This is a genomic window from Anoxybacillus sp. MB8 (genome assembly GCF_011006755.1).
Lineage (GTDB): Bacteria > Bacillota > Bacilli > Bacillales > Anoxybacillaceae > Anoxybacillus > Anoxybacillus gonensis.
Map to the genome: position 1 here is coordinate 1 of NZ_RXXX01000002.1, position 56,455 is coordinate 56,455.

General features: G+C 43.0%; 66 protein-coding genes and 1 pseudogene (1 of these 67 cut by a window edge). 15 read left to right on the forward strand and 52 right to left on the reverse strand.

The window, feature by feature from the left end; all coding sequences use genetic code 11:
- Positions 1-94: 94 nt before the first annotated feature.
- From EKC99_RS00940 to EKC99_RS00965, 6 genes are all read right to left on the reverse strand, one after another.
- On the reverse strand, positions 95-544 hold the full coding sequence (locus EKC99_RS00940) for a YlbF/YmcA family competence regulator (RefSeq protein ID WP_009373495.1): 450 nt from the start codon (positions 542-544) through the stop codon (positions 95-97).
- Positions 545-615: 71 nt separating this feature from the next.
- The gene (locus tag EKC99_RS00945; RefSeq protein ID WP_216367379.1) at positions 616-984 is read right to left on the reverse strand and encodes a hypothetical protein; all 369 of its coding nucleotides are present in this window, start codon (positions 982-984) and stop codon (positions 616-618) included.
- 32 nt (positions 985-1,016) lie between these two features.
- Positions 1,017-1,259 (reverse strand): YlbE-like family protein, encoded by a 243-nt coding sequence (locus EKC99_RS00950; protein WP_009373492.1) that lies wholly within the window; start codon positions 1,257-1,259, stop codon positions 1,017-1,019.
- Between the two features lie 11 nt (positions 1,260-1,270).
- Positions 1,271-1,600, reverse strand: a complete 330-nt coding sequence (locus EKC99_RS00955) for a YlbD family protein (protein ID WP_163150003.1) — start codon at positions 1,598-1,600, stop codon at positions 1,271-1,273.
- 70 nt (positions 1,601-1,670) lie between these two features.
- A complete protein-coding gene (locus EKC99_RS00960; RefSeq protein ID WP_163150006.1) occupies positions 1,671-2,675 on the reverse strand; it encodes a CAP domain-containing protein in 1,005 nt (334 codons plus the stop codon).
- Between the two features lie 145 nt (positions 2,676-2,820).
- Positions 2,821-3,237: a CBS domain-containing protein gene (locus EKC99_RS00965; RefSeq protein WP_009373488.1), complete on the reverse strand. Its 417-nt coding sequence runs from the start codon at positions 3,235-3,237 to the stop codon at positions 2,821-2,823.
- Between the two features lie 131 nt (positions 3,238-3,368).
- Here EKC99_RS00965 and EKC99_RS00970 point away from each other — a divergent pair, with 131 nt between their 5' ends.
- Positions 3,369-3,728, forward strand: coding sequence for a YugN family protein (locus tag EKC99_RS00970; protein ID WP_163150009.1), 360 nt, complete (start codon positions 3,369-3,371; stop codon positions 3,726-3,728).
- Positions 3,729-3,734: 6 nt separating this feature from the next.
- On the opposite strand, the gene EKC99_RS00975 is transcribed toward EKC99_RS00970, so the two are convergent.
- Positions 3,735-3,995: a hypothetical protein gene (locus EKC99_RS00975; protein WP_163150012.1), complete on the reverse strand. Its 261-nt coding sequence runs from the start codon at positions 3,993-3,995 to the stop codon at positions 3,735-3,737.
- Between the two features lie 25 nt (positions 3,996-4,020).
- Between EKC99_RS00975 and ytvI the strand changes: the two genes are divergently transcribed.
- Positions 4,021-5,100: a sporulation integral membrane protein YtvI gene (ytvI, locus tag EKC99_RS00980; protein WP_049720871.1), complete on the forward strand. Its 1,080-nt coding sequence runs from the start codon at positions 4,021-4,023 to the stop codon at positions 5,098-5,100.
- A gap of 24 nt (positions 5,101-5,124) precedes the next feature.
- Here the strand turns inward: ytvI and EKC99_RS00985 are convergent, their stop codons facing one another.
- The 7 genes and pseudogenes from EKC99_RS00985 to cyoE all read right to left on the reverse strand — a co-directional run.
- The gene (locus EKC99_RS00985) at positions 5,125-5,583 is read right to left on the reverse strand and encodes a DUF420 domain-containing protein (protein WP_009373482.1); all 459 of its coding nucleotides are present in this window, start codon (positions 5,581-5,583) and stop codon (positions 5,125-5,127) included.
- Positions 5,584-5,598: 15 nt separating this feature from the next.
- Entirely contained in the window at positions 5,599-6,468 is an 870-nt protein-coding gene (gene ctaG / locus EKC99_RS00990; RefSeq protein WP_163150015.1) for a cytochrome c oxidase assembly factor CtaG, read from the reverse strand.
- Between the two features lie 88 nt (positions 6,469-6,556).
- Positions 6,557-6,889, reverse strand: a complete 333-nt coding sequence (gene ctaF / locus EKC99_RS00995; protein ID WP_009373480.1) for a cytochrome c oxidase subunit IVB — start codon at positions 6,887-6,889, stop codon at positions 6,557-6,559.
- Between the two features lie 4 nt (positions 6,890-6,893).
- Positions 6,894-7,514 (reverse strand): cytochrome c oxidase subunit III, encoded by a 621-nt coding sequence (gene ctaE, locus EKC99_RS01000; RefSeq protein ID WP_163150018.1) that lies wholly within the window; start codon positions 7,512-7,514, stop codon positions 6,894-6,896.
- Positions 7,514-9,382 (reverse strand): cytochrome c oxidase subunit I, encoded by a 1,869-nt coding sequence (ctaD, locus tag EKC99_RS01005; protein ID WP_009373478.1) that lies wholly within the window; start codon positions 9,380-9,382, stop codon positions 7,514-7,516. Before ctaD ends, ctaE begins: the two co-directional genes overlap by 1 nt.
- Positions 9,383-9,411: 29 nt before the next feature.
- Positions 9,412-10,476 (reverse strand): cytochrome c oxidase subunit II, encoded by a 1,065-nt coding sequence (gene coxB / locus EKC99_RS01010; protein ID WP_019418318.1) that lies wholly within the window; start codon positions 10,474-10,476, stop codon positions 9,412-9,414.
- A 119-nt stretch (positions 10,477-10,595) separates the two neighbouring features.
- Positions 10,596-11,447, reverse strand: a pseudogene (gene cyoE, locus EKC99_RS01015) (heme o synthase); the annotation flags it as partial.
- A 433-nt stretch (positions 11,448-11,880) separates the two neighbouring features.
- Between cyoE and EKC99_RS01020 the strand changes: the two are divergent.
- Complete coding sequence (locus EKC99_RS01020; protein WP_163150021.1) at positions 11,881-12,822, forward strand: COX15/CtaA family protein; 942 nt, start codon at positions 11,881-11,883, stop codon at positions 12,820-12,822.
- 25 nt (positions 12,823-12,847) lie between these two features.
- On the opposite strand, the gene pyc is transcribed toward EKC99_RS01020, so the two are convergent.
- The 3 genes from pyc to EKC99_RS01035 form a co-directional block, all read right to left on the reverse strand.
- Complete coding sequence (gene pyc / locus EKC99_RS01025) at positions 12,848-16,294, reverse strand: pyruvate carboxylase (protein WP_163150024.1); 3,447 nt, start codon at positions 16,292-16,294, stop codon at positions 12,848-12,850.
- Positions 16,295-16,351: 57 nt separating this feature from the next.
- Entirely contained in the window at positions 16,352-17,560 is a 1,209-nt protein-coding gene (ftsW, locus tag EKC99_RS01030; protein WP_163150027.1) for a putative lipid II flippase FtsW, read from the reverse strand.
- Positions 17,561-17,634: 74 nt separating this feature from the next.
- Positions 17,635-17,925 (reverse strand): Fpa/YlaN family protein, encoded by a 291-nt coding sequence (locus EKC99_RS01035; protein ID WP_009373472.1) that lies wholly within the window; start codon positions 17,923-17,925, stop codon positions 17,635-17,637.
- 139 nt (positions 17,926-18,064) lie between these two features.
- Here EKC99_RS01035 and EKC99_RS01040 point away from each other — a divergent pair, with 139 nt between their 5' ends.
- Complete coding sequence (locus EKC99_RS01040; RefSeq protein ID WP_009373471.1) at positions 18,065-18,559, forward strand: hypothetical protein; 495 nt, start codon at positions 18,065-18,067, stop codon at positions 18,557-18,559.
- 24 nt (positions 18,560-18,583) lie between these two features.
- Here EKC99_RS01040 and EKC99_RS01045 read toward each other — a convergent pair whose 3' ends face one another.
- Positions 18,584-19,915 (reverse strand): PhoH family protein, encoded by a 1,332-nt coding sequence (locus EKC99_RS01045; RefSeq protein WP_163150030.1) that lies wholly within the window; start codon positions 19,913-19,915, stop codon positions 18,584-18,586.
- Positions 19,916-20,024: 109 nt separating this feature from the next.
- On the opposite strand from EKC99_RS01045, the gene EKC99_RS01050 reads away from it, so the two are divergent.
- Positions 20,025-20,609: a YhcN/YlaJ family sporulation lipoprotein gene (locus tag EKC99_RS01050; protein ID WP_163150033.1), complete on the forward strand. Its 585-nt coding sequence runs from the start codon at positions 20,025-20,027 to the stop codon at positions 20,607-20,609.
- 19 nt (positions 20,610-20,628) lie between these two features.
- Here EKC99_RS01050 and EKC99_RS01055 read toward each other — a convergent pair whose 3' ends face one another.
- Complete coding sequence (locus EKC99_RS01055) at positions 20,629-21,084, reverse strand: pyridoxamine 5'-phosphate oxidase family protein (protein WP_042533769.1); 456 nt, start codon at positions 21,082-21,084, stop codon at positions 20,629-20,631.
- A 93-nt stretch (positions 21,085-21,177) separates the two neighbouring features.
- Here EKC99_RS01055 and EKC99_RS01060 point away from each other — a divergent pair, with 93 nt between their 5' ends.
- Entirely contained in the window at positions 21,178-21,378 is a 201-nt protein-coding gene (locus tag EKC99_RS01060; RefSeq protein WP_004891284.1) for a YlaI family protein, read from the forward strand.
- 45 nt (positions 21,379-21,423) lie between these two features.
- Here EKC99_RS01060 and EKC99_RS01065 read toward each other — a convergent pair whose 3' ends face one another.
- The 4 genes from EKC99_RS01065 to typA form a co-directional block, all read right to left on the reverse strand.
- A complete protein-coding gene (locus EKC99_RS01065) occupies positions 21,424-22,287 on the reverse strand; it encodes an Rpn family recombination-promoting nuclease/putative transposase (RefSeq protein WP_163150036.1) in 864 nt (287 codons plus the stop codon).
- Positions 22,288-22,400: 113 nt separating this feature from the next.
- On the reverse strand, positions 22,401-22,682 hold the full coding sequence (locus EKC99_RS01070; protein WP_042533767.1) for a hypothetical protein: 282 nt from the start codon (positions 22,680-22,682) through the stop codon (positions 22,401-22,403).
- The gene (locus EKC99_RS01075) at positions 22,679-22,984 is read right to left on the reverse strand and encodes a YlaH-like family protein (RefSeq protein ID WP_042533765.1); all 306 of its coding nucleotides are present in this window, start codon (positions 22,982-22,984) and stop codon (positions 22,679-22,681) included. Before EKC99_RS01075 ends, EKC99_RS01070 begins: the two co-directional genes overlap by 4 nt.
- Before the next feature lie 11 nt (positions 22,985-22,995).
- Entirely contained in the window at positions 22,996-24,831 is a 1,836-nt protein-coding gene (gene typA, locus EKC99_RS01080) for a translational GTPase TypA (RefSeq protein ID WP_042533763.1), read from the reverse strand.
- A gap of 110 nt (positions 24,832-24,941) precedes the next feature.
- On the opposite strand from typA, the gene EKC99_RS01085 reads away from it, so the two are divergent.
- The gene (locus EKC99_RS01085; RefSeq protein ID WP_160289320.1) at positions 24,942-25,118 is read left to right on the forward strand and encodes a DUF5325 family protein; all 177 of its coding nucleotides are present in this window, start codon (positions 24,942-24,944) and stop codon (positions 25,116-25,118) included.
- 7 nt (positions 25,119-25,125) lie between these two features.
- Here EKC99_RS01085 and EKC99_RS01090 read toward each other — a convergent pair whose 3' ends face one another.
- The 7 genes from EKC99_RS01090 to EKC99_RS01120 form a co-directional block, all read right to left on the reverse strand.
- A complete protein-coding gene (locus EKC99_RS01090; RefSeq protein ID WP_042533761.1) occupies positions 25,126-25,908 on the reverse strand; it encodes an inositol monophosphatase family protein in 783 nt (260 codons plus the stop codon).
- A 50-nt stretch (positions 25,909-25,958) separates the two neighbouring features.
- Positions 25,959-26,147 carry a hypothetical protein gene (locus EKC99_RS01095; RefSeq protein ID WP_042533759.1) on the reverse strand — a complete coding sequence of 63 codons (189 nt, stop codon included), beginning with the start codon at positions 26,145-26,147 and terminating at the stop codon, positions 25,959-25,961.
- Between the two features lie 85 nt (positions 26,148-26,232).
- The gene (locus EKC99_RS01100; protein WP_163150039.1) at positions 26,233-26,502 is read right to left on the reverse strand and encodes a UPF0223 family protein; all 270 of its coding nucleotides are present in this window, start codon (positions 26,500-26,502) and stop codon (positions 26,233-26,235) included.
- A 30-nt stretch (positions 26,503-26,532) separates the two neighbouring features.
- Complete coding sequence (locus tag EKC99_RS01105; RefSeq protein WP_042533754.1) at positions 26,533-27,492, reverse strand: NAD(P)H-dependent flavin oxidoreductase; 960 nt, start codon at positions 27,490-27,492, stop codon at positions 26,533-26,535.
- 123 nt (positions 27,493-27,615) lie between these two features.
- Positions 27,616-28,266, reverse strand: coding sequence for an ABC transporter ATP-binding protein (locus EKC99_RS01110; protein WP_042894553.1), 651 nt, complete (start codon positions 28,264-28,266; stop codon positions 27,616-27,618).
- A gap of 23 nt (positions 28,267-28,289) precedes the next feature.
- On the reverse strand, positions 28,290-29,807 hold the full coding sequence (locus EKC99_RS01115) for a hypothetical protein (RefSeq protein WP_075039469.1): 1,518 nt from the start codon (positions 29,805-29,807) through the stop codon (positions 28,290-28,292).
- A 3-nt stretch (positions 29,808-29,810) separates the two neighbouring features.
- Positions 29,811-30,596, reverse strand: coding sequence for an ABC transporter permease (locus EKC99_RS01120; protein WP_075039470.1), 786 nt, complete (start codon positions 30,594-30,596; stop codon positions 29,811-29,813).
- Between the two features lie 288 nt (positions 30,597-30,884).
- Here EKC99_RS01120 and EKC99_RS01125 point away from each other — a divergent pair, with 288 nt between their 5' ends.
- Positions 30,885-32,351, forward strand: coding sequence for an aminotransferase class I/II-fold pyridoxal phosphate-dependent enzyme (locus EKC99_RS01125; protein WP_009362609.1), 1,467 nt, complete (start codon positions 30,885-30,887; stop codon positions 32,349-32,351).
- A gap of 116 nt (positions 32,352-32,467) precedes the next feature.
- Here the strand turns inward: EKC99_RS01125 and EKC99_RS01130 are convergent, their stop codons facing one another.
- Both EKC99_RS01130 and EKC99_RS01135 read right to left on the reverse strand, forming a co-directional pair.
- The gene (locus EKC99_RS01130) at positions 32,468-32,581 is read right to left on the reverse strand and encodes a GapA-binding peptide SR1P (RefSeq protein ID WP_019417972.1); all 114 of its coding nucleotides are present in this window, start codon (positions 32,579-32,581) and stop codon (positions 32,468-32,470) included.
- 132 nt (positions 32,582-32,713) lie between these two features.
- Complete coding sequence (locus tag EKC99_RS01135) at positions 32,714-33,013, reverse strand: DUF3055 domain-containing protein (RefSeq protein ID WP_021094455.1); 300 nt, start codon at positions 33,011-33,013, stop codon at positions 32,714-32,716.
- 128 nt (positions 33,014-33,141) lie between these two features.
- On the opposite strand from EKC99_RS01135, the gene EKC99_RS01140 reads away from it, so the two are divergent.
- Positions 33,142-33,522 carry a DUF1885 family protein gene (locus EKC99_RS01140; RefSeq protein ID WP_163150184.1) on the forward strand — a complete coding sequence of 127 codons (381 nt, stop codon included), beginning with the start codon at positions 33,142-33,144 and terminating at the stop codon, positions 33,520-33,522.
- On the opposite strand, the gene EKC99_RS01145 is transcribed toward EKC99_RS01140, so the two are convergent.
- From EKC99_RS01145 to pdhA, 5 genes are all read right to left on the reverse strand, one after another.
- Positions 33,510-33,746 (reverse strand): hypothetical protein, encoded by a 237-nt coding sequence (locus tag EKC99_RS01145; protein WP_019417974.1) that lies wholly within the window; start codon positions 33,744-33,746, stop codon positions 33,510-33,512. The genes EKC99_RS01140 and EKC99_RS01145 overlap by 13 nt on opposite strands.
- Positions 33,747-33,823: 77 nt before the next feature.
- Complete coding sequence (lpdA, locus tag EKC99_RS01150) at positions 33,824-35,236, reverse strand: dihydrolipoyl dehydrogenase (RefSeq protein WP_163150042.1); 1,413 nt, start codon at positions 35,234-35,236, stop codon at positions 33,824-33,826.
- A gap of 4 nt (positions 35,237-35,240) precedes the next feature.
- Positions 35,241-36,524, reverse strand: coding sequence for a dihydrolipoamide acetyltransferase family protein (locus EKC99_RS01155; RefSeq protein WP_163150045.1), 1,284 nt, complete (start codon positions 36,522-36,524; stop codon positions 35,241-35,243).
- A gap of 48 nt (positions 36,525-36,572) precedes the next feature.
- Positions 36,573-37,550 (reverse strand): alpha-ketoacid dehydrogenase subunit beta, encoded by a 978-nt coding sequence (locus EKC99_RS01160; protein WP_019417977.1) that lies wholly within the window; start codon positions 37,548-37,550, stop codon positions 36,573-36,575.
- A 3-nt stretch (positions 37,551-37,553) separates the two neighbouring features.
- Positions 37,554-38,660 carry a pyruvate dehydrogenase (acetyl-transferring) E1 component subunit alpha gene (gene pdhA, locus EKC99_RS01165; protein WP_009362603.1) on the reverse strand — a complete coding sequence of 369 codons (1,107 nt, stop codon included), beginning with the start codon at positions 38,658-38,660 and terminating at the stop codon, positions 37,554-37,556.
- 380 nt (positions 38,661-39,040) lie between these two features.
- Here pdhA and def point away from each other — a divergent pair, with 380 nt between their 5' ends.
- Positions 39,041-39,595 (forward strand): peptide deformylase, encoded by a 555-nt coding sequence (def, locus tag EKC99_RS01170; protein WP_009362602.1) that lies wholly within the window; start codon positions 39,041-39,043, stop codon positions 39,593-39,595.
- A gap of 27 nt (positions 39,596-39,622) precedes the next feature.
- Here the strand turns inward: def and EKC99_RS01175 are convergent, their stop codons facing one another.
- Entirely contained in the window at positions 39,623-40,399 is a 777-nt protein-coding gene (locus EKC99_RS01175; protein ID WP_163150047.1) for a Cof-type HAD-IIB family hydrolase, read from the reverse strand.
- A gap of 402 nt (positions 40,400-40,801) precedes the next feature.
- Here EKC99_RS01175 and EKC99_RS01180 point away from each other — a divergent pair, with 402 nt between their 5' ends.
- From EKC99_RS01180 to EKC99_RS01190, 3 genes are all read left to right on the forward strand, one after another.
- Positions 40,802-41,017, forward strand: a complete 216-nt coding sequence (locus EKC99_RS01180) for a DNA-dependent RNA polymerase subunit epsilon (protein ID WP_021094462.1) — start codon at positions 40,802-40,804, stop codon at positions 41,015-41,017.
- Complete coding sequence (gene rnjA / locus EKC99_RS01185) at positions 41,014-42,681, forward strand: ribonuclease J1 (protein ID WP_163150050.1); 1,668 nt, start codon at positions 41,014-41,016, stop codon at positions 42,679-42,681. Before EKC99_RS01180 ends, rnjA begins: the two co-directional genes overlap by 4 nt.
- A gap of 412 nt (positions 42,682-43,093) precedes the next feature.
- On the forward strand, positions 43,094-43,600 hold the full coding sequence (locus EKC99_RS01190; RefSeq protein WP_042533734.1) for a hypothetical protein: 507 nt from the start codon (positions 43,094-43,096) through the stop codon (positions 43,598-43,600).
- A 70-nt stretch (positions 43,601-43,670) separates the two neighbouring features.
- Here EKC99_RS01190 and EKC99_RS01195 read toward each other — a convergent pair whose 3' ends face one another.
- The 9 genes from EKC99_RS01195 to fadH all read right to left on the reverse strand — a co-directional run bounded on the left by EKC99_RS01195 (position 43,671) and on the right by fadH (position 49,929).
- Positions 43,671-44,336, reverse strand: coding sequence for a potassium channel family protein (locus EKC99_RS01195; RefSeq protein WP_163150053.1), 666 nt, complete (start codon positions 44,334-44,336; stop codon positions 43,671-43,673).
- Complete coding sequence (locus EKC99_RS01200) at positions 44,333-44,794, reverse strand: TlpA family protein disulfide reductase (RefSeq protein ID WP_055440239.1); 462 nt, start codon at positions 44,792-44,794, stop codon at positions 44,333-44,335. The genes EKC99_RS01195 and EKC99_RS01200 overlap by 4 nt, the downstream gene beginning before the upstream one ends.
- Positions 44,791-45,927, reverse strand: coding sequence for an N-acetyldiaminopimelate deacetylase (locus tag EKC99_RS01205; RefSeq protein ID WP_163150056.1), 1,137 nt, complete (start codon positions 45,925-45,927; stop codon positions 44,791-44,793). The genes EKC99_RS01200 and EKC99_RS01205 overlap by 4 nt, the downstream gene beginning before the upstream one ends.
- 42 nt (positions 45,928-45,969) lie before the next feature.
- Positions 45,970-46,677, reverse strand: a complete 708-nt coding sequence (gene dapD, locus EKC99_RS01210; protein WP_009362595.1) for a 2,3,4,5-tetrahydropyridine-2,6-dicarboxylate N-acetyltransferase — start codon at positions 46,675-46,677, stop codon at positions 45,970-45,972.
- 62 nt (positions 46,678-46,739) lie between these two features.
- A complete protein-coding gene (gene cbpB, locus EKC99_RS01215; RefSeq protein WP_052135687.1) occupies positions 46,740-47,198 on the reverse strand; it encodes a cyclic-di-AMP-binding protein CbpB in 459 nt (152 codons plus the stop codon).
- A 68-nt stretch (positions 47,199-47,266) separates the two neighbouring features.
- Positions 47,267-47,506 (reverse strand): YkuJ family protein, encoded by a 240-nt coding sequence (locus EKC99_RS01220; protein WP_003396622.1) that lies wholly within the window; start codon positions 47,504-47,506, stop codon positions 47,267-47,269.
- Positions 47,507-47,605: 99 nt separating this feature from the next.
- Positions 47,606-47,839, reverse strand: coding sequence for a hypothetical protein (locus EKC99_RS01225; RefSeq protein ID WP_163150059.1), 234 nt, complete (start codon positions 47,837-47,839; stop codon positions 47,606-47,608).
- Between the two features lie 42 nt (positions 47,840-47,881).
- A complete protein-coding gene (locus tag EKC99_RS01230; RefSeq protein WP_003396633.1) occupies positions 47,882-49,096 on the reverse strand; it encodes an EAL domain-containing protein in 1,215 nt (404 codons plus the stop codon).
- A gap of 77 nt (positions 49,097-49,173) precedes the next feature.
- A complete protein-coding gene (fadH, locus tag EKC99_RS01235; protein WP_163150062.1) occupies positions 49,174-49,929 on the reverse strand; it encodes a 2,4-dienoyl-CoA reductase in 756 nt (251 codons plus the stop codon).
- Positions 49,930-50,075: 146 nt separating this feature from the next.
- On the opposite strand from fadH, the gene EKC99_RS01240 reads away from it, so the two are divergent.
- A complete protein-coding gene (locus EKC99_RS01240; RefSeq protein WP_163150065.1) occupies positions 50,076-50,924 on the forward strand; it encodes a metallophosphoesterase in 849 nt (282 codons plus the stop codon).
- Here the strand turns inward: EKC99_RS01240 and crcB are convergent.
- Genes crcB through EKC99_RS01260 form a run of 4 tightly spaced genes read right to left on the reverse strand, consistent with a single transcriptional unit; the run spans position 50,919 to position 55,245 of the window.
- Positions 50,919-51,251, reverse strand: a complete 333-nt coding sequence (gene crcB, locus EKC99_RS01245) for a fluoride efflux transporter CrcB (RefSeq protein ID WP_035064047.1) — start codon at positions 51,249-51,251, stop codon at positions 50,919-50,921. The genes EKC99_RS01240 and crcB overlap by 6 nt on opposite strands.
- Complete coding sequence (locus tag EKC99_RS01250; RefSeq protein WP_163150068.1) at positions 51,248-51,634, reverse strand: fluoride efflux transporter FluC; 387 nt, start codon at positions 51,632-51,634, stop codon at positions 51,248-51,250. Before EKC99_RS01250 ends, crcB begins: the two co-directional genes overlap by 4 nt.
- 12 nt (positions 51,635-51,646) lie before the next feature.
- Entirely contained in the window at positions 51,647-53,731 is a 2,085-nt protein-coding gene (locus tag EKC99_RS01255; RefSeq protein WP_081957630.1) for an RNA degradosome polyphosphate kinase, read from the reverse strand.
- Between the two features lie 2 nt (positions 53,732-53,733).
- Complete coding sequence (locus EKC99_RS01260; protein WP_019417987.1) at positions 53,734-55,245, reverse strand: Ppx/GppA family phosphatase; 1,512 nt, start codon at positions 55,243-55,245, stop codon at positions 53,734-53,736.
- A gap of 248 nt (positions 55,246-55,493) precedes the next feature.
- Here EKC99_RS01260 and EKC99_RS01265 point away from each other — a divergent pair, with 248 nt between their 5' ends.
- Positions 55,494-55,934: a YkyB family protein gene (locus EKC99_RS01265; protein ID WP_163150070.1), complete on the forward strand. Its 441-nt coding sequence runs from the start codon at positions 55,494-55,496 to the stop codon at positions 55,932-55,934.
- 58 nt (positions 55,935-55,992) lie between these two features.
- Here EKC99_RS01265 and EKC99_RS01270 read toward each other — a convergent pair whose 3' ends face one another.
- Positions 55,993-56,455: the 3' end of a putative bifunctional diguanylate cyclase/phosphodiesterase gene (locus tag EKC99_RS01270; RefSeq protein WP_163150073.1), read on the reverse strand. Its footprint extends 1,136 nt past the window's final position; 463 of the gene's 1,599 nt are visible here — the last part of the coding sequence; its start codon lies off the right edge, out of view; its stop codon occupies positions 55,993-55,995.

The following is a 56,455-nucleotide window of genomic DNA, read 5'->3' on the forward strand; positions in this document are numbered from 1 at the left end:
TTGGTCAAGGGCGAATCCAATTCCACTATCCTCTTTATTTTCCTTCAACAGGTAGACCATGATGACTTTTCATAGATTTTTTGACGCTACCTTTTCATTTCGTCCGACAGCCGCACGCTCCGCCAGATCCGCATCCTCCACCGCAAGATAAAGAATCAAAATACGGATTTCCGGTCGGCACTTTAATGTTTTCAGATACCGCCCGACCGATCATCGTGCTAATTTCATCTAAAAGCGACTGCATCTCTTTTTCCGCTCGTTTAAACGCGGCAATCGGACCGTATAAATCCAATTCACGCTTTGCCTCGCGCACTTGTTTTGTCACTTCTTTGTAGTCAGGATGATATTTCCCAAAGCGCTGCACGTCTTCGTATCGTTCTTTTAACTGAACGAAACGATGAATGAGCTGCTGCGCTTTCTCATCTTGTTGCATATGATAAAAACAGCGACGATATTCCTCCGCCACGTCTGATTCGACAATCATTTTGCCAAGTTGTTCAGCAACATCTAACAACTGCAATCGTTCGATCGTTGCTACAAGCACGAGCAACACCTCCACAACCGTATCATAACACGATTTTCTCCACAAAACAAATAAGTCTGGTCGCCCCAGATTTATGGAATCGTTACTGTAAATTCGTGCGAAACGTGGTACTTACTCGCATCATTATGCACAAGCTCTAGTCGAATCGTATGTTTCCCCACCGGCAAACCGCGAATAACGAACGCCGCCGTCGTCGTTTCGCTCACCCTTTTGCCATTCACATAAATGTGAATGCGTCCTTGTCCGCTTTTTTTCGGATGCGTTCCTTTTGTAAACGTAAATTGATCAACGATACATTCAACAAATACATTATTTCCTTTGACGTGATGTTTGACAAATAACGTTTGCTTTTGTTCAGCAAAAACGGTATCATGATCGTTCATATACGTGGAAAACAATAGCGCGATACATAAAAAAAAGAAGCGCAACACGTTCACCATCCTTTCGTAGTGATAGTGTTTGCGTTTCTCGTTTAATTATGAGTGTCCTTCATCAGTTTCATCATCGCCATCATCATTTTTGCCATTTCAATCGTTTGGACGACTTGTTCGACTTTATGTGGCAACGTTTGTTTATAATATTGTCTTGCCTCTTTTTCCATTTCTTTTATATCCATCGGTCGTCTCGTTAACCTTCGATACCATGACGGCTGTTCACGCAAAAATTGATGAAGCTTTGGCTTTGCAACAATATATTCGTATACGTCTTTTCTCATTCGTAATCTCCTTAATCTTTTCGAAACGAAAATGGATCTTTTTTTGTATGTTGCATTTGACGGACGACTTCTTGAATGGACGCGATCGCTTGTTGAACGTTTGTAATGTACGTTTGAAGTTCATTCACGTCAAGATGTTTTAAATAGCTCGCTAACTTTTGGACGAGAGCTCCTTGTTCATCTTTTTCAACGGTAGACCGATACTCATCCCACATATCATCGTCCTCGCCAAATACGTACCAGTCGTTATATAGCTCTTTCCACGTTTTTTTTCCTTGGCGCACCTCTTCAATGAGTTTTGGATGTTTTTTTACAAATTGTTTAAATTGTTCAATAGACATATCGGTCGCTCCTTTCTTGTTTTGTGCCTATCATATATTACGACCGACTGGCCAATGGGTGCGCCTATTTTCATTGAGAAAAAGGACGAATGAAGTTTTGTGTATAATGCCGCTTATATACGCCTACTCCTAAATGCGTCAGTTTTTCATTTAACAACGTTTGGCGATGGCTTCGGCTATTTAACCATGCTTCGACAACAGCAGGTGCATCAATATATTCTGCCGCAATATTTTCCCCAGCAACTTCAAATGGAATGTTTGCTTTCATGAGCCGTTGTTTTAAATCGCCGGTTGTTGGCGATTCGTGCGCAAAAAATTTGTTCTCCGCCATATCTTTACTATGTTCATATGCCACTTTTGCCACGCGCTCATCCCATGTCAATGGAGGAACACCATGGCGTACGCGCATCACGTTCGTTATGTCAAAAATTTGTTTCGCGCTCGCTTGTTCCACTTGTTTTTCCATCGTTTCATCAAGTGTAACTTCCGGCAGCGGCCCACGATATTCCAATTCGTACGGGCGAATCTTCACTAACGTCTCGCCATCGATCCAGCGAACGCTTGATAAGTTGCCGGTAAAACGGTCAATATATAACTGCACATATGCATCGCCAAACGAAAGAAGCGGTTGAATCATTAAATCTTCTTCAGTGAGTTGGAAGCGATACACCCCATCGTCAAGTTGCACATGAATCGTATCGTGAAGCGGCATCGTTTGCAATAAGTCGTTAATGGAGCGATTTAATTGAAATGGAGCGACGTTTGCTTCAGGTCCGCACGCATAAATGGTGACGACTCGTCCATCAAGTATACCGATTTGCATATACGTTTTCGGGTTGTTATACACCCACCAGACGTAACCGTAAGCAGACGGATCGATACGCGCAGGTTGTCCGAACGTTCGTTTCACTTCTTCTTCTGTTTTTCCAATCCATGTACCGAGCCCTTCTGAAACGATCTTTTCGCTCGCTTGTTCACTCATGATCGACGTATCGTTTAATGGGGCTGGTTCGTTTGTTGGTGAAAAATAAAAAATGATTATAAAAACAAATATAAGGGCCACTATCCAACGCATGCATCATTCTCCCTCAGTTGTTGTATATACTTCCATTATATACAGCTTTCCTATGTCGCAACACTAAAAAATAAGGCTATGCGAAAACATAGCCTCAGACTGATTTGATTAATGATATTGTGATATTTCTGTTAATCTGATTTGATTAATGATATTGTGATATTTCTGTTAATGCTTCGCCGGCTTGTTCGTCGCTTGCTTCGTGGATCGCTAAATCGCCAAGCGACATCATTCCGACAAGCGTATCCCCTTCGACAACAGGTAAGCGGCGAATTTGATGTTTCGCCATTAAACGAGCCGCTTCGGTAACAGAAGCATCCGGTGAAATTGTCACAAGCTGTTCACTCATCACTTCGGTGACAGCTGTTGAACCGGGCTTTTTCTCGGCAATGCCGCGCACGACTAAATCGCGGTCTGTCACAATACCAATGAGCCGATTTCCATCTGTAATTGGAATGGCGCCAACGTTATAATCGCGCATTTTCACTGCTGCTTCGTACATATTATCAAGCGGCGTACAACATTCGACTTCTGTCGTCATCATCTCTTTTACTTTTGGCATATGCATCTCTCCTTTCGCACATTAGTTTCACCAAAATCGGAACAATTATGAAGCTCGTCATTGAAAGTTATGCGCTTTCGTACTATTATTAATGGAGGAATGTTTTATTTTACATAAGGGGGATATGAACGATGCGCTTTGAAAATACAGGTATTGAAAATCAAACAGCGCCATTAACACGTTTAGACGAACTCATGGAAAGCCTCGGCTTCGTGCGTGCAGGTCAATGGGATTACGATCGTGTCACATATGACCGCAAATTCGAGATTAAAAACGATGTGTTTTATTTACGCGTGCAAGGCTATGCGATTGAAGGAGATGTTGGCGGTCGTCATGCAGTCATTAAGTTAATGAAACCGCTGCTTGGTAAACATTATTATCCACATGGTGTAGAATATGGTGAGGGAGAAAACTTTCCTTCGTCATTAGTGAGCCAATGTGAAGCGATTTTAGCGAAAGTAAAAGAAGGTGTTGCGAACATAAACGCATGAGCACGCTCATGCGTTTTTTCCGTCAACGAGCCGACGGACGTACAGATGCACAGCAAAAACTTCTTTTCCTGTCATCTCGTATATGTCGTCCATCACTTGTTTTTGAATATGTTCACAGAAAGCGAGCATGTTTTGCTTCATTTTGAACGAAACGGTTACATGAATCGTCAATCGCTTTTGTTGCTCATACACTTTCACATCTTCTAATATGACATCATCAAACGGTTGTACACTCATCGCAACAATCGTTATAATAGGTTTATGCATATACATCCTCCATACGATTTATGAAATGAAAGCAGGTGTCGTTTCGTTGTTCGAGAAAATTCCAAAGCGATCGATATACATGATTATTATTTTACTCGCGATCGTCTTATTGACATATTGGGTCGCTCCCATTGCCGTTCCGATTTTATTTGCATTGATTACTGCCATTTTTTTAGAGCCAGCAGTGAAAGTAGCACAACAGCGGCTCGGGTTTAAGCGACAATCCGCTACCCTTCTTGTGTTTAGTTTATTTACGCTATTTATGTGTTTAAGCGGTTATTTTATTATTACAAAAATTGTAACGGAAGCGTTTCACTTTTTTAGAAACTCGCCGCTATATTTGAATGAAATGATTGCCGGATGGAATGAGCTTGTCGCTCGTTGGTACAAGCAGACAGAAAAATTGCCGCCGTTTGTTGTGGCGGAATTAAGCCATCAAGTCGATTTGTTTTTAACAAAATTAAAAACGCAACTAACCGCTTCATTAAGCTTTAATAAAGTAAGCGCGCTTGTCGCAAACGTTCCAAAATTTTTAATTAACTTTCTCGTTTATTTAATTACTTTATTTTTATTTATGCACGATTTACCGAAAATACGCGAAGCGATTTTTTCGCATTTAACAGAAGAAACGAAAGAAAAAGTACATTTTATGATGTCGCGTCTATCGTATGTCGTATTTGGCTTTTGGAAAGCGCAATTTCTCGTTAGTTTAATTATTTTTGCCGTATCTCTCGTCGGACTGTTGCTCATTACACCGAAAGTGGCGTTATTTACCGCATTTATTATTTGGGTGATCGATTTTATTCCCATTATCGGATCGATTGTCATTATGGCACCTTGGGCCATTTTCCACTTCGTCACAGGCGATACGGTATTAGCGACAAAACTATCGATTCTCGGTGTCATTTTATTAATTTTACGCCGAACGATTGAGCCGAAAGTGATGGGCGCGCATATCGGTTTATCTCCGCTCGCTACGCTCATTTCGATGTACTTAGGCGTGAAAGTGATGGGCGGACTCGGTCTTATTTTATTCCCGCTCTTACTCATTGCGATCAAATCCGCGAAAGAAGCAGGAATTATTAAGTTTCACTTTAAACTATAAAGAGGGTGAATGTTCACCCTCTTTTTAAAATCCTAAAATCGCTTTAATAACCGATGTCGTTTCCCCACCACGATAAAATACGTATAACAATAAATAAACAGCAACTCCTGTTGTTGCGGTAAAAAACCATACGATACTCGTGATCGGACCGATTTTTTTATGGCGCAACCAATTTTTTTTCACCGCAGACAGCAACGTGACAATGCCGAAAACGGCGCCAGCTGTCGCTAAAAAAATGTGGAAAAACAAAAAGATCGTATAATATATTTTTATATCGTCTGGACCACCGAAGCTTGTATTGCCGATAAAAATCGTGCGCGACAAGTAAATGATGAAAAACGCGAGCGCAAAAGCAGCCGCAAGCCACATCGTCTTTTCATGCTTCTCGATTTGTTTTTGACGAATAAAATACCAGCCAATCGCAACGAGAATGGCACTAATGACAATAAAGCTTGTACTAATTGTAGGTAAAATCGGTACCATCGTTTCTCCCTCTCTTTATTTCGTTGTTTGAACAGCGACATGTTCTTCATTTCGTTCTTTTCGATACCATTCAATAAAAATGAAAAACAACATCACTCCATATACAATTTCTTGAATGATTTTCATTAATACGCCACCAAGTTGCTGGTCGTGCAATAGCGACATCGAACTAAACATTTCCGGTCCGCTTAATTCAAGCGACGCTAACGTCGTTTGTGGGACGCAAAGCGCTAAAGCGTTTATCCAAGCAGCTGGATCGTAATACGTCGCATATAGCGGGGTATCCGCGAAAATAATGAGCGCACATGCAGGTGTCAACAACACCCCATCGGCAAAAATGTAACCGATTTTTTTCAAGCCAGATAAAGTCGGAAATCCTCGCACGTCATTCACAAGCGGCCACCACATCATCATCGCCGCAATAAAAATAGCAGTTGTCATAAGCGCATGCAACCACATGTTTGTTTTCACCACATCAAAAATCAACGGCACGTGGTATAATGAAAAAATACCGTTAAACAAAAATAACGCAATTAACGGTTTCGTGAAAAAGGCAAACGTCGAGCGAATGATTGGAATGCGAAAAACGGCTTCAAACATCCATGACGGAATGCCTTTAATCAGGAGCGGCGGCACCATTAAATAAAGAATAGCCATTTGCGTCATATGGGCGCTAAACATTAAATGCCCTAACAAGTCAACTGGAGAGCCTTTACAAATGTAAAGCAAAACAATGGCAGTCACAAACAACGTTTTTTGCTTTGTCGTCGTTTGTTCTTTTGCACGGTTAACCAACCAAAAATAAGCGATCGTCACAGCGACTAAAAAAATGAAAAAGTACGGACTCCACATCGCCTCAAAACCAAATATACTTAACGGCATCATATTCACCTCACTTTTTTTCCGACTTTATTATACTACAAACGTAACAAACGTGAAAAGAAAAGAAAAGAAGCTAGCCAACGCTAGCTTCTTAAATCCAAACGACCGTTAAAAACGCCCAAATCGTAACGAATGCCACAACGACACCGCCATAGATGAAAAGTGCTGGCAGTTCGTGTCCTTTATGGCTCATATGCATAAAGTAATACAGTTGGAAAATAACTTGCACGACCGCTAACAATAAAATGAACGGTACGGAAAACCAAGCAGAAAATCCTTCATATCCAACCGCAAAAAAGGCGATGAGCGTTAGAAAGATCATTAACGTAAATGAAACGATTTGATGTTTCATTTCTTCCGCATTTTTTTTCCGGCGATATTGTACATCTACTTTTGGGTTTTGTACATGTGTATGATTTGCCATACAATCACCCCACCATTCCCATTAAGTATACGACCGTGAAAATGAACACCCACACGACGTCGATAAAGTGCCAATATAAGCTGGCAACGTAAAACTTCGGTGCGTTATATAAGTTTAACCCACGTTTCGCATTGCGAATCATTAACGTTAAAATCCAAAGTAAACCGAATGCGACGTGGCCACCGTGCGTACCAACTAGCGTGTAAAACGCTGACGAAAACGCACTTGTTGAAAATTTAAATCCTTCATGTACGTACTCTGTAAACTCGTAAATTTCAAGCGCTAAGAAGCCTGCGCCAAGCAATACCGTAATGCCGAGCCAAAGCTGCATTTTTTTGAAGTCGAAGTTGCGCATATGATGCATCGCATATACGCTCGTTAAGCTGCTCGTTAGTAACAGCATCGTCGCTAAAAAGACGATCGGCATTTGGAACAATTCTTTTGCAGACGGACCGCCCGCAACCGAGTCTTTTAACGCTAAATACGTGGCGAAGAGAGAGGCGAACAATACCGTCTCTCCGCCGAGGAAAAACCAGAAACCTAAAAATTTATTTTTCCCTTCAAGGGTCGCTTTTTCAGGCTCTGCCGGAAACGTCTCTGCCGTTAATTTTTCTTCCACATGCATTATGCCCCAGCCCCCTTCTTCTCTGCTTCCATCACTTCTTCTTTATGAATATGGAAGCCGTGGTCATCAATAATTGAACGGAAGAACATCGCACCGAGCGTAATGAGTAAACCGACTACGCCAACTGGCGTTCCCCACGCATGATCTTGATGGAACAAGAAACCGAATGCGGCTACAAATAAGCCAAGTGAAATAACAAACGGTAAAATCGATGGATTCGGCATATGAATGTCACCTAGCGGCTCTGCTGGTGTCAATCCTTTTTTGCCTTCCATTTTTTCAATCCAATACGCGTCTAAACCACGGACAAGTGGCGTTTGCGCGAAGTTGTACTCTGGTGCTGGCGAAGATACGGCCCATTCCAATGTACGTCCATCTTCCCAAGGGTCGTTGCCAACACGCTTTCCTTTTACTGTCGTAATGACAACGTTTGCTAATAATACAACTGTACCTGCTGCCATGAAAAATGCACCGACTGTACTAATCATGTTTCCTGTTTCAAATCCTTGACCAGGCAAGAACGTGAATACACGGCGTGGCATACCCATTAAGCCAAGGAAATGTTGAATAAAGAACGTTAAATGGAAACCGATAAAGAACAACCAGAATGTCACTTTTCCTAATTTCTCATCTAACATTTTACCGAACATTTTTGGCCACCAATAGTGTGCCCCTGCGAGTAGCGCGAATACAACCCCACCGACGATAACGTAGTGGAAGTGTGCAACGACGAAATAGCTATCGTGATATTGATAGTCTGCCGCAGCTGTTGCGTTCATGACCCCTGTGACCCCACCGATAACGAACGATGGAATGAACGCTACCGCATACATCATTGGCGTTGTAAAGCGAATGCTTCCGCCCCACATCGTAAATAACCAGTTGAAAATTTTAATTCCTGTTGGAACGGCAATCGCCATTGTCGCAACCGCAAAGATGGCGTTTGCAATTGGGCCCATCCCAACGGTAAACATATGGTGCGCCCATACCATGAATCCTAAAAATCCGATTAACACCGTCGCGAATACCATCGATGAATAACCGAATAAACGTTTACGCGAGAACGTCGCGAAAATTTCTGAGAAAATACCGAACGCTGGTAAGACGAGAATGTATACTTCTGGGTGACCGAAAATCCAGAACAAGTGCTCCCAAATGATCGTATTTCCACCAAGCGCTGGATCAAAGAAGTTTCCACCGAATAAACGGTCCATCATCATGAAAATTAAACCGACTGTTAATGGCGGGAACGCGAATAAAATGAGCGCAGATGTGACAAACGTTGCCCATGTAAACATCGGCATGCGCATATATGTCATTCCTGGCGCGCGCATATTAATGATTGTCACAAGGAAGTTAATTCCTCCAATTAACGTTCCGAAACCGGAAATTTGCAAACCTAATACGTAAAAGTCAATGCCGTGCGTTGGTGACGCAAGCGATAATGATGCGTACGATGTCCAACCGGCATCAGGTGCTCCACCTAAAAACCATGATAAGTTTAAAAATACACCACCGAAGAAAAATAACCAAAATCCAAGCGCGTTTAAAAACGGGAACGCTACGTCGCGCGCACCGATTTGAATCGGCACAACGGCGTTCATCATCGCAAACACGAGCGGCATCGCCGCAAGGAAAATCATCGTCGTCCCGTGCATCGTCAACACTTCATTGTAAAAACCTGCGCTAATGAAGTCGTTGTTTGGCACGGCGAGCTGAATGCGAATAATCATCGCTTCTAAACCGCCAAGCAAGAAGAAAACTCCGCCGGCGATTAAGTACAAAATCGCAATCTTCTTATGGTCTACTGTCGTTAAGTAGTCCCAAATGACTGCGCCGACACCTTTTTTCCGAGCTAACGTACTCACAGTTTAACCTCCCTTTATCGATAATCCCCTTACTCAACAGATAATGTCATTAAATATTTTGTTAATGCTTCTAGCTCTTCATCAGATAATGCTGGATAAGTACCTGTCATTTTGTTGCCTGGCTTAATTTTCTCTGGATCTTTTAACCAAGCTTTTAAGTTTTCTTCGTTATGTTCTAAAATGCCGGCAATGCGTTCACGATCCGCAAAGTTGCCTAAGTTTGGCGCAAGGCGAGCTTGCTCTGGACGACCATCAACTGGTGTAACAGCGTGACAGCCAATACAGCTTTTGTTGAAAACTTCCTCTCCTCGCTTCACCACTGGGTCTGTTGCTGCAACAGGTTTTGCATTTTTCATTTTTTCTACCCATTGATCAAATTCAGCACGAGGAAGCGCCTTCACTTTAAAGTCCATTAATGCGTGTGACGGACCGCAAAGCTCCGCACATTTTCCGTAAAAGAGACGTCCTGCTTCTTCGGCACGTTTGTCATCAAATGTGAGGAAAAATTGGTTCGTGTTATCTGTATTTGTATCCATTTTTCCTCCGACGGCAGGAATCCAGAACGAGTGTTTTACGTCAGATGCTTTTAAGTTAAAATACACGCGTTCACCTGTTGGAACGACTAAATCTTGGCTTGTAATAATGCCGTAATCTGGGTACTCAAACTCCCACCAGTACAAATTCGCGCGCACGTTGACGACAACAACGTCGCGTTCTTTTTTGTTCATCGGTTTTACATCCGCCAATTTAAACGTGTATAAAACCGTCGGAACAGCTAAGATGATTAGTAAAATAATCGGAATAACTGTCCAAATAATTTCAAGCGTATGGCTTCCTTCTACTTGTTTTGGAATTTTGTTTTCTTCCCCTTTACGACGACGGAAGCGAGTCACAACGTAAAGGAAGATGATCGTTACAACCGCAATGACGATGACCATAATGGCCGTGCTGAGCAGCATAAGCTTGTACTGCATGTCAGCTACTTCTCCTGCTGGTTGAAGCGTCGATAAAAACGGCTTCCCGCAACCAGCTAGCAAAAGCGCCATGGCGGATACAAGAGAAACCAAGCGCCAATTTCGTAGCCACTTCTTCATAGCCTAATCAAACCCCTCTTTCGATTATGAAATAAAGTGAAATATATACATTCTTTCTTTACAAAAAGAAAGAATTGTAAACCTTTTTTATTTTCCGAAGCGCCGTTGTAGGCGCTTCATTAGTCAATCGTGACAATCACCATCGTCACAAACAAAATCGTTAAATAGTTGAGCGAATAAATGAACATCCATTTCGCCCATTTTATATCGTCTTTCATTTTAAAGCCCGCTAGTCCGAGCGCTAACCAACCGACATTTAACAACGTCGCGATCACTAAAAACGGCACGCCTAATGAAAATAAGTAAAACGGAAGCGGTAAAAGCGCCACAATCCAAATGACGATTTGCCGTTTTGTCATCGCAAATCCATGTACGACAGGAAGCATCGGAATGCCAGCTGCGCGATACTCCTCACATCGCTTCATCGCCAACGCTAAAAAGTGTGGCGGTTGCCATAAAAACATAAGCAAAAACAAAATGACTGGAACGATATGAAAACCGTCATCGACCGCTGTCCAACCGATGACTGGCGGAACGGCACCAGAAATGCTTCCGATCACCGTATTGAGCGTATTGCTTCGCTTAGACCACATCGTATATAAAAAGACGTACGTCACCATACCAATGAGTCCGATGATGGCGGCGGTGACCGTTGTCATAAGCAAACTGAGCGTACCGATCGTGACAAGAAGCACACCGAACCAAAGCACGCGCTTCGGCTCTACGCTTCCGCTCACCGTTGGGCGACTTTTCGTCCGTTCCATAAGATGGTCGATGTCGCGATCAATGAAATTATTTAACGCGCAAGAACCTGCAATGACGAGCGCAGATCCGATAAGCGCGAAAAACACCGTATGCAAATTGCTTAAAAAACCTTGTCCTGTAAAATGAAGGGCTAACCAAAGTCCCGTAAACGTCGTAATTAAATTGGAATTGACAATGCCAATTTTTACGACAGCGAATACATCTTTTAGTACACCGGATTGGATTTTTGTCGTTTTTACATCTTCGACTACATCCGCCATCTGCCGCCACTCCTCTCTTATGCCTTTGAAGGCGTTTCCAATCTATACACGATAACGATATGTCGTCTCTGTATATTAAAGCACATTTCTCCGTCAAATTGTGAACTTTTTTTGTCTTAATTGTGTCGAATTTGTGTCAAAATGATATTACTACAATGAAAACATTGAAAAATGACTGCACTTATATTTCTAGCAAACTCTATACAAATATTCAACCATATTTGCAACGTTTGCTATATTGTAAAATAATAAAACTTTGCGCTTTTCGACATTTTCCGCTAATATGAGAGTAGCATTTCTTCACACGTATTTCACATTTATTATACAGTTTTTACTAGGCATTTGCTAGATAAAATTTCGCATTAAGGAAGTGAACACATTGCAACGGCTTTTAAAATGGTTTGCGGTAGCGACAACAATCGGCATGCTTTTCGTTTTAATTGGTGGCGCGCTTGTGACGAAAACAGGCTCAGGCATGGGGTGCGGTCGTTCGTGGCCGCTCTGTCACGGGCAACTCATTCCGTCTCACATTACAGCTGAATTGCTTATCGAATTAAGCCATCGCGTCGTCTCAGGCGTCGTCGGATTGATGGTGCTTATTTTATCGATTTGGGCGTGGAAAGCGATCGGGCATATTCGAGAAACGAAATTTTTATCCATTGTTTCGTTCGTGTTTCTCGTCTTGCAAGGGCTCATTGGGGCGGCTGCGGTCGTATGGGGACAATCGGACGTCGTGCTTGCGCTTCATTTTGGCATTTCGCTCATTTCATTTGCGGCTGTCTTTTTATTAACGCTCTTTATTTTTGAAGTAGATAAAAAATTTGATGCCGCATCCGTTGTGCTCGATCGTACGATGACGTTTCATATTTACGGCATTATTGCGTATTGCTATATCGTCGTCTATACCGGAGCGCTCGTTCGCCATAAACAAGCGAGTTTAGCGTGCCCAAGTTGGCCGTTTTGTGCACAAACGCGCTTATTTCCAACGCAACTACATGAATGGGTGCAAATGGGGCACCGTTTTGCAGCGGGATTATTGTTTCTTTGGATTTTATGGGCGACGATATATGCGATCAAACGATATAAGCATCAGCCGATTATGTACTGGGGCTGGCTCATCGCACTCCTTCTCGTTAGCTGTCAAGTCGCAACAGGGGCGCTTGTCGTCTTTACGGGGTTAAACTTATACGTCGCCTTAGCTCATGCGTTTTTCATTTCATGTTTATTTGGTGTATTAAGCTACTTCGTGTTACTGGCGACACGTAGTAAAAAAGAAAAAGAGGTAGAGCATCAAGCCGTTCCATCTGCCGTATTAAAATAAAAGAACGAGGGGGCCCCTCGTTCTTTTATTTTTCCGCTAATTCAAGCAATAAGTCGCCTGTTTGGATGGCGTCGCCACCTTTGACGTAAATGTCTTTCACCATACCGGAAAACGGTGCTTGCACGGTCGTTTCCATTTTCATCGCTTCGGTAATCATTAAATGGTCACCTTTTTTCACTTTTTCCCCTTTTTCAACAAGCACTTTGACAACTGTTCCCGGCATCGTCGCAGCAATATGGTTCGGATTGTTGCGATCCGCTTTCACACGCGCCACGACCGTTGTTTTAATGCTCTCGTCTTTCACGACGATTTCGCGCGGTTGACCGTTTAGCTCAAAGTACACAACTCTTGTTCCGTCCGCTTGCGGCTGACCGATCGAAACGAGCTTGACGATTAACGTCTTTCCTTTTTCAATTTCAATTTCGATTTCTTCCCCAAGACGCATGCCGTATAAAAACGTTGGTGTATCAAGCACAGATACGTCACCGAACTGTTCGACCGTGCGGGCGTATTCGACAAACACTTTCGGATATAGCGCATAAGCTAACACATCATAGTCAGTCACTTCACGTTGAACGATATGGTATAACTCTTCGCGCAACTTCTCAAAGTCGACCGGCTCTAACAGCTCACCTGGACGAACGGTAATCGGTTCACGCCCTTTTAAAATGATGCGCTGCAACGTTTCTGGAAATCCGCCATGCGGCTGACCGAGATAGCCTTCAAACAGTTCAACGACGGAATCTGGGAAATCAAGCGTTTCACCGCGCTCGTAAATGTCTTGTTCGGTTAAATTGTTTTGGACCATATATAGCGCCATATCGCCCACCACTTTCGACGATGGCGTCACTTTAACAATGTCGCCAAATAAATCGTTGACGCGGCGATACATTTCTTTTACTTCATCCCAACGATCACCTAAGCCGACCGCTTTCGCTTGTTGTTGAAGGTTGCTATATTGTCCGCCCGGCATTTCGTGCATATATACTTCCGTATGCGGCGCATTCATGCCGCTTTCAAAGTCAACGTAATATTTGCGCACATCTTCCCAATAACGCGACAATTTCTCAAGCGATGCGATATCGACTTCCGGCGCTCGCTCCGTTCCTTCAAGAGCATAATAAAGCGTGTTTGCGCTCGGCTGCGACGTTAAACCAGCCATCGAGCTTACCGCTACGTCAACAATATCGACTCCTGCTTCAATCGCTTTGGCGTACGTATAAATGCCGTTTCCGCTCGTATCGTGCGTATGCAAATGAATCGGAATGTCGACAACTTCTTTTAACGCAGAAATAAACGTATAAGCCGCTTGTGGCTTTAATAGCCCCGCCATATCTTTAATCGCTAAAATGTGCGCACCAGCTTGCTCGAGCTCTTTCGCTAACTGTTTATAGTAATCGAGATTGTATTTTGTGCGCGTCGGATCGAAAATATCGCCCGTATAACAAATCGCCGCTTCCGCCACTTTTCCTGTTTGACGTACCGCATCAATGGCGACCGTCATTCCTTTTACCCAGTTTAAACTATCGAAAATGCGGAATACGTCAATGCCGGCTTCGGCTGATTGCGAAACAAACTCCCGAATGACGTTATCTGGATAGTTTTTATATCCGACCGCATTCGATGCGCGAAGCAACATTTGAAACAAAACGTTCGGAATTTTTTCGCGCAATTGAATTAAACGATCCCACGGATCTTCTTTTAAGAAGCGATAGGCTACGTCAAACGTCGCTCCGCCCCACATTTCCATCGAAAATAGTTGCGGCCATAAGCGCGCAGTCGGCTCCGCAATGCGCAATAAGTCGTTTGTGCGCACGCGCGTCGCTAAAAGCGATTGATGGGCATCACGAAACGTCGTATCTGTCAACAACACGCGGTTTTGTTCTTTGATCCATTGAACGAGCCCGTCTGCTCCCCGTTCATCTAAAATTTGTTTCGTCCCTTTTGGCATCGGTTCAATATGGTTCACTTTCGGAATGCGCGGCGGATCGAATACCGGCTTTTTCTTTTTCCCGATGCCTGGAAAACCGTTTACAGTAACCGTTCCGATATACGATAACATTTTCGTTCCGCGGTCTTTCCGTTTCGGGAACACAAATAGCTCTGGCGTCGTATCGATAAACGACGTATCGTATTCGCCTGTTAAAAACTTCGGATGTTGCACGACGTTTTCTAAAAACGGAATGTTCGTTTTAATGCCGCGAATACGAAACTCGCGCAAGTTGCGCAACATTTTCGCCGCCGCTTGCTCAAACGTTAATGCCCACGTCGTCACTTTGACTAACAGCGAATCGTAATACGGCGTAATGACGGCGCCTTGAAAGCTATTTCCGGCATCTAAACGAACGCCGAAGCCACCGCCTGAACGATACGCCATAATTTTCCCTGTGTCTGGCATAAAGTTGTTTAACGGATCTTCTGTCGTCACGCGCGATTGAATCGCATATCCGTGAACGCGAATGTCTTCTTGTTTCGGAATGCCGACCTTTTCGCTATGTAGCGCATGTCCTTCCGCAATTAAAATTTGCGATTGAACGATATCAATCCCTGTAATCATTTCTGTAATTGTATGTTCGACTTGAATGCGCGGATTCACTTCAATGAAGTAAAACGCATCGCCAGAAACGAGAAACTCAACCGTTCCTGCGTTCACGTATTGCACGTTTTTCATTAGTTTCACTGCCGCTTGACAAATGTCTTCGCGAAGCGCTTTTGAAAGCGATACGCTTGGCGCCACTTCAACAACTTTTTGATGGCGGCGTTGCACCGAGCAGTCTCGGTCATATAAATGAACGATGTTGCCGTATTCGTCACCTAAAATTTGCACTTCAATATGTTTTGGTTTTTCGATTAATTTTTCGACATACACTTCATCGCTGCCAAATGCCGCTTTCGCTTCCGATTTCGCCCGCTCATACGCTTCTTTTACTTCCGCTTGCGAACGAACGATGCGCATGCCGCGTCCACCGCCGCCTAATGCCGCTTTAATGATCATCGGATAACCGTATGTCTCGCCAAAGCGCACGACGTCCTCCAAGCTTTGCACAGGCCCGTCGCTTCCCGGAATGACCGGAATGCCCGCTTGTTTCGCTTGGTGGCGCGCTTTTACTTTATCGCCAAACATATCTAAATGCGCTTGTTTCGGCCCGATGAAAATGATGCCTTCTTCTTCACATCGTTTCGCAAATTCGATGTTTTCCGATAAAAAGCCATAGCCCGGATGAATCGCATCGACATCATGCATTTTCGCGATTTCGATAATGCCTTCAATGTCTAAATATGCTTCAATCGGTTTTTTTCCTTCTCCAACTAAATACGCTTCATCCGCTTTGTAACGATGGTACGATCCTGCATCTTCGCGCGAATAAATGGCAACGGTGCGAATTCCTAGTTCGTTGCAGGCGCGAAACACGCGAATCGCAATTTCTCCACGGTTTGCGACAAGTACTTTTTGAATACGCCTCATATGCATCCTCCCCCTATCCTTCATATAAAAACTATAACGAATTTTCTGTATTTGTAAATACAATTACGAAAAAGAAATATGATTTTTTTGAATATTACTTTGTTTTTCTGTTTGATGTTTTTGTTCGTAATTTGTTACCGCGGCGATGTTTGCCAACACTCCGGCACACATCATTAATAAAACGAGCGATGAACCACCGTAGCTAACAAACGGCAATGTAACCCCTGTCAGTGGGATGAGCCCTGATATTCCACCTAGGTTGACGAACGATTGAACGCCGATCATCGCTGAAATGCCGATCGCTAATAAACTGCCGAACGCATCTTGGCACCTTCTTGCGATCAAAAAACCGCGAAAGACGATAAACGATAAGAGAAGGAGGACGAACGAAACGCCAAATAACCCGAGCTCTTCGGCGATGACCGCCATAATAAAGTCGGTATGCGCTTCTGGCAAATAACCGTATTTTTGAATGCCTTGTCCAAGTCCGAGCCCTTTTAATCCCCCATTTCCGATCGCAATGTACGAGTTGATGAGTTGGTATCCTTCATCTTTTTCATACTTAAACGGATGCAAAAAGACGTCAATGCGCGATAAACGCTCTTTCGTAAACACTCGATCGTATATAAACGGACCGGAAATCGCCGCGACAACTCCGATAATTAAAACGAACAGAAACAACTGTTTCAGCAATAACCGCTTGCTTGCGGCGGAAGAAAGGATGATGACCGCACAAATCATTCCGATAATCAACATCGTACCGACGTCTGGTTGAAGAAAAATTAATAAGCAAATAAACAACATATAGTAGATTGGAAATAGGACGTCTTGCGGCGATGTTTGTAATTTTTTTTGCTTGTTTGCTAATACTCCGCTTAAATAGACGATTAAACCGATTTTGGCAAACTCCGCTGGCTGAATGCTAATCGGACCGATTTTAATCCAGCTTGTCGCATTGTTTACGGTATGGCCGAACAAAAGGACGTAAATGAGCGGCAAAGGCATGGCGAAAAAAACGAATTGTAAAAACTTTTTGCGCGCATAATGTTTATACGGAACAAATGCCGTAAATAAAAAAAACACTGCACCGATGATCCATGCCCATTTTTGTTTTTGGAAAAAATAATCGCTCGCCGTATGAAAACGAGTAACAGCCGTAATCATGCTCGCACTATATACCATCACAAGCCCGAACAACGACAATAAACATATCGCGATAATGAGCGGATAGTCATGGTATTTCATAAACGTTTTCAATCGCATCGATCCCATCTTCCTTTTCACTTTCTTATTTGCATTGTACTACAAAACAGAAAAAACCCAAACGAAATTCGTTTGAGTTTTTGTCATTTTTTCTTCTTTTTCGTGGACGCTTCATGCAATGCCGAAAGTTCGCGCTCAAGTCGGTCTAAAATCGCCTTCCCGTCCTTTTCATCGACAAGCCCTAAACGGACGGCAAAATCAATTTCACGGGATAAACCGAACATTTGCGTATCTAACACTTCTTCATATAGCGGGCATTGCGGCATCGTTAAATGATCCATTTGCACTTGGATCAGCTTCACAATTTTTTCCGCATCCGCTTGCAACAACGAATAGGCTCTTTCTCGAAAATTTATCGCCACTTCAGGCGTCACGTTGACCCCTCCGTTCCGTACGTTCCTGTTTCTTCATCTTATCGTGAATACGAAAAAAATGCAAGCATCGTGTCTTGACGAACAATTTTACAAACAAGCGCTTTCATCATATAATGAAAGTCAGATAGGGGGAATGAACATGGTCATCGTCATCAAAGGGAACGTCAAATTTACAATTACGCTTGATCCGAGCGTATGGATTTTTGACGATCGCAAAGTAGATGTACATACTTATTTTACACGTCATCCGCAAACAGAACAACGAGAAGACATAGACGACATTCAAAAAATTTCAGCGTATTGGGACCGCGAAATTCAAGAAGGAGCCGTGTCTCCTCCAACATTGCAAACAGAAAAACAGTTTGAAAAAGAAAAAATATTATCTGGTACGTTCGGCATGGTGCTTGCCCCATTTTTGCGCAACGCGGAACCGAACGACGATGCCAACCGTTTCATCATCGTGACAGAAAACGGAAATACGACCGTTTCACTTGCCGAAGCTTATGAGCTGTTATTATGTTTTTCAAAAGACGGCAAACCGCTAAAAGAAGACGGGCCTGTCCATATTTATTTCGGAGACGGCTCAAATCGCGACAACCCGATCACGCACGTGCGGGAATTTATCGTCGAGTGAAAAGAGGCGCTTCGCCTCTTTTCTTTATAAAAGGTCGGCGGCAAGCTGGGCGAGCGCGGAACGCTCCCCTTTAATTAATCGAACGTGCCCGGCCACTTTTTGTTCTTTAAATTTTTCAACGACGTATGTCAGCCCGTTATTATATTCGTCTAAATATGGGTGATCAATTTGAGCAGGGTCGCCCATTAACACGATTTTGCTTCGTTCCCCGACGCGCGTTAAAATCGTCTTCACTTCATGTTTCGTTAAATTTTGCGCCTCATCAATAATAATAAACTGTTCTGGAATGCTCCTTCCGCGTATATACGTGAGCGCTTCAACTTCAATGGATCCCATACCTGATAAAATCGCATCAAGTTCACTCGGCTTTTTCGTATCGAATAAAAAATGTAAATTGTCAAAAATTGGTTGCATCCACGGTCGTAATTTTTCTTGCTTCTCGCCTGGCAAATAGCCGATATCTTTCCCGACAGGTACAATTGGACGAGCGACAAGCAATTTTTTATATAACCGCATATCTTCCGTCTGCATGAGTCCGGCCGCTAACGCAAGCAGCGTCTTTCCTGTTCCTGCTTTTCCGATGAGCGTCACAAGCGGAATGTCGGTGCGAAGCAACAATTCACATGCCATCGTTTGTTGCACGTTGCGCGGACGAATGCCCCAAATATGATCGTAATGAAAGACGAGTTTGCGCACTTTTTTTCCTGTATGATCGACGATGCCAAGCGCCGATGAAGAGCCGCCAAGCGCATCTTTCATGACGATAAATTGATTCGGATAAAACGGATGGTTCGTAATTTCCGAAAGCACCAATTCACCCTTTTCATAAAAGCGCCCTAAATGCTCTGGACTTATGTACAAATCTAAAAAACCGGTGTAAATATGGTCGATTTCAACGACGCGATCGCTTAAAAAATCTTCCGCCTCTAGCCCAATCGCATCTGCCTTCACGCGCACGAGCGCATCTTTGCTAACTAAAATGACGGGGCGACCGTCTTCTTTCGTTTGTTCTTCAAGCAATAAATTTTTTGCCACAGCTAAAATGCGGTTGTCGTTCGTTTTTTCAACGAAAATTTCTTGCAGTTGCTGAAACGAGCGATGGTTCAATTCAATGCGCAACACGCCGCCATTTTCGAGCGGAATTTTTTCATGCAGTTTTCCATTTTGTCTTAAGTTATCGATAATTTTAGACACTTGACGCGCATTTCTGCCTACTTCATCCATATACCGTTTTTTTGAGTCCACTTCTTCTAATACGACAGCCGGAATGACAACTTCGTTATCTTGAAAGGAAAAAATAGAATACGGATCTTGTAAAAGCACGTTTGTATCTAATACGTATATTTTTTTGCCCACGTTTTTTCCCCCTTGACGACCGTCGTTGGACGGGATTGTTGTTTATATATATGAATGGGCGCATAAAGATAGAAGAAGTTTTGCAAAATAAAGTTAAAGACGAAAAGGGGTGGAACAATTGAAATATATAATCGTATTCATATTGCTTTTCATGAGCGCCTGCGGACAACAAGCGCAACCGAATAATCGCGATTCGCTCGTTCATGTGAAAAATACGACAAATGAGCGAATCGTGAACAAATCCGGTCAGCAAATTGCTCGCCATCTTGCGCATCTGGCTAGCAGCGTCCCAAATGTCAACGACGCGACCGTATTAGTTGTCGGGAAATATGCGTTAGTAGGCATCGATGTGAACGCCAAGCTTGACCCGTCGCACGTCGGGACTGTGAAATATTCCGTTGTAGAAAGTTTGCAAAAAGATCCGTACGGGGCGAATGCAATTGTCATTGCGGATGCGGATTTAAATGCGCGGCTGAAAGCGATTCAAAAACAAGTGGAAAACGGAAAGCCGATTCAAGGATTTATGGATGAACTCGCCGCCATTGTCGGACGGGTTATGCCTGAAATTCCGAGCGATTTTATTCAAACGAAAAATCCACGCTCTACAAGACAAAACGATGATCAGCTGAATCGAAACGAGCAAAATCAGTTAGAAAACGAACAACAAAAGCAATCAAACGACCATATGAAATAAGCCGAGCGTATCGCTCGGCTTATGCTTGTTTTAATGCGCTCATCACTTGTTGATCGAGCTTGGCAGCAGCTTGCGCATCGTACGTTTTTTCGTATTTCGGTTCGACTGAAATTTTTGCACCGTAAAACATGACATCGCGCACTTCTTCAATGTCAACTTGAATGGCAGCCAATTTTAGCGGAACATTTTCTAGCTTTTCTACTTTCACATGCGCTTTTCCGCTAATGGAATACGTCGATTCGTTGGCGATCAAAACGATCGAAATCGCTGGATTAGCTTGCACGTTGGCGACGATGCGTGAACGTTGATCGACGGCAAAATACAATCGGTCAGGCGTCGGGGCGTACACCCATGAAATCGCACTTGTATTTGGTGCACTTGTTTCATGATCGATCGTGCATACGACGACAAATCGTTCTTTTTGTAGCGCTTGGAATAACGGCTCAATTAATGTCGGTTCTACCGCATTTGGCATATGTATCCCTCCTTGTTTTTATCATACCTTTTTTTCACACAGTTTCAAACAATATGATATACTAATTTTTAAAAAAACATGCGAGGTTAGACGATGAGAGTACGATGCATTCTTTGTGAAAAAATAGATACGTTAAACGATGAAACGTTGCTTGCGAAACGGTTGCGCAACCGCCCGATTCATACATATATGTGTGAAACGTGCCATGAACGCATTGCGCAAAAAACGAAAGAGCGGCTAGCGACCGGCAAGTTTCGCTTTTTCCGCACGAGCAAACATGAAACGGAATGGTAATCGTCCCCTCCCTCTTGCACGATTGGAGGGGACATAACAAACAACTTATTTGTTTTCCAGCAATTGTTTCACTTCTTCTTCCGTAAGATCTGTCATGCTCGCAATGTTTTGTATACTCATCCCTTTTCGCGCCATCGTTTGTACAATATGCTTCATCCCTTGTTTCATTCCTTCCTCTCTCCCTCTCTCCAACGCCCTTTGTTCATACGAAATAATGAGTTCCAACACTTGTTCTTTTTCTTTCGTCTCCATCTCACTCACCTCTCTTCGCAACTGTTGTTCTTCTTCGTCTGATAGTTTTACATATGTTTCAAAAAAGCCAAACAGCAATCGTTGTTTCGCTTCGTCTAATTCCAATCGGACAAGCATGCGTAAAAATTGTTTTTTCAGTTCTACTCGTTCACTTTCAGTATATCCCATTTTGCTTAGCAGTGCAGCAGCGATTGGATTGTCTTGACGAATGTAATTTCGCCAGTTTTGTTTGCGAAGTTCCAAAGTGAAAAAGCGAAAGTCAAGCACGTGGCCAAACGGAAATTGGAGCGTAAATGCAGATCGTTCGTTGCGGATCGTATCGTAGCTAAATACAGCAATGGGTACGATGGGTTTGCGGTACTTTTCTAACAAGCGGCTAAAATAAATAAACATTCGTTCAGGAAATGATGGTTGCACATAGCTTTGATTTTCGATATGCACAATCACTAACCCGTCTTCCCCTTTCAGCTTCGTTTCGACAAGCAAATCGACGCGGTACTTCTCCCCTGCCGTCACATCGGTAAACAGCTCCTCCGATAAAAACGAGACGTGGCGAAAATCGATATGCTCGTGCATTGTCGGGAAAAAGAGAGCAATAAATTCCTCAAAAAACGTTTGAATCAACTGTTTAAACAGACGATCGTGGTCAATGGACATACATTCACCTCGCATACTTTTTTCGACATCTTTATTCGTCAACAAAAATCTTTTTTCCTTCATACGTTAGAATGTTAACATATGAAAAAGCGCCCTGCAAAAAACATGGGCGCTTATTCGTAATTGACATATTTTTCAGGTTCGCGATTGATTTGATCGAGCATCGTTTCGACGAGCTCGGCTGGAAAGCGAAACGTGCGCGATTCGTTGTTTACGGTAAATGCAACTGTATAGACGTCGTCTTCTTTTGTATATGCGATTTGCTCAACCGCATGATCTTCACGCAACAAATCGGCAAAAAATCGTTCTGTTTCTTGCGCTGCTGCATCATCTGGGCGCGCATGGGCAACGACCGTAATCGTCAACCAATTGTACACCGCATCTTGTAGTTTCATGCCGTATTCTCTCCTTCACGACGAAGCCGCCATTTATAAATGATTAATACGATCGCTGCAACAAGCAATCCTTCTGCGACAGGTAAAAAGACGGCGAAAAATGTTAAAATAGTACAACCGAGCACAAGCAACGAGTAAATGATAACGTTTTTTAACATCGGCAGTTTGCGCGCAAAGCCAAGACGATACACAATGATCGATAAGACGACAATCGTCGCATACAACAGCCACATCCCTTTCGTCGGCTGTTCATGCACGTTGTATAGCGAAGCGAAAAACGACAGGCGACCGATCACATCCATGACGACTCCCCCTATTTCTTTTGCTCAGCAAGTTTTTTCTTTTTCGCAATTTTTTCCCGTTCGTTTTTGTCCAATATTTTTTTCCGTAAGCGAATAGATTGTGGCGTCACTTCGCAATATTCGTCGTCATTTAAATATTCGAGCGCTTCTTCTAACGTCATGAGGCGCGGTTTTTTCATCGTCACCGTTTGTTCTTTCGTTGACGAGCGGACATTTGTCACATGTTTCATTTTGCATACGTTGACGACTAAATCGTTGTCGCGGCTATGTTCGCCAACGATCATCCCTTCATATACTTCCGTTCCCGGTTCAATAAAAATGACGCCGCGGTCTTCGACTTGCATAATGCCATAAGCAGTCGCTTTTCCTGTCTCCATCGAAATGAGTACACCTTGATGTCTGCCGCCAATTTGCCCTTGGATGGCTGGTTGATAGCTGTCGAACGAATGGTTTAAAATGCCGTATCCGCGCGTCAGCGACATAAATTCTGTCCGATAGCCAATTAACCCGCGCGCAGGAACGAGGAAAATAAGACGGACTTGTCCGTTTCCGTTGTTGATCATATCGACCATTTCTCCTTTGCGCGCCCCAAGCGACTCCATAATCGCTCCTGTATATTCTTCAGGAATGTCGATTTGCACGCGCTCGACAGGCTCGCACATGACGCCGTCGATTTCTTTCATAATGACTTCCGGTTTGGATACTTGTAGCTCAAATCCTTCACGGCGCATATTTTCAATTAAAATCGATAAATGAAGCTCTCCGCGTCCTGACACGATCCATGCATCTGGCGAATCCGTTGGCTCAACGCGAAGCGACACGTCTGTTTCTAACTGTAAGCGAAGACGCTCTTCAATTTTTCGCGCTGTCACATGTTTTCCTTCCCGTCCTGCAAACGGGCTATTGTTGACGAGAAACGTCATTTGCAACGTCGGTTCGTCAATGCGAAGCGGCGGCAACGGTTCCTGCACATCAAGCGGACATACCGTTTCTCCAACGTTAATATCTTCCATACCGGAAACGGCAACTAAATCGCCTGCTTTTGCTTCTTCAATTTCAATGCGTTTTAAGCCGAGGAAGCCAAACAGCTTTGTCACGCGAAACGTTTTCACCGAGCCGTCAAGCTTCATGAGCGCCACTTGTTGTCCAACTTGCATACGCCCGCGGAAAATGCGTCCAATCCCAATGCGACCGACGTAGTCGTTATAATCGAGAAGCGCCACTTGAAATTGCAGCGGTTCATCGCTATTGTCGGGCGGGGCAGGAATATGTTCAATAATCGTTTCAAATAGCGCTGTCATATCATCATCTTGTTTATCGGCATCTAAACTTGCCGTCCCGTTAATCGCTGAAGCATACACGACCGGAAACTCAAGCTGATCTTCTGTTGCGCCAAGCTCAATAAATAAATCGATCACTTCATCGACCACTTCGTGCGGACGGGCAAACTCACGGTCGATTTTATTGACGACGACAATTGGCGTTAAGTTTTGCTCGAGCGCCTTTTTCAAGACGAAGCGCGTTTGTGGCATGCATCCTTCATATGCATCGACGACGAGCAATACGCCATCGACAAGCCGCATAATGCGCTCCACTTCCCCGCCAAAATCAGCGTGGCCCGGCGTATCTAAAATGTTAATGCGCGTGCCGTTGTATTGAATGGCTGTATTTTTTGCTAAAATGGTAATGCCTCGTTCACGTTCTAAATCGTTGCGATCAAGCGCGCGTTCTTCCACTTGTTCGTTCGCCCGAAACGTTCCAGATTGGCGAAGCAATTGGTCGACTAACGTCGTTTTTCCGTGGTCAACGTGCGCAATAATCGCGATGTTACGAATATCGTTTCTCACTTATGTCAACTCCTATTTTTCAACATTGCGCGTCTATTATAGCATAAACATAGTAGAAAAGCGGAATGTTTTGTTGTAACCTAAAAGGAAAGAGGATGAGGAGGAAGAAAATGAACAAATTTCAACCGCTTTTTTTTATGATTGCACTACTTGCCACGGCGGCGATGATTAGCATCGGCATTGCGATTGCTTACCGACATGTTCCAGCGATCGTCGCGTCCGTCGTTGCTTTATTTGCCGTCATGGGCGTCGGATTTTCATTGAAAAGAAAGAAAAAAATGCGCTAACGATTCGTTAGCGCTGAATGATCGCAAGCACTTCTTCATGTAACCCCGGCTTCGAGACAAATACGGAGCTTTTCTCAATCATATTGAGCGGCTCACCGTACAAGTTTGTCACCATCCCACCTACTTCTTGCACGATAACCATCCCGCCGGCAATATCCCACGGCGACAAACGAAGCGTGATATACGCATCGAGTTTGCCTGAAGCGATATATGCCATTTCTAACGCAGCCGAGCCGTATGAACGAGTGCCGCGCGCTTTTTTCACAAGCGGGGCAAGAACGTTCGGGTCGATGCGACGATTTTCCGTCACCCACGTCGCGTTTAGTGAAATGATCGCACAATCAAGCGACGTTTTTTCAAGTGGGGGAAGCGGCGTGCCGTTTACAAACGCCCCTTTTCCTTTTTGGGCATAATATAGCTCATCAAAAGCGACGTCGTAAATGTAGCCAAGCATGCCGACGCCGTCTTGAAACACCCCGACAGAAATCGCAAAATGACGCTGTTGATGAACGAAATTCATCGTTCCGTCAATCGGGTCAATGATCCAAACGATGCCGTCTAACGCTTCAAGCGTATCGCCAAATCCTTCTTCTCCTAAAATGCGATGCGTCGGATACGTTTGGCGAATGCGTTCAATAAAAAATTGCTCAATTTCCCGATCGACGTTTGTCACTAAGTCGGACGGGCTTGATTTCGTTTCGATTTTTAGTTTCGTTTGAAACGCATCGCGTATGCGCTCCCCTGCTTCGCGAATCCAATGCTGCATATGTTGATCAATTTCGTTCCACATACAAGACCTCCTGCATATACTTATGTAGAAAAGGCGGCGCTTGCCGCCTTTCAGTTCGACAGACGAATAAGTTCTTGGCGTAGTCTTTCTAATTTTCGTTTGCATTCGTTTTTTTTCGCTTCGTTATTTTCTAACATCGCTTCATAAAGGGTGGCTAGTTCGTAATCGACTTCAAGCTTTAATACTTTTATTCGTCGTTCTCCGTCCATTTTCTTAAATGCATCAGCTGTTTTTTTCATATTGTGCACCCCTTCCGTTTGAAACATTCTTTTTTCTGAAAATTCCTTTTTTACATACTATGTAACGGAAAGGGGATATGCAACTTTACATTTTCACAATATCTCCGGCGGACAACTCTTTTCCTTTTTTCATCGTTTGATACGGTGAATAGCCGCTTACTTTTTCAAATTCATCGCATAGTTTTCGCTCTTCCGCTTTGCTTGGGACAATTTCTTTAAAGCGACGATATAATTTCATCAGTTGCTCTCGCTCAATGCCTCGTTCGTATGCTTGTTCAACGCCTTCGTAAAACTTAATGACGTCAATGATTTCTTCTGTTGACCAACTGTAATCAATCGGGTATGCATATTTCATGATGTTCACCTTTCTTTTTCGCTGTCTGTTTTAGTTTGCCCAACGTGCGCGAATTTGTTCCGCCTCTTGAATCATGCGCGCAAAAAGTTCACTCACTGTCGGCACGTCACGAATGAGTCCGATCACTTGTCCCGCCCATGCAAATCCTTCTTCCGTACGACCGTCGTAAATGAATCGTTTGTTCGCCTTTCCGCTAATGTACTCTTTTAACTGTTCGTATCCTTTTCCTTCTTGTTCAAACTGTAAAATTTTTTCCGTCCATTCGTTTAACAAGGCGCGGGCAGGCGCACCGAGCGTACGTTTAATGACGACGGTGTCGCTTTCTGTGCGTTCCACAAGCATTTGTTTATACACGGGATGGGCATGAATGCATTCTTTTGTCGCAATAAAGCGCGTGCCCATTTCAATACCTTCTGCTCCAAGCGCAAGCGCAGCCATCAAGCCGCGCCCATCTCCGATCCCCCCTGAAGCGATGACAGGAATCGATACGGAATCGACGACGCGCGGCACTAATACGAACGTCCCAATATCGTGTTTGCCGAGATGCCCGCCTCCTTCTTGACCGACAACCATGACCGCATCCGCCCCAAGCTCTTCCGCTTTCACCGCTTGACGTACTGCCGCCACGAGCACAAGCTTTTTCACGGATACTCCTTTTAACTGTTCAAAAATAGGAGCAGGATTTCCGCCCGTCATCGAAATGACCGGCACGTTTTCTTCAATTGCCACATCGAGCATGTGCGCAAACGGGCGTCCATGTTGTCCGATCGCAAAATTGACTCCAAACGGCTTGTCCGTTTTTTCGCGCACTTTTTTAATTTCTTCTCGCAACTCATCTGGCGTCTCAAGCGACATTGCCGTAATTTGCCCTAGCCCCCCAGCATTCGATACCGCCGCCGCTAAATCCGCATACGCCAAATACGCCAATCCACCTTGAATAATCGGATAACGAATGCCTAACAGCTCGGTTACTCTCGTGTTCCAGTTCATCCTTTTTCCTCCCCTAACAGCGATTATAATATGTTTCTCTTCCGTATATCTATTTTCCTCTTTTTGATTCATTGGATGAATGAGCAACAAAATTCCCCTCACTACATCGTGAGGGGACGGCTTTCAACTTCTAACAGAAACAACAGGTTCTAATTTATAACTATTAATACGAAAAACATAGTCGCACAAAATATCAATATCCTCTTGGTTATGACTTGTTAATAAAATAGTACGTCCTTCATTTTTGAAATCTAGCAATAATCCACGGATTCTGTTTACACTTTCCGCATCTAGCGCATTAAACGGCTCATCCAATATAAGTATTTGCTGATCTTCCATAATTGCTTGAGCAATGGCTAATTTTTGCTTCATCCCTAGAGAATAATGTTTTACTTTTTGTTTCGCTGTCGGTTGAAGCCCGACCATTTCCATCGTTTCAAAAATTTTATTATCGCTAATTCTCCCTCTAATCATTGCTAACTCTTTCAAATTTTGAAACCCTGTTTTATTAGGTATATAACCGGGACGTTCTATAATAATCCCAAGATTATCAGGAAACCGTTTACTTTTTCCTATCTCTACTCCATTCACAATAATTGTTCCTTCATCTGGAAATACAAATCCACATATCATTTTAAATAAAACGGATTTACCAGAACCGTTTGGTCCTACAATACCATATATTTTTCCTTTTTCTACATTTAAGTTCACATGTTGAAAAAGTGTTAATCCTTTATATGATTTACTTACATTCCTCAAGGAAATGATATCCATATTTTCACACCACCTATTTGTATTTATATTTTTAAACTTTGTTTGAGCAAACGATGAATAACAAGAAACGATATAACATTCATTATCAATAAAATCGTTGTTAAATAATATGGAGAATAATCTGCTAAGTAAACCATACTATTTAAACCGACCGGTATTATCCCGTTTACATTAATATGAGGTAGCATAACAATCATGCATATGCTAATGAGCACAACACCATATATAGATTCCTTACTTATCCAAGAAACAATAAAGATCAGGCTTATATAAAACATAATTTGTAAAAAACCGTTCATAAAAAAATGATAAATCATCTCATGTAACGGCTTTGAAAGCAATGTCACATATCCATCAACATTTGCTCGAAAACAAACAGCGACTGCAAGTGAAAGAACAAACAATATCATTAAAAAGAAAATCGTTATGACAATGAACTTCTTCATCCAACTCCAAAACCATTTATTTAAACTTCTAAAGCGAATCATTTTATAATAGCTTAGTTGTTCCAATTCATTACTTAAAAAGAGCAGCTGTACTAAATAAGTAAACCCAAAAAATACGATCGCATAAAAGAAAAAAGGCATATACGCAAAACGTTCGGCACTCACTCCAGCAAACGACATAACGAAAACATCAAAAATGGTTACATCCGCAGAACGAACTAATGATTGAGCCGTTGCGCCGATCCCCACTATACAAAGAGAAAAATAAAAGACAATAGGCATATAAGATTTCATCGCTTGTATATACGGTCTTTTATTCAAATCTAAAAATGGCAAAAAGCGTACACACAAAACAAGAAAAACGAGCACGATAATATAAAGCAATTCTAGGGAATGAAAAGCATTTAATGCATTGGTAATCGAAAAAAAAGTTACAGGCAATAAAAAAGCAAGCTCGGTCGGGAATAGCTTAAATCCTACAATGTTAAAAAAGAAAAACAATACACTCATAAAAATGATAACGCCTTTATTTTTAGTCAGCACATACATAATCGCAAAAACGATATGTAGTAATGAAAAAGTGAACAATAGCAACACAAACTGTGCGAAAAAAGCGAATGCTGGATAACTAAAAAAGCGCACAAGTTCTTCAAGCGTATTCGTAACATGCGCTGTTTTACTTAGAACGCTCCAATTCCACGAGTAAGGAAATCCAATTGCCATAAATAAAGACATAAAAAACCACAAAAATAGTAAAGGAAAAATGTTTATCCAAAAATTCTTCAAAGAATGGTATACCCATTTTTTAAATGATCCTAAACGAATGAGCATTTGATAATTAAAATCTGTAAAAATGGATTTGATCAAAAAAAATAAGGCAACTGGAATAATGAAATAAACAATGAGATATGCGTCGCTTAGTAAACGCAAAGCGATATCCCAATTGTTAAAATCGACTTTTTGTTCATAGGCGGCTTGAACAATCTCTTTTTTTAGCCTCACACCATAAAAGTAAAAAACAATTCCTACAACGATCCACTTGATGCTAATCATATGTTCGATACTCTCACGCATAAAAGACGTCCAACGTTTCATTGGCTATATCATCCATTCTTTCTCATCATTTCTCAGTGTGAACACAAACGCGAAGACTAAAAAAGCAATTAAAAATGAAAACGGAACGAATACGGTCCATAAAGGTTGTTCTTCAATATTGAAAGGAAAAATTGTACTAAGTGGCGAAAACATAGCTACATGAAATAGCCCCGTCACAAAGTTCAAAACATGATAAAAAAGAAACGGAATCGACAAAGCAATAAATGGGTTGCTTACATTTAGAAGCAAAATAAAAGCAATCGTCCCATAAACTACACCGTTTATAGCCACCCACAACGAATAAATAAAACCGTAAGCGAAATCTCCATACCGTAAAAACTGCGAAAAAGTGACCGCAGGGATACGCACATTTTCGGTCGGAGAACTGTAATGAATGATTCCTAGATGTTTCTCAACATAAACGATAAAAACAAATGGAATAAAGACAAGCAAAAACGTAACAACCCCAGTAAAAAAAGCATTTACGAATCCTTTGCTAGTTACATAAATGTGTAGCGGAATCCTTGGACGAGTATATGGGATAAACTTGTTTCTTTGCTCTTGTAAAAAAGAGGGCAAATATACGATGATCACAATGACAGGAAAAAGTAATGGGATAATCCCTGATATCGTTTCTTGAAATACTTCGACTGGCTCGAAAAATTGATATCCTTTACTTATCATATAAAACCGACTAGCTGGCAAAAAAATAATGATGCTGAGCCAAAGCAATATATTTTTTTTCGTCAAAGCTCTTTTTAACTCCACGACTAGTTGGTTACGCAACATGTTATTCACCTCATTGTTATGAAAAATCTCAACACTTTTTTATTTTTTGGTATATTTTCATTATAATGGTTCATTCTTTTCTTTTCAATAGTTTTATATATTTGGTTTATTATCCAAAATTTAAATATGCATTTCGCATATTATGTGCAAAACTGTGATACACATATGTTTTAGAGCATCTCACTCACATTTCTTTTGCAATAAAAAATCATCTTTCCAAACGTATAAAGAAGTGCTATAATTCACTTTGTTTTATGTAAATCCAAGTTAAAGAGGTGTACAGCGAAATTGTCACAGTATGAAACACCGTTATTTACCGGACTGTTAGAGCATATAAAGAAAAATCCGATTCAATTTCATATTCCTGGTCATAAAAAAGGAGCAGGAATGGACGAGCAGTTTCGCTCCTTTATTGGAGAAAATGCGTTAGCGATGGATTTAATTAATATCGGTCCGCTTGATGATTTACATCAGCCAAAAGGAATGATTAAACGCGCCCAACAGTTAGCGGCGGAAGCGTTCGGGGCGGACTATACGTTTTTCTCCGTACAAGGGACGAGCGGCGCCATTATGACGATGGTCATGTCTGTCGCAGGCCCTGGCGATAAAATTATCGTCCCACGAAACGTGCATAAATCAGTCATGTCAGCGATCGTCTTTTCGGGAGCGACACCGATTTTCGTTCATCCTGAAATTGATAAAGAGCTTGGCATTTCACACGGTATTACACCAGAAGCAGTAGAAGCGGCGTTAAAGCAACATCCAGACGCCAAAGGGGTGCTCGTCATTAACCCGACGTATTTCGGCATTGCGGGCGACTTAAAACGAATTGTTGACATTGCGCACGCATACAACGTCCCTGTCCTTGTCGATGAGGCGCATGGTGTGCACATTCACTTTCATGAAGATTTACCGCTTTCAGCGATGCAAGCAGGAGCGGATATGTCGGCGACGAGCGTGCATAAACTTGGCGGTTCCATGACGCAAAGTTCGATTTTAAACGTGAAAGAAGGGCTTGTGTCGCCAAAACGAGTGCAAGCCATTTTAAGCATGTTAACGACGACATCGACGTCTTACTTGTTGCTTGCTTCGCTTGATGTGGCGCGCAAACGGCTTGCGACAGAAGGACATGAGCTAGCGGAACAAGCGATTCGCCTCGCGAATGAAACGCGCAAGCAAATTAACGACATCGACTATTTATATTGCGTCGGAAAAGAAATTATCGGCACAAAGGCAACGTTTGACTACGACCCAACGAAGCTCATCATTTCGGTCAAAGAGCTCGGATTGACGGGCTATGAAGTCGAAAAATGGCTTCGTGAACATTACAACATTGAAGTCGAGTTGTCCGACTTATACAACATTTTATGTATTATTACACCGGGCGATACAGAACGGGAGACGAGCGTATTAGTCGAAGCGCTTCGTCGTTTATCAAACGAATTTCGCCATCAAGCCAAAGTCGGAAAAAAACCGAAAGTGCTTTTACCAGACATTCCTGTCCTTGCGCTTACTCCGCGCGATGCGTTTTATTCCGAAACGGAAGTCGTGCCGTTTGACGAATCAGCAGGGCGCATTATCGCTGAGTTTGTCATGGTATATCCACCTGGCATTCCAATTTTCATTCCGGGTGAAATTATTACGGAAGAAAATTTAAACTACATTCGCAAAAATATAGAAGTCGGCTTGCCTGTTCAAGGTCCAGAAGACGACACGTTACAAACGTTGCGCGTCATTAAAGAACATCAGAAATAAGAAAAGCGGAGCTCGCATCGAGTTCCGCTTTTTCGTCAATAAAAAGAGACCGGCTATGCCGATCCCTTCTCTCTATATTGTCTCCTCATCCCCCAAAGCTCGTGCCGATCTATGTTTTATTCTTCGTCTTCACAATCGCAACCGCTACATTGCCCGTACAATACCGTTACTTTTTCGTCCTCAAAATGATCGATTGTCGCATTGCATGTTTGGCATACAATTGTACCCATCCCCGATAACCCCTTTTCCTTTGGAATGTTTGAAAACGTTTTACTGATTTCATAATAATATGTCACATTTATTTTGTCAATAGGAATTAGTATGACATATTTAAACAAAAAAAGAGACGTATTTCACGTCTCTTACTCATATTGTTCAGCATAAGGTGTCGATGGTAAAATGTCTGAGAAAAATTCCGCTAAATCTTCAGCTTGTTCTTTTGTGTCAATGCGGAACGTTCGTTGTAAATAGTCGTGGTCTTCGATGTCTTTCGGGTCGAGGAGAGCTGAGCGGCCTGTTTGCATACAGATGACAAGCGGTTTACCAAAAAACATATTTGTGTACACGATGCCAAAGTCGTATCGGACGTCTTTCGTCGTAAAGCCGACAAACCTTACTTTTACTTTTTCATGCTCATCATACAATTTTTCGAATACGTGCATATCATTCCCTCCTTCTTGTATATTAAACTTTATTATATCGCACTATTCATATTTTCGCAATTATTTGTTTTTTCATATATGTCCATGATACAATGAAAGTGATTTCAAAAATGGTTGAGGTGAAAAAAATGGCTCATACAGCTACCATTGAACTTGTCCCTGCATCAACATGGGAGACGGTAACGTTAGAACAATGCAAACAACTGCTCGAACAATATCGAAACATCGCGCAAAAAACAGGCGAACAGCTGGCGTGGGATTACGCCGAGTCCGCTTTCCCATATGACATCGTCCCAAAAGACGATCGCATTTTGTTAGTCGGAAAAGATGATCGCTATCATATGATTGAATGCCGCGTGCACGACCGTGCTGTACAGTTCGTCTTGCCAAAACAAGCGACGCACGGCGATAAAGGGAAAGCAAACGAACTATGCAAATTTTTCGCCAAACAAATGGCAGGAAAACTGCATTTATTTAACGGACGCATCATGTACTATTATAAAAGATAAGACCAAAACAGCTTGCGGCAAACGAAATAGACGGCAATCGTCAATAAGGTTGTCCAACATGCGCGCTTTTTCGTTAAATGCAAACGAAGAGCAAGCAAAAAAGAAATATATATGAATATCCCGAATAATAACGCCTTAAAAATAAAATGATCGTGCGCCGATCTCCATTCAATAAACGAAAACAAACTCCATATCATCATTTGAAGTAGAAAGACGATATACATGTTCACACACCCCTTATGAACATCATATGATCGTCTTGAAAAAATCATGAAAAAAGAGGACGGCGAAGCCATCCTCTTTATTTGTTAATAATATGAATTGGGCTACCGAGCGCCACTTCTGCCGCTTCCATTGTAATTTCTCCAAGCGTTGGATGCGCGTGAATCGTCATCGCAATATCTTCTGCTGTCATGCCTGCTTCAATTGCTAAACCGAGCTCAGCGATCATGTCTGATGCGTTCGGGCCGACAATTTGCGCTCCGATAATGACGCCATCGTCTTTCGTTAAGACGAGCTTTAAGAAGCCATCTGTTTCATTTAATGCAAGGGCACGGCCGTTTGCACCGAATGGGAATTTTGCTGTAATGACGTCAATTCCTTCTTCGATCGCTTGTTTTTCAAAGTAACCGACAGATGCGCATTCAGGGTCAGAGAAGACGACAGCTGGAATCGCTAAGTAGTCAATTTCAGACGGATGACCAGCGATCGCTTCAGCCGCGATTTTTCCTTCGTATGATGCTTTATGCGCAAGCGGTGGACCTGCAACGACGTCACCGATCGCATAAATGTTCGGTACGCTCGTGCGGCATTGTTTGTCAATTTCAATTAAGCCGCGCTCCGTCATTTTCACGCCGATTTGTTCAAGTCCCATCTCTTCTGTATTCGGACGGCGACCGACTGTGACAAGCACGTATTCCGCGTCAATCGTTTTCGTTTCGCCGTTTACTTCAAATGTTACCGTTACGCCGTCTTCACGCTCTTCGACACCTTTCGCAAGCGCGTTTGTAAAGACGTCTACTCCTTTTTTCTTTAAGCGGCGACGAACGACTGCGCTCATTTGCTTTTCAAAGCCAGATAAAATTTCATCCGCACCTTCTAAAATCGTAATTTTTGTTCCGAAGTTTGCGTATGCTGTTCCTAATTCTGTACCGATGTAACCGCCGCCGATGACGACCATTGATTTCGGAATTTCAGGTAAGTTTAATGCACCAGTTGAATCAAGCACGCGCTTCGAAAATTTAAACGTTGGCAACTCGATTGGGCGAGAACCTGTTGCGATAATGGCGTTTTTAAATTTGTACGTTTGCGCGCTATTTTCTGTCATGACGCGAACGGTATTTTCATCCACGAAATACGCTTCTCCGCGCACGATTTCAACTTTATTTCCTTTTAATAATCCTTCGACACCGCCCGTTAATTTTTTCACGACACTAGCTTTCCACTCTTGCACTTTCGCAAAGTCAACTTTTACGTTTTCCGCAAAAATGCCCATATCTTGTGAATGTGTCGCAATTTCGTAACGGTGACCAGCAGAGATGAGCGCTTTTGATGGAATACATCCGACGTTTAAGCACACTCCACCGAGGTTTCCTTTTTCAACGATCGTTACTTTTTGACCGAGTTGCGCTGCACGAATGGCTGCAACGTAACCGCCAGGACCTGCACCGACGACGAGAGTTTCTGTTTCAATTGCGAAATCGCCTACTACCATCGCATTACGCCTCCATTAATAATAATTCAGGATCGTTTAATAAACGTTTCATATGATTTAATGCGTTTTGCGCTGTTGCACCGTCGATCATGCGATGATCGAAGCTTAACGACAACGCTAATACTGGAGCGATGACAATTTCACCATCGCGCACGATCGGTTTTTCTGAAATGCGGCCGATACCTAAAATCGCTACTTCTGGATGGTTAATGACCGGTGTAAACCATTGACCGCCTGCTGAACCGATGTTTGTAATTGTGCATGTTGCACCTTTCATTTCGTTTGGCATTAATTTACCTTCACGCGCTTTTGTTGCGAGTTCGTTAATTTCTTTTGCGATCGCAAAAATTGATTTGCGGTCCGCATGTTTAACAACAGGAACGAGCAAGCCTTTATCTGTGTCCGCTGCAATTCCGATGTTGTAGTAATGTTTATGAACGATTTCTTCTGTCGCATCGTCAATGGATGTGTTAAGCGCTGGATATTCGCGAAGCGCAGACGTTAACGCTTTAACGACATATGGTAAGAACGTTAACTTAATGCCTTTTTGCGCTGCCACATCTTTAAATTTCTTACGATGCGCAACAAGTTTTGTCACATCGACTTCGTCCATTAATGTGACGTGCGGCGCTGTATGTTTCGAGTTTACCATCGCTTTCGCAATCGCACGACGAATGCCGCTCATTTTTTCGCGTGTTTCTGGGAACTCACCTTCTAATACGACCGGTTGAGCTGTTGACGCTGCTTTTTGTTCTTGTGCTGGCGCTGCTTTTTCTTCTACCGCTTGCGCTTTCGCTTCTGTTTGTGGCGCTGTGCCGCCTGCTAAGTATGCATCAATATCTTGTTTTAACACGCGACCGTTTTTACCTGTTCCTTGAACGAGGCGAATGTCGACACCTTTTTCACGCGCATATTTGCGCACAGATGGCATCGCGATGACGCGTTTTTTCGGCTGTGCTTGTGCTACTTGTTCTTGTTTCACTTCTTCTTTCTTTTCTTCTACTTTTGGCTCATCGCCATGATCGCCTTTGAACTTTAAGTTTTCGTATCCTGGCGCATCAAATTTAATTAACGTTTGACCAACGGTTGCGACTGTTCCTTCGCTTACTAAAATTTCTAATACTTTTCCTTTTACTGGAGATGGAATTTCGACAACCGCTTTATCGTTTTGCACTTCGCAAAGTACGTCGTCTTCGTTTACTTCATCGCCCGGTTTCACAAACCATTTGACAATTTCACCTTCGTGAATTCCTTCACCGATGTCCGGTAATTTAAATTCAAATGCCATGTATCTCAACCTCCTATTTCTTAAATGTGGAGGGGTCATTCCCCTCCATTAGAACGTCATTACTTTTTTCACTGTTTCGATCACATCTTTAAAGTTCGGTAACCATACTGGCTCTGCTTGTGAGAACGGATATACTGTATCTGGTGCCGCTACGCGCAATACTGGCGCTTCAAGGCTAAGAATCGCACGTTCGTTAATTTCTGCAACAACGTTTGCCGCAATACCTGCTTGTTTTTGCGCTTCTTGTACAACGACCGCGCGGCCTGTTTTTTCAACTGATGCGATAATTGTTTCAATATCTAACGGTTGAACCGTGCGCAAGTCTACGACTTCAACAGAGATGCCTTCTTTTTCAAGCTCCGCTGCTGCTTTTAACGATTCATGTACCATCGCACCGTATGTGATGATCGATACGTCTGTTCCTTCACGTTTAATGTCCGCCTTGCCGATCGGAATTGTATATTCGCCTTCTGGCACTTCTTGACGGAACGAGCGGTACAATTTCATATGCTCTAAGAAAATGACAGGGTCGTTGTCACGAATCGCTGAAATTAACAATCCTTTCGCATCGTATGGCGTTGATGGGATGACGACTTTTAATCCCGGCTGTTGAGCGACAAGACCTTCTAAGCTATCTGCGTGCAATTCTGGCGTATGTACGCCACCGCCAAACGGCGAACGAACAGTAATTGGCGCATGGAAACGACCGCCAGAACGATAGCGCATGCGCGCCATTTGACCAGAAATTGAGTCCATCACTTCATATACGAATCCGAAAAACTGAATTTCAGGCACAGGACGGAATCCTTGTAATGCTAAACCGATCGCTAAACCGCCAATTCCTGATTCCGCAAGCGGTGTGTCGAATACGCGATCTTCGCCAAACTCTGCTTGCAATCCTTCTGTCGCGCGGAATACCCCGCCGTTTACACCGACGTCTTCACCGAACACGAGAACGTTCGGGTCTTTGCGCATTTCTACGCGCAACGCATCCGTGATTGCTTGAATCATTGTCATTTGCGCCATTGGTTATTTCGACTCCTTTTCTTTATAGATTTCGTATTGCTCTTTTAAGAACGCTGGCATTTCTTCGTACATAATCGACATTAAGTCTGTCACTTTTTGTTTTGGTGTTTCGTCCGCTTTCTTAATCGCTTCTTTAATATCTTCTTTCGCTTGTTCAATGACGCGATTTTCTTCTTCTTCGCTCCATAATCCTTTGTTTTCTAAAAACTTGCGGAAGCGAACGAGCGGATCTTTTTTCTCCCATTCGTTTTCAAGCTCTTTCGAACGATAGCGCGTTGGGTCGTCTCCCGCCATCGTATGTGGACCGTAACGGAAGCAAAGCGTTTCAATCAATGTTGGACCTCCACCGTTAATCGCACGCTCGCGAGCGTCACGCACCGCCACATATACCGCAAGCGGATCCATTCCGTCTACTTGAATGCCCGGAATACCTGCGGCAACCGCTTTTTGCGCGATTGTTTTTGCGGCAGATTGTTTTTCGACTGGCGTTGAAATCGCGAAACGGTTGTTTTGAACGATAAAGATCGCTGGCGCGTTAAATGCCCCTGCGAAGTTAATTCCTTCGTAGAAGTCCCCTTGCGATGCACCGCCGTCACCTGTATATGTAACTGCGACCGCTTTTTTGCCACGTTTTTTCATACCGAGCGCAACGCCGGCTGTTTGAATAATTTGGGCACCGATAATGATTTGTGGCGGCAACACGTTGACATCTTCAGGAATTTGGTTACCATGGAAATGACCACGTGAAAATAAAAACGCTTGGTAAAGTGGTAAACCATGCCAAATCATTTGTGGAACGTCACGATAGCCCGGTAAAATGAAATCTTCTTTTTCTAATGCAAAATGGCTCGCTAATTGGCTCGCTTCTTGTCCTGCTGTTGGCGCATAGAAGCCGAGACGTCCTTGACGGTTTAACGAAATGCAACGTTGGTCAAGCACGCGTGTGTATACCATGCGGCGCATTAATTCTTTCAACTGCTCATCTGTTAAATCTGGCATCGCCGCTTCGTTTACGACTTCGCCTTCTTCATTTAAAATTTGAAATGTCGGGAACTGCTCAGCGACTTTTTCAAGTTGCTTTTTCACATCGAATAGGGGTTTTTTACCCATTTTGTTCACCTCATCCTTTCTTTTCAAAACGTAAAATGATGCACCTTTTAATTTGCCCAAAAACGGTTTCTTTTTACCACACGTTGTGTATTGAAAGCTGTATTAATGAGAAAAGCAAATGTGATTAATACAACTGTTTTTTTACATCTTTCAGTTTACACCGTTCGACAACGCTCGTCAATCAGTTTGCTTGCCACCTTCTATATAAAAATGAAAATTAGAAAATTTTAACTGTGTTATGAATCTGTTATACTATTTTTCGTTAATCTGTATTATTTCTGTTTTACAACGTGAATATGTATGTTTCTCACGCAATTGCACTTTTTCATTCCATCCTTCATAATAAAAAATGGTTATACTGCGTGTGAGGAGGAAACAACGTGATTACGATGAAAGATATTATTAAAGACGGTCATCCGACGTTACGAAAAGTAGCTGAAGAAGTGCCGCTTCCCCCATCCGAAGAAGATCGCCGCATTTTAGCAAGCTTGTTGGAATATGTAAAAATGAGCCAAGATCCAGAGTTAGCGAAAACGTATGGACTTCGTCCGGGCATCGGCTTAGCTGCGCCGCAAATTAACGTCTCGAAGCGCATGATTGCGGTGCATGTGACGGACGAAAAAGGAACGTTACATAGCTATGCGTTATTTAATCCGAAAATTGTAAGCCATTCCGTTGAAATGTGTTATTTAACGAGCGGAGAAGGATGTTTATCCGTCGACGAGCCGATCCCCGGTTACGTTCCTCGCTATATGCGCATTACAGTCACCGGGACGACGCTTGAAGGCGAAACGGTGAAGCTACGTTTAAAAGGATTGCCTGCGATCGTATTTCAACATGAAATTGACCATTTAAACGGCATTATGTTTTATGATCATATTAATAAACAACATCCGTACGACGTGCCAGCTGGCGCCATTCCGATTGAACGTTAAAAAAAGGGTGTCCATTGCGGACACCTTTTATTTCAACAACCCGAGCTGACGTAAACCGAATAAAATGCCATCTTCATCGACCGGTTTTGTAATGAAATCGGCTACTTTTTTCGCTTCTTCATGGCCGTTCCCCATCGCTACCCCTGTGCCGACAAAGCGCAACATTTCCGTATCGTTTAACCCGTCGCCGAACGCATATACGTTTTCGCGCGCAATACCGAGCTGCGCGATCATTTTTTTAATTCCTTCTGCTTTAGAACCGCCATACGGTAAAATATCTGTAGATACCGCATGCCAGCGCACAAAATGAAACGTCGGAAACGCTGTAACGTACGGCTGTTCTTCTTCCGGCTTACAAAACAAAAGCGCTTGATAAATATCGTTTTGTTCGTAATACGTTTCATCGTATGGCGGATGGGCAAATTTTAAACTTCCCATGCTTTCGTGAATGTACGGATGATCGGCTACACTCGCCCGCATCGTGTCAGCGTCCATGAAAATAAGCGGATGTTCATTGTCGTGCGCCATTTGTTTTAAGGCGTGAAGCCGTTCGCGATCAAGCGGTTGATTGTAAATCACTTCTTTTTCAAAAACGACATATTGTCCGTTAAAGCTAACAAACGATTCGATTCCGAGCTGTTCTCGAAGCGATTCAAACATAAATGGCGCTCTCCCCGTCGCGATCGCCACATATACCCCTTGCTTTTTTAATTCATGTATCGCTTCATATGTCGATGTCGGCAACTGTTTCTCATGATCTAACAACGTTCCGTCAATATCGAAAAAAACGATCTTTCTCTCCATGTTTCTCGCTCCTCGTGTAAAAGTTCACAAACCTACCGTAACCGAATTGCATCACATTGTCAACGAATTGGTTAAACAATGGCATATTTTCCTATGCAAAATTTGTCGATGATCTTCTTATAATAAATCATAGAGAAGACATTTACTTTCCTGCAAAATCGGATACAATAAAAGTGAGGAGTGATGCGTCATGTTGAAAAAGTTGAAACGCAAGCTGCTCAAACAATGGAAAGAACTTTTGCGCAGAAAATCGATTGCATAGTTGTACGAGCCCTTCGGTTGAAGGGCTTCTTTTCAATTTTGTTTCCCATTCCACACTTTTTATATATAATAAGAAAAGCGGAAAACGCTCGGGGCTAACACTTTATTTTTTAAACAAATGATGAAAAGGAGAGATGGACGTTGATTTTTAAAGTGTTTTACCAAGATACGATCGATGAAGTACCTGTAAGAGAAAAAACGAAGACGCTATACATTGAAGCGGATAGCGAGCGAGATGTGCGCCGAAAATTACAAGACCGTCATATCAATATTGAATACATTCAACCGCTCGAGGGAGCACATTTAGCGTACGAACAACAAAACGCTCATTTTCACGTATTGGAGATTAAACAATGAACATGTTAAAAAATAAGCAAGTCGGTGTTTTCGCTCTCGGCGGTCTAGGCGAAATTGGGAAAAATACATATGGCGTGCAATATGAAGATGAAATCATCATCATTGATGCCGGCATTAAATTTCCAGAAGACGAGTTGCTCGGAATTGATTACGTCATCCCTGATTACAGCTATTTAGTGAAAAATGCCGAAAACATTAAAGGGTTATTTATTACGCACGGACATGAAGACCATATTGGCGGCATTCCGTATTTGCTTCGCCAAGTGAACGTCCCGATTTACGGCGGCAAATTGGCGCTCGGGCTCATTCGCAACAAGCTAGAAGAACACGGATTGTTGCGTCAAACGAAACTAATCGAAATAAAAGAAGACGACGTCATTTCGTTCGGAAAAACAGCGGTGACATTTTTCCGTACAACGCACAGCATTCCAGATAGCTACGGCATCGTCGTTAAAACGCCAGTCGGTCAAATCGTTCATACGGGCGATTTTAAATTCGACTTTACGCCTGTTGGCGAGCCAGCGAACTTAACGAAAATGGCCGAAATCGGAAAAGAAGGCGTTCTTTGTTTATTGTCCGATAGTACAAATAGCGAAATCCCGCATTTTACAATGTCGGAACGGCGCGTCGGCGAAAGCATTCACGACATTTTCCGAAAAGTGCAAGGACGCATTATTTTTGCGACGTTCGCTTCGAACATTCACCGCTTACAACAAGTGACGGAAGCCGCTGTATTAAACAATCGAAAAATTGCCGTATTCGGACGAAGCATGGAAGCGGCTATTGAAATTGGCCAACAGCTCGGCTACATTAAATGTCCGAAAGATACGTTTGTCGATGCGTCGCAAATTAATCGCCTCCCTGCCCATCGCGTCACGATTCTTTGTACCGGAAGTCAAGGGGAGCCGATGGCAGCGTTGTCGCGCATCGCTAACGGGTCGCATCGTCAAATTCAAATTATGCCGGGCGATACAGTCGTCTTTTCATCTTCGCCAATTCCGGGCAATACCGTAAGCGTCAATCGCATTATTAATATGCTGGCGCGCGCAGGAGCGGAAGTCATTCACGGACCGCTTAGCGACATTCATACGTCTGGTCACGGGGGACAAGAAGAACAAAAATTAATGATTCGCTTAATGAAACCGAAATATTTCATGCCGATTCATGGCGAATATCGCATGCAAAAAATGCATGTAAAACTTGCGGTCGATTGCGGTGTCCCAGAAGAAAACTGCTTTATTATGGACAATGGAGACGTGCTCGGCATTAGTGAAGAAGGAGCAAGCATCGTCGGCAAAATTCCGTCCGGTTCCGTGTATATCGACGGAAGCGGCATTGGTGATATCGGCAACATCGTCTTGCGCGACCGTCGCATTTTGTCAGAAGAAGGATTAGTGATCGTCGTTGTAAGCATTAACATGAAAGAAATGAAAATCGCCTCCGGACCAGACATTATTTCACGCGGATTCGTCTATATGCGTGAATCCGGCAACTTAATTAGCGATGCCCAACAACTGATCGCCAAACATTTACAACAGCTACTTGAACAAGGAACAAATCAATGGTCGGACATTAAAACAGAAATTACCGATACGCTCGCACCGTTTTTATACGAAAAAACGAAACGCAAGCCAATGATTTTACCAATTATTATGGAAGTATAGGAAAGAAGGTGCCCGGTTGGACACCTTCTTTCATTTTCTCCTTTACTTTCAAATATTTTATTGGGATGAGTGAAATGTTTGTAGGAGAAAAAAGACAAGTTCTTCGTTTAGTATAATAAGGAATTTAACAAGTATGTTCATTGACAGAATAAATTCCGTTGAATATAATGAAAATATAAATGTAGGGTGTTTTAGTTACCTACGATTGTCTTTTCGCCACCATTAGAAATTGCGGTGGCAAAAGATCGGACAAATGATTTGAAAACTTGTCGCTCATCCGCAGGCGACTAATAAGTGGCGGACTCGAAAACTTGTCGCTCATCCGCAGGCGACTAATAAGTGGCGGACTCGAAAACTTGTCAGAAAAAGAAGCGGGGTATCCGCTTCTTTTTTTGGATTGGGGTATTATGATATGTCTGAACATTTTAAAATTTATTTCATCAAGGAAGAATTTTTTTCAATCACCGATTGGACACAATACAAAGTACCTATAAAAGAGAGAAGACCTGCGTTAATTTTAGTCATTGAAAAAGAAGAATTCCCTGATGGGCTTTTTTGTATTCCAATCACAAAAGATGATGATAAAAACGGAAAGATTAAAGCATTATCGATGAAAAGACCAGATTTTATACACCCCATTAAAATAAATCGTTATGATAGTTATTTATTGATACAAAATATGTATGTGATTCATAAACAATTCATTGGCCAACCATATACTTTAAATGATGTTCCTTTTGAAATTAAAAACACAAAGCTTCGGGGAGAAATAATGAAAAAAGTAAAAAAAGTGGATGCACTTTTGAAACAAGGAATCATTCATTACGTACCAAGAGAAAAAGTGTTTGAAATCCAATTGAAATATCTAGAAGAAAAAAGAATTCTTGAAAGGACAAATATCATAAATAACCATACCTAATGAAAAAGACGGAAATATATTCTGTCTTTCAGATTGTTGAAAAGAAGGTGCCCGTTTGGACACCTTCTTTTTATTCTCCAACGACTTCGCTTTCGAACCGGTCAATGTCTTGATCGGCACCGATGACGATTAAAATATCACCTGCGTAAATGACTTCTGAGGCAAGCGGTGAAACGATAATGTCGTTGTTTCGTTTGATTGCAACGATGTTAATTCCGTATTTGGCACGAATGTCTAACTCAAGAAGCGAATGACCATGGAGCCGTTCGTTTGCGACAATTTCGACGATGCTATGGCGATCGGACAGTTCTAAATAGTCAAGCACGTTGTTTGAAATCATATTGTTCGCAATTCTTTCGCCCATATCTCGCTCAGGATGGACGATATGGTCGGCACCAATTTTTTTCAACACTTTTTCATGATAATCGTTCGTCGCTTTTACCGTAATTTTTTCGACGCCGAGCTCTTTTAAAATAAGCGTTGTTAAAATGCTCGCTTGAATGTTGTCACCGATGGCAACGATAACGTGGTCAAAGTTGCGAATGCCTAAACTTTTCAAAACGTTTTCGTCCGTTGAATCGGCAACGACGGCTTGTGAGGCAATCGATGCATATTCGTTCACTTTATCTTCGTTCATATCAATCGCAAGCACTTCCATGCCTTGTTCGCTTAACGTACGACATACGCTCCCGCCAAATCGTCCGAGGCCGATGACAGCAAACTCCTTCTTTTTCATTCAATATCCCCTCTTGTTCGGTTTTCTTCAAGCACACGCAAAAGCCGTTTTTCTAGCATATTGACACCGCCACTACCTGCTTGGTAATGACGAAGCTTACCATCTGCATCAAATATATAATACGTTGGCACGCAGCGATTATCAAACGCCTCTTTTAAACGATGGTCGTTGTCAATGAAAATCGGATGGGTCATGCCGTATTGCTCAGCTAGCTGTTTGACGACTTCTACGTTTTCATCGCCATCGCGCCGTGGCATATGAATCGAAATGACGTGTAATTCATCTTTATAGCGATCGCGAAATGCGTTTACTTGTTTCATTCCGTCTTTACAAAGATGGCAACTCACCGCCCAAAAATGAACGAGCGTCGGTTTACCGATGAGCTGTTCGCGAGTGACGTTTCCGTTTAGTATAACTGTTGCTCCGTCTAATGATGGCATTTGTTCTCGTAATTTCATTGTTCTTCTTCCTTTACATGATGATTTCCTTTCCAAGTGACGTAACGGGTGAGTAGTTGGATGGCGACATCGATGGCTTGTTCGTTCGGATTTAATTGCGCATGATGCAAACCGAACGGCGATTGCACGCCGAGCCAAAACATAAAGCCCGGAATGCGCGCAAGCATGTAACCGAAATCTTCGCCCGTCATTGCCTCTTGACAACGAACGAGATGAACATCTGTTTTTTGTTCCACAAATTGCATAAATTCGTTCGTTAATGTCTCGTCGTTGTACACTTGGTAATACATCGAACCGTAATCAATATGCGCTTCGCAGTCGTAAGCGACTTCGATGCCGCGCACGATCGCTTCAATACGCCCTTTTACTTTTTCCATCGCTTCCGGAGATAACGTGCGAATCGTCCCTTCTAGCCTTGCCCGCTCGGCGACAACGTTTTGTACGGTGCCGCTCGTCAGTTTGCCAATCGTAATGACCGCGCTATCTAGCGGATTGACGTTGCGCGAAACGATCGTTTGCAGCTGCATAATGAGGGCGCTGGCGGCAACGACCATATCTTTCGTTTCATGCGGAAACGCCGCATGTCCTCCTTTGCCGATTAAATCAATAAAAAGCTCGGACGTATTCGCAAACAACAACCCTTCTTTTGTCGCAATCGTTCCGACCGGATATTCAGGAGCAATATGCAAAGCGATCACCATATCGGGCATCCATTGTTTCATTTCATCGCTTTCAAGCATCGGAAGCGCCCCGCCCGGTCCTTCTTCCGCAGGTTGAAAAATAAAAAGCATATCGTCGTCAATCGGATGATGGACGACATGAGTAAGCACACCAAGCGCAATCGCCATATGCATATCGTGCCCACATGCATGCATGCGTCCTTCATGCGTCGAGCGAAACGGCACGTCTGTTTGTTCGTCAATCGGCAATCCGTCCATATCCGCCCGATAGCCGATCGTTTTCGTCGGTGCCATGCCGAGAACACGCACGAAAATGCCTGTGCGCCACGTTTTCATTTGCAACCGTTCTTGTGGGAGACGAGCTAAATAATCTAATATGTATCGTTGTGTTTTCCACTCTTGAAAGCCGAGCTCAGGAATTTGATGCAAATCGCGGCGGATGTTTATAAACATTTCGATCCTCCTTTTGAAAAAAGCGTGGATCCATTCCACGCTTTATAGTTGGCGAAGTTCTTGTTTAATTTCTACTTTTGCTTTTGTTTTTTCGTCAATTTGTTTAATGACGCGCGCTGGAACACCTGCAACAACAGTATATGGAGGCACATCTTCTGTCACGATCGCACCTGCGGCAACGACCGCACCTTTTCCGACCGTTACTCCTTCTAAAATGACCGCGTTTGCTCCGATCATCACATCATCTTCTACAATGACCGGTTTAGCTGACGGTGGCTCAATGACACCAGCAAGTACTGCTCCCGCACCCACGTGGCAGTTTTTCCCGACTGTCGCACGTCCGCCAAGCACAGCGTTCATGTCGATCATCGTTCCTTCACCAACAACGGCGCCGATATTAATGACCGCCCCCATCATAATGACGGCATTGTCGCCAATTTGCACTTGATCGCGAATAATCGCTCCCGGCTCGATGCGCGCTTTTATATGTTTTAAATCAAGAAGTGGAATCGCAGAATTGCGACGGTCGTTTTCCACGACGTAGTCTTCGATTTTATGTTTGTTCGCTTCAAGCGCTGCTTCAATGTCTGCCCATTCGCCAAATACGACGCCTGTCTGACCTGTAATAAATGTTTTCGCGCTCGGGCCAAAATCGATGTCAGCGACGTCCCCTTTTATGTATACTTTCACAGGTGTTTTCTTTTTGCTGTTTTGAATAAAGGAAATAATTTCATTTGCATCCATCATCATCGCAACTTCCTCCTTATCGTTTTATTTTTTTACTTTAACAAATGAAATAAACGGTGACAAGCCTATCGTCGCTTTTCGTACATCGAGCGATTAAACCGCTTTAATATTTCACGCCGCGTCACAATACCTACAAAATAACCGTCATCATTTTCTACGCATAAAAATGGGTAATCAATAAGCAACTTCAACGCCTTTAAAAATGAATCGTTTATATGTAGGCGCGGCATGTTGCGCTGCATCACTTGTTCGACTTTCATCGTGTCAAGCCGCTCGAACTCGATCCGCTCAATACCTAAAATGGCATCCATAATCATCGTCATACTAATGAGCCCTTGCAGTTTATACGTCATATCTAATACCGGGATAGCTGAGTATCCTGTGCGCGTTAAGACGAGTAACGCGTGTTGTAAATGATTCCCCACTTGCACGTGCGCCACTTTATCGGACGGAATCATCAGTTCAGTCAGCGATGGTTGTTGCATCGTCATTCCGCCTTTCACAATATAATCCCCATTTGTCATTGTATCATGTTCGTTTCGATATGGAAAAGCGAGAAGTGCAATAAAAAAGCCTTCACCTATGTGAAGACTTAATTCAACAAATCGAAAATTTCAATGGCGATCATATCAATGTTGTCGAATTGATACGATTTCGGCTTCTCGCCTTTTTCGTACACTTCTAATACGAACGTGTTCGTTTTTTCATAATATGTCACGCTACATTTTTTTTCACCATTCACTTCAAAGTTGCGTTGTGGCGCTTCGTTCGTTCCTGTTTTTTGTTCTTGTAAGCTAATTAACCGTTGGATAATGCCTAATAATTGCGACATGACATTCATTCCTTTCCGATACGTATTTCAACGACTATTCACTACTGTACCAAGATTCGCGAAAAAAGTAAACAAAAACGAAAGCCCACAAAAGCGGGCTTACGTTTGAAAGGCGACGTATGCGATATACCCGAGCAAAAGAGCGACAAACACGATGTATGCAATAAAAACCGGATTGCGTACATATGGATGGGCAGCTACTTTTTCCCCGACGCTCGTATCGTATTCTCCTTGCGTACGTTGCCGCTTGCCAAGTTGATACGTATAAACAAATCCCCAAACTAATACTCCGCTTGCGATAAGTAAAAGAATCCAAGAAAATGTGTCCATCATCGTTCACCTCATGCTTACTTTTCCACCGCAAGCGACGTTTTATTACAAATGAGCATTATGTTCAAATAAATATTCATACGTTAAGTCGATAAATAAATAATGATGCTCATCAAGCGGATACGAATACGTGCGGATCGTCTCCCCTGTTTCAATGTCGCTGTATAAGTCCGATAAAATGCCGCGTTTGCGCGAGCGCATACGAATGATATTTTCTAAAAAATACGGACGCCAGCTCCAATTTTTCATTTCATATTGCGGCTGTAGCTCCCATGCGTCTCCTTTTTTAAACATGTTGGCAGACTTCTGGAAGCCGTCATCGTCACAAACGTAAATGCGAAAACTGCAATCGTTTAAATGTTTAGCTAAACTTGAAATGAGTTCGTTAAACGACGATGCTTTTTTATGTTTCACGACAAGGTCGGATATGCGCGTTTGAAATTGTTCGGAAATGTCGTACAACGTTTGCAGTTTCTTTTTTTCATGTTGAATAAACGTATGAAACTGATTGCGCAATCGCTCTTTTAATAAATCTTTTGGAAGAAACGAAGGCGATGGTTCATGCAAATCATAACCTTGATAGTACCGCCCGCCATTTCGCCATGCATATTGTAGCTGAAAGGCGTTTTCAATATCTTCATACAAAAGCGTCGCCCCGATTTTGCGCGCGAGTAGCGAAATGGAATAAAGAACGTCGTCGTACGATGTCGTCGTTGCTGATGTGCGCAACGAATGCAAATCAATTTTTAATAAATCGGGCGCAAGCAGCCGGATGCGATCTAAATTGCTGCTTTCTTTTCCGATATTGTCGACGGCGATTTGTATGCCGTACGTACGCAAATACGTCAATACGTGACCGAGCTGCTGTACGTCCCCTTTAAAGCGATGCTCTGTAATTTCAAGGACGACTTGGTTCAGTTGTAGTCCTTTTTCTTTATATGAAAGAAGAAGCTGTAAAAACGATTCTCCCCGATCAACCATTAACACGTTTGCATCGCGGTTAATGAAAATAAGCGGTGCTGGTCGCTCCGTCACAAACTGATCGAGCGCCTTCGTCGTCACGACGCTGTCAACTTCCATACGAAATTCTTCTGGAATCGTCTCGTCGTGAAAAAATGGACCGAGGCTGACGACTTCATCGCCATGCTGAAATCTACCGAGCACTTCGTATCCAACGATGCATTGCTCGTCAGCGCTAAAAATCGGTTGATAATGCGGAACGACTTGATCGATGTGTGTTAAAATGTCTAGCGCATCCAAACGACGCCGCCTCCCCCGTTTTTTTCACCCATTATACCATAACAAAAATAAAAAAAGCGACGCTAGCAAACGTCGCTTTAAAACGGATGTTGATTTAACCACTGTCCACCGTCGACCGTGATGCACTCCCCGTTTATATACGCAGCCGCATCGGAAAGTAAAAATGAAGCGACGCCGGCAATTTCTTCAGGCGTGCCAAATCGGCCGAGCGGTACGCTATCTTTCACGCGCTTTTCCATCTCTTCCGATAAAATGAGTTTTTCCGCCCCACCTGTTCGCTCAATCGGACCGGGAGCGATCGCGTTTACACGAAAGCCGTATTTTTTCCCCCATTCCACAGCTAACGTGCGCGTCATCGTTAACACACCTGCTTTGGCGCATGCCGAATGAATGACGCCCGCCCCTGCTCCCCAAGCATATGTAGCAACGATGTTAATGATCGATCCTTTTTGTCCTTTTTCAATCCAATAGTTCCCGACTTCTCGGCTGCAATAAAACGTCCCGTTTAAGACGATGTCGATGACGCTATTCCAGCCGTTAATCGATAGCTTTTCCGCCGGGCAAATAAAATTGCCTGCGGCGTTATTAATGAGCGCATCAATTTTCCCAAAACGCTCATCCGTTTCTTTCACCATCGCTGCGACTAATTCCGGTTGGCGTACGTCCATAACGATTGGTAAAACGCTTCCACCGATGTCAGCTGCCGCTTCTTCAAGCGCTTCTTTTCTTCTTCCTGTAATGACGACGTGCGCTCCTTCATGCGCGAAACGCTTCGCCATATATTTCCCCATGCCGCTTGAACCGCCTGTCACAATCACGACTTTCCCCTTCATCTTCTCATCCCCTTTTATGAATGGTTGTTCATTCATTTTTATTGTACTATATATTTAGAAAATTTTTAACATTGTTTTTACTGTTTTTATCAACTTTTTTCTTTTATAATGAATGAAGAACATTTTCATTTGGTAAGGTTTGAGACATGAAACGACGAGATTTTTTACGCACGTTTTTTTCTTTATTCGTTAAAGGAGCATTGCTTTCAACGGCGGGATATATGTATGCCAAATATATTGAGCCGAGGCAGTTGACCGTACGGCGTTATGACATCGTGCACCCACTCATTCCAAAAAGCTTTGATGGATGTCGGCTTCTTCAATTTAGCGATGTGCATTTAGGGTATCATTATTCTGTTGACCATTTTCAACGCGTCGTCCAACGAATGAACGACCTCAATCCGCATCTCATTTGTTTTACAGGCGATTTGCTTGATAAACCGAATAAATACGAACATGTCGCTGCGATTACATCGTTATTGGCAACGCTTCATGCTCCGCTTGGAAAGTACTGTATTTATGGAAACCACGATCACGGCGGATACGGAACAAATATATATAAAGACATGATGGAGAACGCCGGATTTCGTCTCCTTGTGAACGAATGGGTACGTGTTCGTCAAGGCAACGAACAAATTGTCATCGCAGGGTTAGACGATTTTATGCTCGGTCAGCCGAATTTCGCCAAAACGGTGCAACAGTTGCCAAAGGAAACGTATACGATTGCGCTTATTCATGAACCCGACCTCGTGACGCAAGCGAGCGTCTATCCGTTTCATCTTCAGCTGTCTGGTCATAGCCACGGGGGACAAATTCAACTGCCGTGGATTGGACCGCTCGTCACCCCTCCGCTAGCAAAACAATATGTCGAAGGGTTTTACGATGTACAGCAACTCACTTTATACGTCAATCGCGGACTTGGAACGACGCGCATGCCGTTTCGCTTTTTAACCCCACCAGAATTAACGTTGTTCACATTAAAAGCCGGGTTATAACATAAACCCGGCTTGAAACATACATATGCTTCCGATAAGCGAAGCAACGATGTAAAAAAACGCTTCTTTATATTGTTTTCGCAACAATAGTTGCAGCGCTTCGACGCTAAATGTTGAAAACGTCGTAAACGCTCCAAAAAAGCCAATCGTTACCCCGACGGCTTGCACGTCGTGGGCAAGCGCCATGCCAAGCCCGAACGAACCGAGCCAATTAATAAACAAAATGGAAAGCGGCACAGATGATTTTTTCGTCCAACGTAATAGCCATATGCCAAGCTGATAGCGGCACCACGCCCCAAACGCTCCGCCAAGCGCAACGGTAATCATGACGCCTCACCTACTTTTTTCATACCCATTCGTTCCCCAACATACACGCCTGCATAACAAAAAAGCAAGCCTCCAACAAAAGATGTGAGCACATATACATTTGCCAGTCCGACATGGTCATGCCATAGCGCAATCGTCTCTTTACTAAACGTTGACATCGTCGTCAATCCGCCACAAAACCCTGTTCCGATGGCAAGACGCAACCATTCCGCCATGCTTCTCTTTCCGACGTAAGACGTAAGCGCCCCAAGCAAAAATGAACCGGCATAATTGACGAGCAACGTTCCCCACGGAAACGAAAGAAACGGGAATACAATCGCTACACCGTATCGACATAGCGCCCCTAGCGCTCCCCCAAGGGCAACCGCTCCGCTTTCTTTCATGTCATCATCTCCTTATTCTTCATCGTCTGCAACATCGTATGCCATTTGAAATAAAATCATTTGGCTATCTACTTCTTCTTCTCCTTCTTTTCGCTTCACGTAATCGTATTCTCCCTCTTCGTTTTGCTCGCGCGCTTTCACGTTATCAGCAAGCAAAATGTGCAATACGTCAATGAGCCGCTGTTTTAATTCTTTGTTAAAAATCGGAAATAAAATTTCAATGCGGCGGTCCATATTGCGCGTCATCCAATCGGCAGATGACAAAAAGACGCGCGCTTGTCCGTGGTGATGAAAATAATATACGCGACTATGCTCTAAAAAGCGACCGACGATGCTGCGGACGCGAATGTTTTCACTTACTCCTTTCATTTGTGGACGTAAACAACAAATGCCACGCACAATTAAATCAATTTGTACCCCTGCTTGAGACGCTTCATATAGCTTCATGATGAGCTGTTTATCTGTTAATGAGTTCATTTTTGCGATGATGCGCCCATCGCCATATTGTTTATGATAGCGAATTTCTTCGTCGATGAGCTGTAAAAATTGTTGCCGTAAATCAAACGGGGCGACGACTAAATGGTGAAATTCCGGTTTTTCCATATAGCCACTTAAATAATTAAAAAAGTTTGTCGCATCTTCACCAAATTGTTCATTCGCCGTAATCAAACCGAAATCAGTGTACACTTTGGCAGTCGCGTCGTTATAATTGCCTGTTCCTAAATGAACGAACCGCTCAATTTTCCCATGTTTTTGGCGCACAATTAACGTAATTTTACTATGCGTTTTTAAATGCGTCATGCCATAAATGACGTGGCAGCCTGCTTTTTCAAGCTCTTTCGCCCATTGCACGTTATTTTCTTCATCAAACCGCGCTTTCAATTCAACGAGAACGGTCACTTGTTTGCCGTTTTCCGCCGCCCGTTTTAACGCTTCAATAATTGGAGAGTCTCCGCTGACACGATAAAGTGTTTGTTTGATCGCTAACACGTCTGGATCGTCTGCGGCATCGGAAATAAAATCAATGACCGGCTCAAACGATTCATATGGATGGTGAAACAATAAATCGCGCTCTTTCGCTTTCTCAAATATATCTTCATCGTCATCTACATCTTTTGGCGGTTGCGGAATGAGCGTTTGGAAAATGAGATGTTCTTTATATTTCGCCACTTCATAATAAAACGAAAATAAAAATGTCAAATCAATCGGCCCATCAATTTGATACACATCTTTTTCGTGAATTTCTAACTCATCTAATAAATAATCGAGCACCCATTCGTCAAACCCTTTTTTGCTCATTTCAAGCCGAACCGCTGCGCCCCATTTTCGCTTTTTTAACTCTTTTTCAATTTCTTTTAATAAATCGCGCGCCCCTTCTTCGTGAATCGTTAAATCGGCGTTGCGCGTAATGCGAAATTGCGTCACAGACGAAACGTTGTACCCTTTAAATAACGTATGAATAAACATCGTAATGACGTCTTCTAACAGCGCATACACATGCATGCCGTCGCTTGCCGGCAATGGAATGAAGCGATTTAACACCGCTGGCACTTGCACGATCGCTAATTTTTTCCGATCTTCTTCATCTTCTTCATCGTCAAGGACGATCGCTAAATTTAAACTTTTGTTCAACAACATCGGAAACGGGCGATACGCATCGACAGCCATCGGCGTTAATACCGGAAAAATATTTTTCATAAAATACGACTGCAAGTACGTCATTTGTTCAGCGCTCCATTCGGTTGGCGCAAGCAAATGTACCCCTTCTTTATTTAACATCGGCAACAACGTTTCGTTGTACATGTCGTACTGCCACTTCACAAGCGCATGCGTTTTTTTCGCAATTTTTTTCAACTGTTCTTTCGGCGTTAATCCCGCTTTATTTTCCGGCTTATTAAATCCCGCTTTTACTTGATCTTTTAACCCGGCGACGCGCACCATAAAAAACTCATCTAAATTCGAGCTGAAAATCGCTAAAAATTTCAACCGTTCCAACAGCGGATTGCGCTCGTCCATCGCCTCTTGCAAAACGCGTTCGTTAAACGCAAGCCAACTTAATTCGCGGTTATTATAATAACGCGGATGGCTTAAATCCATATTCATCCCTCCAAATGAAACTGTAATTGAATCGGGCGTTTTAACATTTTTTCGACATGCTTCTTATGTTTTTCCGCTTGATATTCTTCCGCTTTAAACGATTGACTGCAAAAAAGATGTACGACGACGGTTTCATCTTGAAGCTCAAGCTGCACGCGATCAACGATGTTTCGCTTCGTATCGTTTAAACTGTAAGCAAATTTTAATAGCGCGCCAAGAAAACGAAGCTTTTTTTGTTCTGCGCGAGTAAACCACGCATGAAACGGCTGCACATATTGTTTAAACAACGTTTTATTTTTAAACGAAGCAACAAGCGCAAGTTGCACACGATCACGATGGCTTAATCCGTCAATCGTTCGATTCGCTAAAAGGTAAAACGTATGTTGGCTGCTCGCTTCTTCGTCGACATATTGCCCTAAATAAAACACGTGAGCGGCGCGCTTTAATAAGACGAGATCTTCTCCGGTCAGCGGAAAAAGCGAAAGCGCACGCATTTGGTCAAACAGTTGAATGACAAGTTTTAATACGTGTTGTACGTGGTTTGTATTCACTTCGTAATCTTGGGCTAGTTCAAAAAAACTTTCATCTAGTACGCTGGGAAAGACGATCGGCCCAAACTGTTCGTAAAAAATGCCGTCGCGCAATCCTTTGCGGCTTAAAATAAACGTCGTCGCATCAACTGTTTCGTATAACGTTTGAAACACTTCGACCGCTGGAATAATTAAATCCGCTCGATCTTTCGACAACGCTTCGACTTTTTGCAGCTGTTCAAACGTCAATGAGCGCAAATATTTTTTTACTTGTACAATGTCGTCGCGATTCATTTCGTATTGATGAATGCCGGCAATCGGGTAGTTTTGTAACATTTGATGTACTTGCACGACGTTGCGGGCGCTTCCCCCGATCGCAATGATTGGCAAACGGCGTTGTTTTAGCCACGGAAGCGATTGAAATTGCTTGTCAACGTATGCACGTAACGTTTGCAGTTCTTCATCTGTCGGCACGTTGCCAGCGACAAACTGACGTTTTAACGATAATGCACCAAACGGGAAGCTATGGTAGTCGACAAGTTCGCGATTGTGAAAATACGTCACTTCCGTACTTCCTCCGCCAATATCGACCGTAATTCCTTCATGAAATGACGTCGATTGAATGACAGCTAAAAAACCGTAGTATGCTTCTTCATATTCGGATAAAATACGAATACGAAAATCGGTTTTTTCTGCAATAAAGCGAACGATCTCATCGCGATTGCGCGCTTGACGAATCGTTGCCGTCGCCACACATTTCACATCGTGCAGGCGATGAAAACGCGTCACATCTTGAAATGTGAGTAGTCCATCTAAAAGAACGCGCAATCCTTCCTCTGTAAAAAAGCCGTCTTCTGTTAAATAGTTGCGCAGCCGAGCTGCAATTTTTACATTTTCTCGCTCGCGCAACCGACCGCTTTTGCTTCGTTCGTAAATGACAAGCCGCATCGTATTCGAGCCGATATCAATAATTCCATATTTCACCATTTACCCTCCTCCGTTAAAAAAATAAATTGAAAATTTTCCAAAAACATAGACGATCGTGTATAATAAAAGTGTATAAAAGAAAAGCGAAAAGCGCCCGCTTATCGGCGAAGAGCGCACAAGCCCCACCGAGGAGGCTGTCGCCGCCGCAGTGTGGGGCGGAGCGACTCGAGCCGATGGCGCTTGGAGCTAGACAGCTCCCTAAATCTGAAGTTTTATATTATCTTTCAAAAAGGAGTGGAATGCCAATGGAAACAGTCGAATGCACCGTTGAAAACTTATCGGTCGCTTTGTTTACTGTCAACCGTCATGCGAAAACTGCGTTAAATCCTTCTTACTTGTATTTGCTCAAGAAAAAAACGATTGAAAAAATGCTCGAAGAAGGGAAAGCGAAAAAAGTTGGACTTCATTTTTCCCGAAATCCGAAGTACAGCCAACAAAAGTCGGATGTGCTTGTGGCGATCGGTCAATATTACTTCCACATACCTCCAACAAAAGAAGACTTCAAGCATTTGCCTCATCTCGGTACGTTGGACGATTCTTATCGCAACCCTGTTGCTAAAATGCCGTTGTCTCAAGCGAAACGTTTACTTCAAGCATACACAGGCGTCACACCTGAAGATGTGCAACCGAAGCCGAAACGATACGATTGGTCACGTCCGCAGCGGTTCGGGAAAACATTTCGTTAAGGACAAGCTTCGAGCTTCAACAAGCATACTTTATTATATTACACAAAAGGGCGGCCTCTTAATGAGATCGCCCTTTTTTACTTTGGACTAATTGTTCAAACTGTTCAGCTGAAAGCGGCTTGCTGAAATAGTAGCCTTGGGCACGGTCGCAACCTTCTCGTTTTAAAATGGCAAGTTGCTCTTCCGTTTCCACCCCTTCAGCAACGACTTTCATTTGTAAGCTGTGCGCCACTTCAATGACGGCGCGAACGATCGATAAATCGTATGAATGTTTTACCATATCTTGTACAAACGAACGGTCTATTTTAATGATGTCGACCGGCAGTTTTTTTAAATAGTTTAATGAAGAATAGCCTGTCCCAAAATCGTCAACGGCCAATTGAAGCCCTAAATTTTTTAACGCTTGAAGTTGAGCAAGCACATAGTCAATATGATGCATCGCCATACTTTCTGTAATTTCTAGTTTTAAGCAAAACGGATCTAAATCGTACGTGCGCAGCACTTGTTCAATATGTTTCACT

What these genes read in the sequence shown, in the direction of transcription:
- EKC99_RS00945 (WP_216367379.1), bottom strand. Translation starts at nt 984, where the DNA reads ATGGTGAACGTGTTGCGCTTCTTTTTTTTATGTATCGCGCTATTGTTT.
- rnjA (WP_163150050.1), top strand. Translation starts at nt 41,014, where the DNA reads ATGAACATGTTAAAAAATAAGCAAGTCGGTGTTTTCGCTCTCGGCGGT.
- ftsW (WP_163150027.1), bottom strand. Translation starts at nt 17,560, where the DNA reads ATGGGATCGATGCGATTGAAAACGTTTATGAAATACCATGACTATCCG.
- EKC99_RS01115 (WP_075039469.1), bottom strand. Translation starts at nt 29,807, where the DNA reads ATGAAACGTTGGACGTCTTTTATGCGTGAGAGTATCGAACATATGATT.
- EKC99_RS01220 (WP_003396622.1), bottom strand. Translation starts at nt 47,506, where the DNA reads ATGTCGCAATTATTAGGCATTATCCAACGGTTAATTAGCTTACAAGAA.
- EKC99_RS00975 (WP_163150012.1), bottom strand. Translation starts at nt 3,995, where the DNA reads ATGCATAAACCTATTATAACGATTGTTGCGATGAGTGTACAACCGTTT.
- ctaE (WP_163150018.1), bottom strand. Translation starts at nt 7,514, where the DNA reads ATGCATGTGGAAGAAAAATTAACGGCAGAGACGTTTCCGGCAGAGCCT.
- EKC99_RS01200 (WP_055440239.1), bottom strand. Translation starts at nt 44,794, where the DNA reads ATGAAATTACGAGAACAAATGCCATCATTAGACGGAGCAACAGTTATA.
- EKC99_RS01195 (WP_163150053.1), bottom strand. Translation starts at nt 44,336, where the DNA reads ATGAAAAAGAAGGAGTTTGCTGTCATCGGCCTCGGACGATTTGGCGGG.
- EKC99_RS01190 (WP_042533734.1), top strand. Translation starts at nt 43,094, where the DNA reads ATGTCTGAACATTTTAAAATTTATTTCATCAAGGAAGAATTTTTTTCA.
- fadH (WP_163150062.1), bottom strand. Translation starts at nt 49,929, where the DNA reads ATGAAGGGGAAAGTCGTGATTGTGACAGGCGGTTCAAGCGGCATGGGG.
- EKC99_RS01240 (WP_163150065.1), top strand. Translation starts at nt 50,076, where the DNA reads ATGAAACGACGAGATTTTTTACGCACGTTTTTTTCTTTATTCGTTAAA.
- EKC99_RS01040 (WP_009373471.1), top strand. Translation starts at nt 18,065, where the DNA reads ATGGTCATCGTCATCAAAGGGAACGTCAAATTTACAATTACGCTTGAT.
- EKC99_RS01090 (WP_042533761.1), bottom strand. Translation starts at nt 25,908, where the DNA reads ATGTGGAACGAAATTGATCAACATATGCAGCATTGGATTCGCGAAGCA.
- ytvI (WP_049720871.1), top strand. Translation starts at nt 4,021, where the DNA reads ATGAAAGCAGGTGTCGTTTCGTTGTTCGAGAAAATTCCAAAGCGATCG.
- EKC99_RS01095 (WP_042533759.1), bottom strand. Translation starts at nt 26,147, where the DNA reads ATGAAAAAAACAGCTGATGCATTTAAGAAAATGGACGGAGAACGACGA.
- EKC99_RS01120 (WP_075039470.1), bottom strand. Translation starts at nt 30,596, where the DNA reads ATGTTGCGTAACCAACTAGTCGTGGAGTTAAAAAGAGCTTTGACGAAA.
- EKC99_RS01055 (WP_042533769.1), bottom strand. Translation starts at nt 21,084, where the DNA reads ATGCCAAATGCGGTAGAACCGACATTAATTGAGCCGTTATTCCAAGCG.
- EKC99_RS00960 (WP_163150006.1), bottom strand. Translation starts at nt 2,675, where the DNA reads ATGCGTTGGATAGTGGCCCTTATATTTGTTTTTATAATCATTTTTTAT.
- coxB (WP_019418318.1), bottom strand. Translation starts at nt 10,476, where the DNA reads ATGAAGAAGTGGCTACGAAATTGGCGCTTGGTTTCTCTTGTATCCGCC.
- dapD (WP_009362595.1), bottom strand. Translation starts at nt 46,677, where the DNA reads ATGATGATGGATGCAAATGAAATTATTTCCTTTATTCAAAACAGCAAA.
- EKC99_RS00985 (WP_009373482.1), bottom strand. Translation starts at nt 5,583, where the DNA reads ATGGTACCGATTTTACCTACAATTAGTACAAGCTTTATTGTCATTAGT.
- EKC99_RS00955 (WP_163150003.1), bottom strand. Translation starts at nt 1,600, where the DNA reads ATGTCTATTGAACAATTTAAACAATTTGTAAAAAAACATCCAAAACTC.
- EKC99_RS01110 (WP_042894553.1), bottom strand. Translation starts at nt 28,266, where the DNA reads ATGGATATCATTTCCTTGAGGAATGTAAGTAAATCATATAAAGGATTA.
- EKC99_RS01075 (WP_042533765.1), bottom strand. Translation starts at nt 22,984, where the DNA reads ATGGATGTGATCGGTCGCCTGTCGTTTTTCGCTTCGCTATACAACGTG.
- EKC99_RS01100 (WP_163150039.1), bottom strand. Translation starts at nt 26,502, where the DNA reads ATGAAATATGCATACCCGATTGATTACAGTTGGTCAACAGAAGAAATC.
- EKC99_RS01140 (WP_163150184.1), top strand. Translation starts at nt 33,142, where the DNA reads ATGGCTCATACAGCTACCATTGAACTTGTCCCTGCATCAACATGGGAG.
- EKC99_RS01175 (WP_163150047.1), bottom strand. Translation starts at nt 40,399, where the DNA reads ATGGAGAGAAAGATCGTTTTTTTCGATATTGACGGAACGTTGTTAGAT.
- EKC99_RS01225 (WP_163150059.1), bottom strand. Translation starts at nt 47,839, where the DNA reads ATGATGGACACATTTTCTTGGATTCTTTTACTTATCGCAAGCGGAGTA.
- EKC99_RS01265 (WP_163150070.1), top strand. Translation starts at nt 55,494, where the DNA reads ATGGAAACAGTCGAATGCACCGTTGAAAACTTATCGGTCGCTTTGTTT.
- EKC99_RS01160 (WP_019417977.1), bottom strand. Translation starts at nt 37,550, where the DNA reads ATGGCGCAAATGACAATGATTCAAGCAATCACGGATGCGTTGCGCGTA.
- EKC99_RS01060 (WP_004891284.1), top strand. Translation starts at nt 21,178, where the DNA reads ATGAGAGTACGATGCATTCTTTGTGAAAAAATAGATACGTTAAACGAT.
- EKC99_RS01105 (WP_042533754.1), bottom strand. Translation starts at nt 27,492, where the DNA reads ATGAACTGGAACACGAGAGTAACCGAGCTGTTAGGCATTCGTTATCCG.
- pyc (WP_163150024.1), bottom strand. Translation starts at nt 16,294, where the DNA reads ATGCATATGAGGCGTATTCAAAAAGTACTTGTCGCAAACCGTGGAGAA.
- EKC99_RS01255 (WP_081957630.1), bottom strand. Translation starts at nt 53,731, where the DNA reads ATGGATTTAAGCCATCCGCGTTATTATAATAACCGCGAATTAAGTTGG.
- EKC99_RS01135 (WP_021094455.1), bottom strand. Translation starts at nt 33,013, where the DNA reads ATGCACGTATTCGAAAAATTGTATGATGAGCATGAAAAAGTAAAAGTA.
- EKC99_RS01205 (WP_163150056.1), bottom strand. Translation starts at nt 45,927, where the DNA reads ATGTTTATAAACATCCGCCGCGATTTGCATCAAATTCCTGAGCTCGGC.
- EKC99_RS00965 (WP_009373488.1), bottom strand. Translation starts at nt 3,237, where the DNA reads ATGCCAAAAGTAAAAGAGATGATGACGACAGAAGTCGAATGTTGTACG.
- EKC99_RS01070 (WP_042533767.1), bottom strand. Translation starts at nt 22,682, where the DNA reads ATGAAACTACAAGATGCGGTGTACAATTGGTTGACGATTACGGTCGTT.
- EKC99_RS01085 (WP_160289320.1), top strand. Translation starts at nt 24,942, where the DNA reads ATGAACAAATTTCAACCGCTTTTTTTTATGATTGCACTACTTGCCACG.
- EKC99_RS01250 (WP_163150068.1), bottom strand. Translation starts at nt 51,634, where the DNA reads ATGAAAGAAAGCGGAGCGGTTGCCCTTGGGGGAGCGCTAGGGGCGCTA.
- pdhA (WP_009362603.1), bottom strand. Translation starts at nt 38,660, where the DNA reads ATGGGTAAAAAACCCCTATTCGATGTGAAAAAGCAACTTGAAAAAGTC.
- EKC99_RS01130 (WP_019417972.1), bottom strand. Translation starts at nt 32,581, where the DNA reads ATGGGTACAATTGTATGCCAAACATGCAATGCGACAATCGATCATTTT.
- EKC99_RS00970 (WP_163150009.1), top strand. Translation starts at nt 3,369, where the DNA reads ATGCGCTTTGAAAATACAGGTATTGAAAATCAAACAGCGCCATTAACA.
- cbpB (WP_052135687.1), bottom strand. Translation starts at nt 47,198, where the DNA reads ATGACAAATGGGGATTATATTGTGAAAGGCGGAATGACGATGCAACAA.
- ctaF (WP_009373480.1), bottom strand. Translation starts at nt 6,889, where the DNA reads ATGGCAAATCATACACATGTACAAAACCCAAAAGTAGATGTACAATAT.
- EKC99_RS00950 (WP_009373492.1), bottom strand. Translation starts at nt 1,259, where the DNA reads ATGAGAAAAGACGTATACGAATATATTGTTGCAAAGCCAAAGCTTCAT.
- EKC99_RS01145 (WP_019417974.1), bottom strand. Translation starts at nt 33,746, where the DNA reads ATGTATATCGTCTTTCTACTTCAAATGATGATATGGAGTTTGTTTTCG.
- EKC99_RS01065 (WP_163150036.1), bottom strand. Translation starts at nt 22,287, where the DNA reads ATGTCCATTGACCACGATCGTCTGTTTAAACAGTTGATTCAAACGTTT.
- lpdA (WP_163150042.1), bottom strand. Translation starts at nt 35,236, where the DNA reads ATGGTAGTAGGCGATTTCGCAATTGAAACAGAAACTCTCGTCGTCGGT.
- EKC99_RS01155 (WP_163150045.1), bottom strand. Translation starts at nt 36,524, where the DNA reads ATGGCATTTGAATTTAAATTACCGGACATCGGTGAAGGAATTCACGAA.
- crcB (WP_035064047.1), bottom strand. Translation starts at nt 51,251, where the DNA reads ATGATTACCGTTGCGCTTGGCGGAGCGTTTGGGGCGTGGTGCCGCTAT.
- ctaG (WP_163150015.1), bottom strand. Translation starts at nt 6,468, where the DNA reads ATGATGCCGTTAAGTATATTTGGTTTTGAGGCGATGTGGAGTCCGTAC.